The 57671-nt window shown below is 56.6% G+C and carries 54 protein-coding genes and 2 tRNA genes (1 of these 56 running past the window's edge); 38 read left to right on the forward strand and 18 right to left on the reverse strand.

Annotation, left to right across the window (positions count from 1 at the left end):
• The 6 genes from OHL19_RS14240 to rplK form a co-directional block, all read left to right on the forward strand.
• The coding region (locus tag OHL19_RS14240; RefSeq protein ID WP_449701828.1) for an EF-Tu C-terminal domain-related protein at positions 1-137 on the forward strand (137 nt) is incomplete at its 5' end.
• A gap of 127 nt (positions 138-264) precedes the next feature.
• Positions 265-414: a 50S ribosomal protein L33 gene (gene rpmG / locus OHL19_RS14245; RefSeq protein WP_263358389.1), complete on the forward strand. Its 150-nt coding sequence runs from the start codon at positions 265-267 to the stop codon at positions 412-414.
• 112 nt (positions 415-526) lie between these two features.
• Positions 527-602, forward strand: a tRNA-Trp gene (locus tag OHL19_RS14250).
• Positions 603-654: 52 nt separating this feature from the next.
• Positions 655-930 (forward strand): preprotein translocase subunit SecE, encoded by a 276-nt coding sequence (gene secE, locus OHL19_RS14255; RefSeq protein ID WP_263358390.1) that lies wholly within the window; start codon positions 655-657, stop codon positions 928-930.
• A gap of 35 nt (positions 931-965) precedes the next feature.
• The gene (nusG, locus tag OHL19_RS14260; protein WP_263358391.1) at positions 966-1571 is read left to right on the forward strand and encodes a transcription termination/antitermination protein NusG; all 606 of its coding nucleotides are present in this window, start codon (positions 966-968) and stop codon (positions 1569-1571) included.
• 163 nt (positions 1572-1734) lie between these two features.
• Positions 1735-2172: a 50S ribosomal protein L11 gene (rplK, locus tag OHL19_RS14265; protein ID WP_263358392.1), complete on the forward strand. Its 438-nt coding sequence runs from the start codon at positions 1735-1737 to the stop codon at positions 2170-2172.
• A gap of 125 nt (positions 2173-2297) precedes the next feature.
• Here rplK and OHL19_RS14270 read toward each other — a convergent pair whose 3' ends face one another.
• Positions 2298-2771 (reverse strand): hypothetical protein, encoded by a 474-nt coding sequence (locus OHL19_RS14270; RefSeq protein WP_263358393.1) that lies wholly within the window; start codon positions 2769-2771, stop codon positions 2298-2300.
• Positions 2772-3150: 379 nt separating this feature from the next.
• Here OHL19_RS14270 and rplA point away from each other — a divergent pair, with 379 nt between their 5' ends.
• The 11 genes from rplA to OHL19_RS14325 all read left to right on the forward strand — a co-directional run bounded on the left by rplA (position 3151) and on the right by OHL19_RS14325 (position 21023).
• Positions 3151-3858: a 50S ribosomal protein L1 gene (gene rplA, locus OHL19_RS14275; protein WP_263358394.1), complete on the forward strand. Its 708-nt coding sequence runs from the start codon at positions 3151-3153 to the stop codon at positions 3856-3858.
• Between the two features lie 144 nt (positions 3859-4002).
• Positions 4003-4731 (forward strand): 50S ribosomal protein L10, encoded by a 729-nt coding sequence (gene rplJ, locus OHL19_RS14280; RefSeq protein WP_263358395.1) that lies wholly within the window; start codon positions 4003-4005, stop codon positions 4729-4731.
• Positions 4732-4850: 119 nt separating this feature from the next.
• Positions 4851-5228, forward strand: coding sequence for a 50S ribosomal protein L7/L12 (gene rplL / locus OHL19_RS14285; protein ID WP_263358396.1), 378 nt, complete (start codon positions 4851-4853; stop codon positions 5226-5228).
• An 815-nt stretch (positions 5229-6043) separates the two neighbouring features.
• Complete coding sequence (rpoB, locus tag OHL19_RS14290; RefSeq protein WP_263358397.1) at positions 6044-10525, forward strand: DNA-directed RNA polymerase subunit beta; 4482 nt, start codon at positions 6044-6046, stop codon at positions 10523-10525.
• A 180-nt stretch (positions 10526-10705) separates the two neighbouring features.
• Positions 10706-14899: a DNA-directed RNA polymerase subunit beta' gene (rpoC, locus tag OHL19_RS14295; RefSeq protein WP_263358398.1), complete on the forward strand. Its 4194-nt coding sequence runs from the start codon at positions 10706-10708 to the stop codon at positions 14897-14899.
• A 367-nt stretch (positions 14900-15266) separates the two neighbouring features.
• On the forward strand, positions 15267-16199 hold the full coding sequence (locus tag OHL19_RS14300) for an ATP-binding protein (RefSeq protein WP_263358399.1): 933 nt from the start codon (positions 15267-15269) through the stop codon (positions 16197-16199).
• Between the two features lie 101 nt (positions 16200-16300).
• Positions 16301-16915, forward strand: coding sequence for a nitroreductase family protein (locus OHL19_RS14305; protein WP_263358400.1), 615 nt, complete (start codon positions 16301-16303; stop codon positions 16913-16915).
• Between the two features lie 50 nt (positions 16916-16965).
• Positions 16966-17667, forward strand: coding sequence for a YdcF family protein (locus OHL19_RS14310; protein ID WP_263358401.1), 702 nt, complete (start codon positions 16966-16968; stop codon positions 17665-17667).
• Positions 17668-17844: 177 nt separating this feature from the next.
• The gene (locus tag OHL19_RS14315; protein ID WP_263358402.1) at positions 17845-18597 is read left to right on the forward strand and encodes a hypothetical protein; all 753 of its coding nucleotides are present in this window, start codon (positions 17845-17847) and stop codon (positions 18595-18597) included.
• Between the two features lie 132 nt (positions 18598-18729).
• Positions 18730-19728, forward strand: coding sequence for a hypothetical protein (locus tag OHL19_RS14320; RefSeq protein ID WP_263358403.1), 999 nt, complete (start codon positions 18730-18732; stop codon positions 19726-19728).
• 179 nt (positions 19729-19907) lie between these two features.
• A complete protein-coding gene (locus OHL19_RS14325; RefSeq protein ID WP_263358404.1) occupies positions 19908-21023 on the forward strand; it encodes a hypothetical protein in 1116 nt (371 codons plus the stop codon).
• 110 nt (positions 21024-21133) lie between these two features.
• Here OHL19_RS14325 and ndk read toward each other — a convergent pair whose 3' ends face one another.
• Positions 21134-21550, reverse strand: coding sequence for a nucleoside-diphosphate kinase (ndk, locus tag OHL19_RS14330; RefSeq protein ID WP_263358405.1), 417 nt, complete (start codon positions 21548-21550; stop codon positions 21134-21136).
• Between the two features lie 99 nt (positions 21551-21649).
• On the opposite strand from ndk, the gene OHL19_RS14335 reads away from it, so the two are divergent.
• On the forward strand, positions 21650-23743 hold the full coding sequence (locus tag OHL19_RS14335; protein WP_263358406.1) for a M13 family metallopeptidase: 2094 nt from the start codon (positions 21650-21652) through the stop codon (positions 23741-23743).
• 69 nt (positions 23744-23812) lie between these two features.
• On the opposite strand, the gene sucD is transcribed toward OHL19_RS14335, so the two are convergent.
• Positions 23813-24685 carry a succinate--CoA ligase subunit alpha gene (gene sucD / locus OHL19_RS14340; protein WP_263358407.1) on the reverse strand — a complete coding sequence of 291 codons (873 nt, stop codon included), beginning with the start codon at positions 24683-24685 and terminating at the stop codon, positions 23813-23815.
• Positions 24686-25864, reverse strand: coding sequence for an ADP-forming succinate--CoA ligase subunit beta (gene sucC, locus OHL19_RS14345; protein WP_263358408.1), 1179 nt, complete (start codon positions 25862-25864; stop codon positions 24686-24688).
• A gap of 234 nt (positions 25865-26098) precedes the next feature.
• On the opposite strand from sucC, the gene trpD reads away from it, so the two are divergent.
• The 7 genes from trpD to msrA all read left to right on the forward strand — a co-directional run bounded on the left by trpD (position 26099) and on the right by msrA (position 35587).
• Positions 26099-27154 carry an anthranilate phosphoribosyltransferase gene (trpD, locus tag OHL19_RS14350; RefSeq protein WP_263358409.1) on the forward strand — a complete coding sequence of 352 codons (1056 nt, stop codon included), beginning with the start codon at positions 26099-26101 and terminating at the stop codon, positions 27152-27154.
• 80 nt (positions 27155-27234) lie between these two features.
• The gene (trpS, locus tag OHL19_RS14355; RefSeq protein WP_263358410.1) at positions 27235-28284 is read left to right on the forward strand and encodes a tryptophan--tRNA ligase; all 1050 of its coding nucleotides are present in this window, start codon (positions 27235-27237) and stop codon (positions 28282-28284) included.
• Positions 28285-28296: 12 nt separating this feature from the next.
• Positions 28297-29256, forward strand: a complete 960-nt coding sequence (locus tag OHL19_RS14360; protein WP_263358411.1) for a segregation and condensation protein A — start codon at positions 28297-28299, stop codon at positions 29254-29256.
• Between the two features lie 161 nt (positions 29257-29417).
• Positions 29418-31022 carry an inorganic phosphate transporter gene (locus OHL19_RS14365; protein WP_263358412.1) on the forward strand — a complete coding sequence of 535 codons (1605 nt, stop codon included), beginning with the start codon at positions 29418-29420 and terminating at the stop codon, positions 31020-31022.
• Positions 31023-31179: 157 nt separating this feature from the next.
• Positions 31180-32325: an SMC-Scp complex subunit ScpB gene (gene scpB, locus OHL19_RS14370; RefSeq protein WP_263358413.1), complete on the forward strand. Its 1146-nt coding sequence runs from the start codon at positions 31180-31182 to the stop codon at positions 32323-32325.
• Positions 32322-35018 (forward strand): pseudouridine synthase, encoded by a 2697-nt coding sequence (locus OHL19_RS14375; RefSeq protein ID WP_263358414.1) that lies wholly within the window; start codon positions 32322-32324, stop codon positions 35016-35018. Before scpB ends, OHL19_RS14375 begins: the two co-directional genes overlap by 4 nt.
• Positions 35019-35113: 95 nt before the next feature.
• A complete protein-coding gene (gene msrA / locus OHL19_RS14380) occupies positions 35114-35587 on the forward strand; it encodes a peptide-methionine (S)-S-oxide reductase MsrA (RefSeq protein ID WP_263358415.1) in 474 nt (157 codons plus the stop codon).
• 121 nt (positions 35588-35708) lie between these two features.
• Here the strand turns inward: msrA and OHL19_RS14385 are convergent, their stop codons facing one another.
• The 5 genes from OHL19_RS14385 to OHL19_RS14405 form a co-directional block, all read right to left on the reverse strand.
• A complete protein-coding gene (locus OHL19_RS14385; protein ID WP_263358416.1) occupies positions 35709-36035 on the reverse strand; it encodes a winged helix-turn-helix domain-containing protein in 327 nt (108 codons plus the stop codon).
• Entirely contained in the window at positions 36028-36639 is a 612-nt protein-coding gene (locus tag OHL19_RS14390) for a hypothetical protein (protein ID WP_263358417.1), read from the reverse strand. The genes OHL19_RS14385 and OHL19_RS14390 overlap by 8 nt, the downstream gene beginning before the upstream one ends.
• A 116-nt stretch (positions 36640-36755) precedes the next feature.
• The gene (locus OHL19_RS14395; protein ID WP_263358418.1) at positions 36756-37607 is read right to left on the reverse strand and encodes a hypothetical protein; all 852 of its coding nucleotides are present in this window, start codon (positions 37605-37607) and stop codon (positions 36756-36758) included.
• Between the two features lie 145 nt (positions 37608-37752).
• Positions 37753-37829, reverse strand: a tRNA-Arg gene (locus OHL19_RS14400).
• 47 nt (positions 37830-37876) lie between these two features.
• Positions 37877-38884: a hypothetical protein gene (locus OHL19_RS14405; RefSeq protein WP_263358419.1), complete on the reverse strand. Its 1008-nt coding sequence runs from the start codon at positions 38882-38884 to the stop codon at positions 37877-37879.
• 71 nt (positions 38885-38955) lie between these two features.
• Between OHL19_RS14405 and OHL19_RS14410 the strand changes: the two genes are divergently transcribed.
• Positions 38956-39528: a DUF2911 domain-containing protein gene (locus OHL19_RS14410; protein WP_263358420.1), complete on the forward strand. Its 573-nt coding sequence runs from the start codon at positions 38956-38958 to the stop codon at positions 39526-39528.
• On the opposite strand, the gene OHL19_RS14415 is transcribed toward OHL19_RS14410, so the two are convergent.
• Entirely contained in the window at positions 39512-39811 is a 300-nt protein-coding gene (locus OHL19_RS14415) for a hypothetical protein (protein ID WP_263358421.1), read from the reverse strand. The genes OHL19_RS14410 and OHL19_RS14415 overlap by 17 nt on opposite strands.
• A gap of 126 nt (positions 39812-39937) precedes the next feature.
• Positions 39938-40327, reverse strand: coding sequence for a winged helix-turn-helix transcriptional regulator (locus OHL19_RS14420; protein ID WP_263358422.1), 390 nt, complete (start codon positions 40325-40327; stop codon positions 39938-39940).
• 157 nt (positions 40328-40484) lie between these two features.
• Between OHL19_RS14420 and OHL19_RS14425 the strand changes: the two genes are divergently transcribed.
• Positions 40485-41237 carry an SDR family oxidoreductase gene (locus tag OHL19_RS14425; protein WP_263358423.1) on the forward strand — a complete coding sequence of 251 codons (753 nt, stop codon included), beginning with the start codon at positions 40485-40487 and terminating at the stop codon, positions 41235-41237.
• Positions 41238-41429: 192 nt separating this feature from the next.
• Positions 41430-41675: a hypothetical protein gene (locus OHL19_RS14430; RefSeq protein WP_263358424.1), complete on the forward strand. Its 246-nt coding sequence runs from the start codon at positions 41430-41432 to the stop codon at positions 41673-41675.
• 78 nt (positions 41676-41753) lie between these two features.
• Here the strand turns inward: OHL19_RS14430 and gcvPB are convergent, their stop codons facing one another.
• From gcvPB to gcvT, 5 genes are all read right to left on the reverse strand, one after another.
• Positions 41754-43283, reverse strand: coding sequence for an aminomethyl-transferring glycine dehydrogenase subunit GcvPB (gene gcvPB / locus OHL19_RS14435; RefSeq protein ID WP_263358425.1), 1530 nt, complete (start codon positions 43281-43283; stop codon positions 41754-41756).
• Positions 43284-43301: 18 nt separating this feature from the next.
• Positions 43302-44651: an aminomethyl-transferring glycine dehydrogenase subunit GcvPA gene (gene gcvPA, locus OHL19_RS14440; protein ID WP_263358426.1), complete on the reverse strand. Its 1350-nt coding sequence runs from the start codon at positions 44649-44651 to the stop codon at positions 43302-43304.
• A 254-nt stretch (positions 44652-44905) separates the two neighbouring features.
• A complete protein-coding gene (gene gcvH / locus OHL19_RS14445; RefSeq protein WP_263358427.1) occupies positions 44906-45295 on the reverse strand; it encodes a glycine cleavage system protein GcvH in 390 nt (129 codons plus the stop codon).
• Between the two features lie 189 nt (positions 45296-45484).
• The gene (locus tag OHL19_RS14450; RefSeq protein ID WP_263358428.1) at positions 45485-45778 is read right to left on the reverse strand and encodes a muconolactone Delta-isomerase family protein; all 294 of its coding nucleotides are present in this window, start codon (positions 45776-45778) and stop codon (positions 45485-45487) included.
• Positions 45779-45850: 72 nt separating this feature from the next.
• The gene (gene gcvT, locus OHL19_RS14455) at positions 45851-47005 is read right to left on the reverse strand and encodes a glycine cleavage system aminomethyltransferase GcvT (RefSeq protein ID WP_263358429.1); all 1155 of its coding nucleotides are present in this window, start codon (positions 47003-47005) and stop codon (positions 45851-45853) included.
• A 159-nt stretch (positions 47006-47164) separates the two neighbouring features.
• Between gcvT and OHL19_RS14460 the strand changes: the two genes are divergently transcribed.
• From OHL19_RS14460 to OHL19_RS14470, 3 genes are all read left to right on the forward strand, one after another.
• On the forward strand, positions 47165-47362 hold the full coding sequence (locus OHL19_RS14460; RefSeq protein ID WP_263358430.1) for a hypothetical protein: 198 nt from the start codon (positions 47165-47167) through the stop codon (positions 47360-47362).
• A 25-nt stretch (positions 47363-47387) separates the two neighbouring features.
• A complete protein-coding gene (locus tag OHL19_RS14465) occupies positions 47388-48014 on the forward strand; it encodes a TMEM175 family protein (RefSeq protein WP_263358431.1) in 627 nt (208 codons plus the stop codon).
• A gap of 143 nt (positions 48015-48157) precedes the next feature.
• Positions 48158-48313, forward strand: coding sequence for a hypothetical protein (locus tag OHL19_RS14470; protein WP_263358432.1), 156 nt, complete (start codon positions 48158-48160; stop codon positions 48311-48313).
• Between the two features lie 30 nt (positions 48314-48343).
• Here OHL19_RS14470 and OHL19_RS14475 read toward each other — a convergent pair whose 3' ends face one another.
• Both OHL19_RS14475 and OHL19_RS14480 read right to left on the reverse strand, forming a co-directional pair.
• The gene (locus OHL19_RS14475) at positions 48344-49921 is read right to left on the reverse strand and encodes an acyl-CoA mutase large subunit family protein (RefSeq protein ID WP_263358433.1); all 1578 of its coding nucleotides are present in this window, start codon (positions 49919-49921) and stop codon (positions 48344-48346) included.
• 101 nt (positions 49922-50022) lie between these two features.
• Complete coding sequence (locus OHL19_RS14480) at positions 50023-50481, reverse strand: hypothetical protein (protein ID WP_263358434.1); 459 nt, start codon at positions 50479-50481, stop codon at positions 50023-50025.
• A gap of 280 nt (positions 50482-50761) precedes the next feature.
• Here OHL19_RS14480 and OHL19_RS14485 point away from each other — a divergent pair, with 280 nt between their 5' ends.
• From OHL19_RS14485 to OHL19_RS14515, 7 genes are all read left to right on the forward strand, one after another.
• Positions 50762-51091 carry a hypothetical protein gene (locus OHL19_RS14485; RefSeq protein WP_263358435.1) on the forward strand — a complete coding sequence of 110 codons (330 nt, stop codon included), beginning with the start codon at positions 50762-50764 and terminating at the stop codon, positions 51089-51091.
• 386 nt (positions 51092-51477) lie between these two features.
• A complete protein-coding gene (glgC, locus tag OHL19_RS14490) occupies positions 51478-52743 on the forward strand; it encodes a glucose-1-phosphate adenylyltransferase (protein ID WP_263358930.1) in 1266 nt (421 codons plus the stop codon).
• 163 nt (positions 52744-52906) lie between these two features.
• Entirely contained in the window at positions 52907-53701 is a 795-nt protein-coding gene (locus tag OHL19_RS14495; RefSeq protein ID WP_263358436.1) for an RNA polymerase sigma factor, read from the forward strand.
• A 2-nt stretch (positions 53702-53703) separates the two neighbouring features.
• Positions 53704-54633, forward strand: coding sequence for an anti-sigma factor family protein (locus OHL19_RS14500; protein WP_263358437.1), 930 nt, complete (start codon positions 53704-53706; stop codon positions 54631-54633).
• Positions 54621-55646, forward strand: a complete 1026-nt coding sequence (locus OHL19_RS14505; protein WP_263358438.1) for a B-box zinc finger protein — start codon at positions 54621-54623, stop codon at positions 55644-55646. The genes OHL19_RS14500 and OHL19_RS14505 overlap by 13 nt, the downstream gene beginning before the upstream one ends.
• Entirely contained in the window at positions 55643-56056 is a 414-nt protein-coding gene (locus tag OHL19_RS14510; protein WP_263358439.1) for a hypothetical protein, read from the forward strand. Before OHL19_RS14505 ends, OHL19_RS14510 begins: the two co-directional genes overlap by 4 nt.
• Positions 56056-57671, forward strand: the 5' portion of a protein-coding gene (locus tag OHL19_RS14515) for a DUF4097 family beta strand repeat-containing protein (RefSeq protein ID WP_263358440.1). Its footprint extends 61 nt past the window's final position; the window shows 1616 of its 1677 coding nt (coding positions 1-1616); it begins with the start codon at positions 56056-56058; its stop codon lies beyond the right edge, outside the window. The genes OHL19_RS14510 and OHL19_RS14515 overlap by 1 nt, the downstream gene beginning before the upstream one ends.

Genomic DNA, 57671 nt, shown 5'->3' on the forward strand with positions numbered 1-57671 from the left:
TGGTTATGCCAGGCGACAACATCCAGTTGGAGATTGAGCTGCACACTCCAGTTGCGATGGAAAAGGGACTGCGCTTCGCGATTCGCGAAGGCGGCAGGACAGTCGGCGCGGGCGCCATCAGCGAGATTATCGCTTAAGAAGTTGTAGGTACGGGAGCCGGGCAGCAGGATTTGAAGGAAGAATCCTGCCGCCCGACTCCAAATCAGTTTAGGGATTTTGAGGGTTAGCAAAACGGCTGGGCCCCGAATCGGATAGGATAAGCAAATGCGGGAAATCGTGACATTGCAGTGCACCGAGTGCAAAGAGCGCAACTACACAACGACCAAGAACAAAAAGACGACCACCGGCCGTCTGGAATTCGAAAAGTTCTGCAAGCGTTGCCGTTGCCACAAGAAGCACCGGGAAACTAAGTAAGCAGCTCTGAGCTGCTGGTTGCCAGTTTTAAAGCTTGTATATCGGTCGGGATGAGCTATTTACCCTCCGAAAGCGAGCCAGGGCTAAAGCCAGTAGCTAGAGGCGGCAGTACAGGGGCGTAAGCTCAACGGTTAAACTGTCGGTCTCCAAAACCGAACTTCTCGGTTCGAATCCGAGCGCCCCTGCCAGATTAAGTGCGGTAACTCCGGTTAGATTCCGGATGCAAAAGGAAGTAGAAGCATGGCGAAGACAGCATTAGTAGCGGACAGCGGAACCGAAAACAAACCGAATCCGCTGGTGCATCACACCACGAACAGCTATGAGCGCGCTCGTAGCTTTCTGAGTGACGTGCGCAACGAGATGCGCAAGGTAGTAACGCCCTCGCGCAAAGAAGTGCAGGCGACCACGACGGTTGTGTTGGTCACGGTTTTTGTCTTCTCCTTCTATTTCTGGATAGTGGATGGCATTTTTTCCAACGGAGTGAAGCTGCTGTTGAGCAAGCTCGCTGGACAGTAGTACGTCGCGCAAAAGAGACGCGAGAGAGATCAGGAATGACAGACGAACTGGAGCAGGAACCCGGACAGGAAGCAGTTGCAGAGCAGCCCGTCGAGGCGCCACGGAACGAAAACTTCAAGTGGTATATTCTGCACGCGTATTCGGGCTTTGAGCGCAAGGTCAAGGAATCCTTGGAGAGCCGCATTCAGGCGTTTGGCCTGGAGAGCAAGTTTGGCCGCATCATGATTCCGACCGAGCCGGTTACGGAGACGGTCAACGGCAAAAAGCGCACGATTGAGCGGGTATTCCTGCCTGGCTACGTGCTGATCGAGATGGAGCTGGATAACCAGATCTGGCACATCATCAAGGAAACGCCGCGAGTTACAGGCTTCCTTGGAACAGGCGACAAGCCGGTCGCGTTGAGCGAAGAAGAGATTAGTTCGCTGCTCAATCGTACCGATGAGGGCAAAGAGAAGCCCCGGCAGAAGATCAGGTTTGAGAAGAATGAGTCCGTCCGGATTACCGATGGACCGTTTGCCAACTTCAATGGCATCGTGGATGAGATTAACGAAGATCGCGAAACCCTCAAGGTGATGGTTACAATCTTCGGTCGCTCCACACCGGTTGAGCTTGAGTTCGGCAAAGTCGAAAAGATTGAGTAATGCAGCTTCCAGCTACTAGCTTCCAGCTTCTAGCCGGGTTGCCCTCCTAGCGGGTCCCGGTTGTGAGCGAATGCGGCGGCGGCATCACCAAAATATGAACAAGGAAACATCCAGCTAGTAGCTGAAAGCTAGGAGCTAGTAGCTGGGTTCCAAAGGAACCCACATGGCACCCCCGAAGAAGATCACAGGATACGTCAAGCTTCAGATTGAAGCCGGCAAAGCAACCCCGGCACCTCCAGTCGGCCCCGCGCTCGGTCAGGCGCAGGTCAACATCATGGAGTTCTGCAAGCAGTTCAACGCTCGCACCCAGACCAAGGAGATGGCCGGTCTGACCATCCCCGTGGTGATCAGCGTTTATGCCGATCGCACCTTTACCTTCGTCACCAAGACGCCTCCGGCATCGAATCTGCTGCTCCGCGCTGCAGGTATCCCCAAGGGCGCCGCTGTTCCGAACAAGGACAAGGTGGGCAAGGTAACTGAGAAGCAGGTCCGCGAGATCGCCGAAACCAAGATGCCCGATCTGAATGCAGCTTCCGTCGAAGCGGCAATCAAGAGCATCAAGGGAACAGCTCGTTCGATGGGTATCGAGGTCGTTGCCTAGATTTGTTGTTTGTCTTACCGTTGTGTCAGCAAAGCCCTCCCAATTGGGAGGGCTTTGCTGCATCTGGCCGCCCTTTTTCAGGCGCGCCAGCCACATCCGTCAGAAGCTGCATCACCAGTAATGGCTCAGGCGATAACGACCCCGCCGCCTCCGAATCCACCGCTAAAGCCGACGCACCGCGCAATGCAGCCCATGTATTGCAGGCTGCACGGCACGCAGCAAAGACAGCCGTACCAGTGATCTTCGCAGCTATTTTCGTCGTAGCACTGCTGGTATTCATCGGCGCATCGGCTAACGCAGGTTCCCCCGCCCGAGTCGCCATTTCCGTTGTCGAGATAGACCGAAATGTTCCCGAGCTGTGCCGCCAGAGTGGCCCAGGATATCTCCTGCGCGAAGTGGGCAATCTCCTCATCTTCCCAATCGGAGGCCTTAAGTCCTCTCTCAATCAGGGCGGAGACGCCTTCAATATAGCGCCGGGAAAACTTGTCGAGCTTTTCCACTTGCGAGCTATCCGGCAGCGAGGCGATAGCCTTTCTAGCCGAGTTGCGAACGGATGACAGGAAAGCTCTGCGGCCATCCGACTCAAAATTACCAGACACGCCAGAATGCTCCGGGTGTTCGTTGGATTTGCGTTTTTTCCCTTTTTCACAATCACACATGATGAATTCCTTTCTTCTCCGTGCCGGGAGTCGGCATTTTCTAAGGAGCTGGCATTTTTGCCGCTGAAAGGTAGTGAGGTTCCATGGCTTTGCGTGACAGAATCAGGCAAAATAGCCAAGAAAGAACGCCCGAAGCAGTTGCGCGAGGCTGGATATTTTGCGATACTGCATACATGCGTCTCTTCTTCGTGAGGAGACCATCACCAGTACCACGGCATTTGGGCTCGGTTGAGATGGCGCAGTCAGCTTGCATCGGCAGCGTCCCTTCGGGGCTTCCCGCAAAGCGGGACTGGCAATTGCGGTGGGAGATGAGGGAAGAATGGCCAAGAAAGCCAGCAAGAATATTACGAAGTCGCGTGCGGCTGTTGAGCCCCGCAATTACCTGTTGCCAGAGGCAGTAGGACTCCTGCAGAAGGTCAAGTTTGCCAAGTTCGACGAAACTGTCGACCTGACTCTGCGTTTGGGTGTTGATACCCGCCATGCCGATCAGATGGTCCGCGGAACCGTTGTTCTGCCCCACGGCCTCGGTAAGACGAAAACCGTTGCAGTCATTGCTTCCGGCGATCGTTTGAAGGATGCCGAGGCAGCCGGTGCAGATTTTGTCGGCGGCGAAGAGCTGGTTGAGAAGATTCAAAAGGAAGGCTGGACAGGCTTTGATGCCCTGATCGCCACGCCGGACATGATGAAGTCTGTCGGTCGCCTCGGTAAGGTGCTCGGACCTCGCGGCCTGATGCCAAACCCCAAGACCGGCACGGTAACGCAGGATGTTGCCGCCGCAATCAAGGAAATCAAGGCTGGTAAGGTTGAGTTTCGCGCCGACAAGACCGCTCTGGTGCATGTTCCCGTGGGTAAGCTGAGCTTCCCTCCGGAGAAGCTGGTTGAGAATGCGACCACGGTTCTGGCCAGCGTAATGCGCGCCAAGCCTTCGGCAGCCAAGGGCAAGTATGTCAAGGGAATCACGCTGAGCTCGACGATGGGCCCAGGTGTTCCGATTGACGGCGCCGTGGCAGACGCTGCCGGTAAATAGGCAGACTTAAGAAATTATCCCGTTCTCTTCTTTTGGCCTCTGGCGCAGAGAATCCTGAGTGATTCGATAGCAACAGGAAAGACGAGATATGCGGCCCGGAATCGGGGCGGCGGGCAAAGCGGGCCAGAGGGCAGGAGCGATCAGATGGCATTGACAAGGGCGAGCAAGACGAAAAAGGTTAAGGTTCTGGCAAAAGAGCTGGAGACCTCCACGACGGCAATCATTGGCACCTTTGCCAAGATGACCGTTTCTCAGGATTTTGAACTGCGCAAGCTGATTCGCGGCGCAGGCGGCAAGTATCGCGTTCTCAAGAACAAGCTGGCTGCCAAGGCGAGCGAAGGCACCGCGGTTGAAGAAGCGCTCAAGGGTCTGAAGGGTGTAAGTGCTGCGGCATTTACCTCCGGCGATCCGGTAGAGCTGGCCAAGGTTTTCTCGAAGTGGGTCGGCGACAATGCCGAGTTCACTTTCAAGCTGGGCATCGTTGACGGCAAGCTGATCAGCGTGGACGAAGTTAAGGCTCTGGCCACCATGCCGGGCAAGGAAGAGCTCTTCTCGAAGCTGCTGTTCCTTATCAACTCGCCTGCGCAGCGCCTTGCTACCGTGGTCAACGCTACGGGTCGCGATCTGGCCGTAGTGATCAACGAAGCGGTCAAGGGCGAAAAGTTCTCAGGCGGAGCTGCTCCAGCGGCCAAGGCTGCGGAGCCGGTCGCGGAAGCAGCTCCAGTCGAAGCATCCACGGTCGAAGCAGCGCCAGCCGAAGCAGTGGCTGAGCCTGTTGCCCCGGTTGCAGAGATCGAAACGCAGGCTGAAGCAGCCGTTAATGAAGCGCCGGTTGAAGGTGCGGTTGTTTCTGAAGCGCCTGCGGCTGAGTAATCATCAAGTTTCCCGCTTGACAGCGGCGAGGGGTGCGGGTCTGGGCACGTCGGAAACCTCGCAGTTTGGATGAGCGGTGCAGTAGAAAATTTCAAAAAGAGTCTGGATTGGAGAACAAAATGGCGGATTTGAATCAGTTGGAAGAGCAGATCGTTAGCCTGAGCTTGCTGGAAGCGGCAGCTTTGGTGAAGGCATTGGAAACGCGTCTTGGCGTTTCGGCAGCAGCAGCGGCCCCCGTGGCTGTGGCTGGTGGCGGCGGCGCAGCGGCAGCAGCAGAAGTCGTTGAGCAGACCGAGTTCCAGGTTATCCTCAAGGATGCCGGCGCGAACAAGATCAGCACCATCAAGGCTGTGCGTGAAGTAACCGCGCTCGGTCTGAAGGAAGCAAAGGACTTGGTCGACAGCGCTCCCAAGGCACTCAAGGAGAACGCGAGCAAGGAAGAGGCAGAGACCATCAAGAAGAAGTTTGAAGGTATCGCCACCGTCGAAATCAAGTAATCAGCAATTCGGTAACACGCATTTGCAATTGCGGCGAAGACGCGCTACATTAAAAGTTGCGCGTCTTCCCGTCTCTTTTTGCATTGCTCTAGTCTATGGAGCTGGGCGAGATCAAATGCGTGGTCTGGAAAACACGAAAAAGTGGCATATGCGGGTTTCATGTCCGGGGAATACCAAGCCCCCTGGTCGCGAAAACTGCGCTGTACAACCTCTATATGGTTGATGTCATGAGGGTTGGTAGCTGCTTGCGGAGCGGTTGCCGGCGGGTATCTGGAACTGGCGGGTTGCGGTAGAAGCGAGCTTTGGGATCGGCAAACGTGGGATACAAATTCGGCAAAAGGGCTCAGAACAGTAGCTGCGCTCGTGAGACATCTTGTCTTCGCGAGCACTTATCTGCGTCTGGTCAGGTTTTTGCTTATCTTTCCACGGTCTTTTCGACTGATTCTGATTCCACTTTACCTTTCGCCTGCTGATTCGCCTCGGTCTTAACTCCGATATTCGGGAGTTTAGCCCCAGGTAGTGCATACGGCAAGTGCAATTTTTCTTCCGCAGTGTTTCCGGGCTTCCGGTTGTTAGGTTGGTTGTTTGTTGTCCTTAGCAGGTTGCTTGCGAAATTCAATCGCGTCGTGCAAAGGGCATTTGCAGAAGCGATTTGCTTGACGGAATCCGAACTGGATCCGAAACGAATTGCGGGGATGCAGTACCGCACGAAACATCATTCCGATGTACGCCGATAGCCGTGAGACTCGGGCTGTCGGTACTCTGGCCCTCAAAAGGGGTCGGGACCTCGGGGATACGAGCCTCAGGAGTGAAGCATGCCGAACGAGAATCGCGCCATTCGCAGCCGACTCGATTTTTCCAAGATTCCTACCGCCATCCAGATTCCTAACCTGATCGAAGTGCAGCGTCGCTCCTACGAGCGGTTTCTGCAGATGGATAAGCTCCCCAACGAGCGGGACGATAATGGTTTGCAGTCGGTCTTTACGTCGGTATTCCCGATCACGGACTTCCGCAACATCTCCCAGCTCGACTTTGTGGACTTCTCGATCGGTAACTGGGAGTGCAAGTGCGGTCACCTCAAAGGTCTGCATCACCTGCGCACGGCTTGCGTGAACTGCGGATCCATGGTCATCACCGACCCCTTCCATCCGGGCGACGTACTTTGCCAGCATTGCGGCACGTACAACAAGAACACGCCTGACTTCTGCAACAAGTGCGGCGACCCTGTGGGCCTGCAATTGAAGTACGACCAGCAGGAGTGCGAAGAGCGCGGCATGACCTTCTCTGCGCCGCTCAAGGTGACTGTTCGCCTGACGATTTACGACAAGGATCCCGAAACGGGTTCGAAGACCATTCGCGACATCAAGGAGCAGGAAGTCTTCTTCGGCGATATTCCGCTGATGACGGCCAATGGCACCTTCATCGTGAACGGGACGGAACGTGTCATCGTATCGCAGCTCCACCGTTCGCCAGGCGTCTTCTTTGAGACGGCGAACAACCGCAGCTACTTCCTCGGCAAGATCATTCCGTATCGCGGTTCCTGGGTCGAGTTCGAATACGACCAGAAGAACACGCTCTACGTGCGTATCGATCGCAAGCGCAAGTTCCTCGGCACCATCTTCCTGCGCGCCCTCGGCCTGCGTTCCGACGAAGAGATTTTGAAGACCTTCTACACGGTCGATAAGATTCAGCTCGTCGATGGCAAGCTGATGTGGACCGTTCCTGAGGCTGGCGTAACGACGCATCTGCAAGGCGCAAAGCCGGCACACGCAATCCTCGCCAATGGCGAAGAGATCGCGCACTCCGGTCGCAAGGTCACGGCCTCTGTTCTCAAGGCCCTGCGCGCCAACGGCGTACAGCAGATCGAGATTGAAGCTACCGAGCTCGACGGCACGCTGACCGCTGCCGACGTGATCGATCTCACCACCGGCGAAGTAATCGTCGAGGCCAACACCGAGCTGACCGCCGACCGTCTGCACAAGATTGGCGCCAGCGGCGCGACGACCATTGAGGTCTTCTTCCCCGAGCGCGACGACGTGGGCAACATCATCACCAACACGCTCCGTCGTGACTCCGTGCGCAAGCCGGAAGAAGCGTTGATCGAGATCTACCGCAAGCTGCGGCCAGGCGACCCGCCGACGCTCGATACCGCGACTGCATTGTTCGAAGGCATGTTCTTCGATCAGCGCAAGTACGATTTCTCGCGCGTAGGCCGGTTGAAGTTCAACATCAAGCTCTACGAGAATCAGGACCCCAGCGGCCTCGACAAGCGCACCCTGACTCCCGAAGATTTTTACGCGACCATTCGCTACCTGCTCAAGCTGCGTAAGAACATCGGCAATGTGGACGACATCGATCATCTCGGCAATCGCCGCGTCCGCGCGGTCGGCGAGCTGATGGAGAATCAGTTCCGCATCGGCCTCGTTCGCATGGAGCGCGCCATCAAGGAAAAGATGAGCGTTTATCAGGAGCTGTCGACGGCCATGCCGCACGACCTGATCAACGCCAAGCCGGTTATGGCCGCGATTCGCGAGTTCTTCGGTTCTTCGCAGCTGTCACAGTTCATGGATCAGACCAACCCCCTCTCGGAGATCACGCACAAGCGGCGTCTCTCCGCCCTTGGGCCCGGTGGTCTGTCGCGTGAGCGCGCAGGCTTCGAAGTACGCGACGTCCATCCGACTCACTACGGACGTATCTGCCCGATTGAAACGCCTGAAGGTCCGAACATCGGTTTGATCAGCTCGTTGAGCTGCTTTGCCCGCATCAATGAGTACGGCTTCATTGAGTCTCCTTACCGCAAGGTCAAGGAAGGCCGCATCCTCGACTACGTTGAGGTTGTGAACGCCGGTGACAGCGGTATGCGTGTCGGCGATCATCTCGAAAAGAAGGAAGCATTTCAGCTCATCGCCGATCTGGAAGCAGCCGGCAAGCGCAAGATCGATTGGATGCCGTTCAGCTTCTACCAGTCCGCCTGGGAAGAGGATCGTCACACCATCGCGCAGGCCAACATCAAGTTCAACGAAGAGGGCGTCATCACCGAAGAACTGGTGAATGCGCGTCGTCAAGGGAACTTCGTGCTGGTCAACCGCGCCGAGGTCGACTTCATCGACGTCAGCCCGAAGCAGCTTGTTTCGGTCGCTGCCTCGCTGGTGCCATTCCTCGAGCACGATGACGCGAACCGCGCACTCATGGGTGCGAACATGCAGCGCCAGTCTGTTCCTCTGCTCGTCGCCGAAGCACCCCTGGTCGGTACCGGCATGGAAGGCGTCACTGCTCGCGATTCCGGTGCAGTCATTCTGGCCAAGCGTAACGGTATTGTCGATTCCGTCGATTCCGAGCGCATCATCATCCGCGTAGAAGGAGAGCATCACCCCACGCAGTTGTCGCGTGAGGTTGGTTCGGACATCTATCAGCTCATCAAGTTCAAGCGCTCCAACCAGAACACCTGCATCAACCAGAAGCCGGTTGTACGCGAGGGTGAGCGTGTGATCAAGGGCCAGGTCATCGCCGACGGTCCCTGCACAGAGCAGGGAGAATTGGCGCTCGGACGTAACGTGCTCGTGGCCTTCATGCCCTGGCGCGGTTACAACTTCGAGGACGCGATCCTGATCAGCGAAAAGCTGGTTCGCGAGGACTACTACACTTCGGTTCACATCGAAGAGTTCGAAATCGAAGCACGCGATACGAAGCTGGGACCAGAGGAAATCACCCGTGATATCCCCAACGTCTCAGAGTCTGCATTGCGCGACCTGGACGAGAGCGGCATCATCCGCATCGGCGCCCAGATCAAGCATGGCGACATCCTCGTCGGCAAGGTAACGCCCAAGGGCGAGACCCAGTTGACGCCGGAAGAGAAGCTGCTTCGCGCCATCTTCGGTGAAAAGGCCGGCGATGTTCGCGATGCTTCGCTGACATGCCCTCCAGGTATCGAAGGCACGGTAGTCGACGTCCGCATCTTCTCCCGCAAGGGTCAGGAAAAGGACGAGCGCGCCAAGCAGATTGAAGCGGAGAATACCTCGAAGCTCGAAAAGAACCTGGGCGACGAAATCCGCATTCTTACCGACGAGCGCCTGAAGCGTCTCGACGCGATCCTCGGCAACAAGGAAGTGCTGGCTGACCTGCATGACGAGCGCACCAACAAGCGTCTCCTCACCAAGGGCAACATCCTTGATCGCGAAACCATCGAGCGCATCTCGACCAAGAATCTCAAGCGCATTCGCTTCGCGGACAAAGATCCTCGCGTGAATGAGCAGATCGATGAGATCGAAGAAATGACTTCGCGTCAGATCGAAGTGCTGCGCAAGATCACCAACGAGAAGGTTGCCAAGCTGCAGAAGGGCGATGAACTTTCGCCTGGCGTCATCAAGATGGTCAAGGTGTACATCGCGATGAAGCGCAAGCTGTCGGTCGGCGATAAGATGGCCGGTCGTCACGGTAACAAGGGTGTGATCGCGCGCATTCTTCCGGAAGAAGACATGCCGTACCTGCCCGATGGAACTCCAGTGGAGATCGTACTCAATCCACTCGGTGTACCTTCGCGTATGAACGTCGGTCAGATTCTGGAAACGCATCTCGGCTGGGCCGCTGCCGAGCTCGGCAAGAAGATTGCCGCTCTCGTCGAAGCCAATAGCGAAGCCAACGCTCTGCGCGAGCAGATCAAGGTCAGTTTCAAGGACACAGCAGCGCTGCAACTGCTTCTCGACCTCGACGACACGATGTTGATTCGTGTAGCCAAGGGCATGAAGCGCGGTATCTGGTTCGGCACGGCGGTATTCGACGGCGCGCAGGAAAGCGAAATCAAGGCTCTTCTGCATGCTGCCGGTCTGCCCAGTTCGGGCAAGACAGCGCTCTTCGACGGTATGACGGGCGATCAGTTCGAGCAGCCGGTAACGGTGGGTTACATCTACATGCTCAAGCTCTCGCATCTGGTGGACGACAAGATTCACGCTCGCTCCATCGGACCGTACTCGCTCATCACGCAGCAGCCGCTGGGTGGTAAGGCGCAGTTCGGCGGACAGCGCTTCGGTGAGATGGAAGTATGGGCCCTCGAAGCATACGGCGCCGCTTACATCCTGCAGGAACTGTTGACTGCCAAGTCCGATGACGTCTATGGCCGTACCAAGATCTACGAGGCCATCGTCAAGGGCGAAGCAGCGATCGAGCCAGGCGTGCCCGAATCGTTCAACGTGTTGATCCGCGAGCTTCAGGCGCTTTGCCTGGATGTCGAGCTGATCAAGCGCGCTGATCTGAAAAAGCTGCCGGCACCGGAGTTGATCGACGTAGCCGTAGCTGACTAAGCGTGCAAGCCCGGTCTCTTAAACAAGACCGGGCCTGACTCGCTCCTGCGATTTCTGTCTTCGTATCACGGAGATGTCCAGAGTGGCTTAAGCCACTCCCCAGGGCGGACAAACTCCTGCAGTCTATTCCCTGGGAAACAGCGACGGTCACTGCCGTAAGGCATGCCAAGGAGGGTCGCCTTGTTCCGTTCCAATCCATTCGAACTCACCACGCCGATTAAGGACTTTGACGCAATCCGCATCATGCTGGCTTCTCCCGAGAAGATCCGCAGCTGGTCGCATGGCGAAGTCACCAAGCCGGAGACGATCAACTACCGTACCTTCAAGCCAGAGCGCGACGGCCTCTTCTGCGCCCGTATCTTTGGACCCGTGACGGACTGGGAATGCCTCTGCGGCAAGTACAAGCGCATGAAGCACCGCGGCGTCATCTGCGACAAGTGCGGCGTCGAAGTCACCGTCTCCAAGGTGCGCCGCGAGCGCATGGGCCACATCGAGCTGGCATCGCCCTGCTCGCATGTCTGGTTCTTCAAGGGACTGCCTTCGCGTATCGGTCACCTGCTCGACATCTCGCTGCGTGACCTCGAAAGCATTCTCTACTTCGAGTCCTACGTTGTCGTCGATCCAGGCGACGCGCCGGTCAAAGAGCGCGAAGTCATCAAGGACGAGAATCGTTTCCGCGAGCTCGACCAGCAATATCGCCCCACTGGCTTCAAAGCCATGATGGGCGCCGAGGCCATCAAGGAGCTTCTCAAGCGCGTCAACTCCGACGAACTTTCCGTCGAGATGCGCGAAAAGATGAAGACCGAAACCTCGGTTCAGAAGAAGATCAAGTACTCCAAGCGCCTCAAAGTCGTCGAAGCCTTCCGCAAGTCCGGCAACAAGCCGCAGTGGATGATCCTCGACGTACTGCCCGTAATTCCTCCCGAATTACGCCCACTCGTTCCACTTGACGGCGGCCGTTTTGCGACCTCCGATCTGAACGACCTCTATCGCCGCGTCATCAACCGCAACAACCGGTTGAAGAAGCTGATGGACCTGCACGCTCCCGAAGTCATCGTGCGCAACGAAAAGCGCATGTTGCAGGAAGCTGTCGATGCGCTGTTTGACAACGGCCGTCGCGGCCGCGTTCTGCGCGGTGCCAACAACCGTCCGCTCAAGTCGCTCTCCGATACCCTCAAGGGCAAGCAGGGCCGCTTCCGTCAGAACCTCCTCGGCAAGCGCGTCGACTACTCCGGCCGTTCGGTCATCGTCGTCGGCCCCGAGCTGAAGCTGCACCAGTGCGGTCTTCCCAAGAAGATGGCGCTCGAACTCTTCAAGCCCTTCATCTATCACCGCCTCGAACAGACCGGCCACTGCACCACCATCAAGCAGGCCAAAGAGATGGTTGAAATGCAGGAGCCCGTGGTCTGGGACATCCTCGAAGAAGTCATCAAGGATCACCCCATCCTGCTGAACCGCGCTCCTACGCTTCACCGTCTCGGTATTCAAGCGTTTGAGCCGGTGCTCGTCGAGGGCAAGGCCATCAAGATTCACCCGCTCGTCTGTACCGCTTTCAACGCGGACTTCGACGGCGATCAGATGGCTGTTCACATCCCGCTGTCGCCCGAAGCGCAGATTGAAGCCAGCGTGCTCATGCTCGCCGCGCACAACATTCTGTCGCCCGCATCCGGTCAGCCCATCACGGTTCCTACGCAGGATCTCGTGCTCGGCCTCTATTACCTGACGAAGTCCAAGGCTGGCGCCAAGGGCGAAGGTCGCACTTTTGCCAACGCTGAAGAGGTTCTCATGGCCCTCGAAGCAGCAGAAGTCGAGACGCTCTCGCCGATCCGTCTGCGCTACTCCGGCACAGTGCTGGATATGACCACTGCCTATGACGATCAAGACCTGATGCACACCGATCCGGTCGAGTTCAACAAGCAGTTCATCTCCACCACCGTCGGGCGCACCATTCTGAACGACGCACTGCCGGAAGGCATGCCGTTCATCAATGGCCTGCTCAAGAAAAAGGGCATTGGACAACTGGTCAGCTATTGCAACCAGAACCTCGGCCTCGAAATCACCGTGCGCATGCTCGATCGCATCAAGGAACTCGGCTTCCAGTACGCCACGCGTTCTGGTCTCTCCGTCGGCCTCGATGACATGGTTATCCCCGCATCCAAGTACACCACTGTCTCCGACGCTGACCACAAGGTCATCGAGGTTCAGCAGCAGTACCTGGACGGAGCCATCACCAACGGCGAGCGCTCCAACAAGGTCATCCAGATCTGGTCGGCAGTTACCGAACAGGTCGCCGATGAGATGTTCGGCAACATGAAGCAGGCCGATAAAGACGGCGTCATGAACCCGATCTACATCATGGCCGACTCCGGTGCTCGTGGTTCCAAGCAGCAGATCCGTCAGCTCTCCGGTATGCGCGGACTGATGGCCAAGCCTTCCGGCGAAGTCATCGAAACGCCCATCACGGCAAACTTCCGCGAAGGTCTCACCGTGCTGGAGTACTTCATCTCGACCCACGGCGCACGTAAGGGTCTCGCCGATACCGCGCTCAAGACCGCTGACTCCGGCTACCTCACCCGTCGTCTCGTCGACGTGGCGCAGGACGTTATCGTCACCGAGATGGATTGCGGAACTGTCGAGGGTATTTACGTAAGCCCGATCGTCGAGTCCGGCGAAATCATCGAGCCCTTGCGCGACCGCATCATTGGCCGCGTTTCCCTCGAACGCATCAAGGATTTCGATGGCAACGTCGTAATCGATGTGAACCAGCAGATCGACGAAGAAATCGCTTCGGCGATTCAGGGTGCCGGTGTCGAGCGCGTCAAGATCCGCTCGGTGCTCACCTGCGAATCCCGTCGCGGCGTCTGCGCACTCTGCTACGGCCGCAACCTCGGCTCCGGCCGCATGGTTGAGCTCGGCGAAACCTGCGGCGTCATCGCAGCACAGTCCATCGGCGAACCCGGCACGCAGCTCACCATGCGTACCTTCCACGTCGGCGGAACCGCCTCACGCGTCTCCGACAAGAGCCGTCTCGATGCCAAGAACAACGGCACCGTCCACTTCATCAACCTCAATACCGTTAAGTCCGAGAAGGATGGCATGCTCGTCGCCATGAATCGCTCCGGATCGGTAGCCATCGTTGATGATCGTGGCCGCGAAAAGGAACGCTACCAGGTCGTTTATGGCGCGCGTCTCCGCGTGGAAGACGGTCAGAAAGTCTCGCTGGGCGATCAGTTGGCCGAGTGGGATCCCTACACCTACGCAGTGCTTACCGAAATCGGTGGCGCCGTGCAGTTCAAGGATCTCCAGGAAGGCATCACGCTTAATGAAGAAGTGGACGAAGTCACCGGCCTCTCGCGCCTGGTGGTTGCGGATGCTCCCGATGAAAAGCGTCAGCCGGCAATCTGGATCAACGGGGCCAAGGGCAAGAAGCGGTATCTCATGCCTAGCCGCGCTCACCTTATGGTTCTGGATGGAGACACCGTTGGACCGGGCGACATTCTCGCCAAGATCCCACGCGAATCCACCCGCACCAAGGACATCACCGGTGGTCTGCCACGCGTCGTAGAGCTCTTCGAAGCCCGCAAGCCGCGTGAAACAGCCATCATCTCGGAGATCGACGGTGTCGTTCGCTTTGGCGAAGTTGCCAAGGGACAGCGCAAGATCTACGTCACAGCCGACAACGGCGAGGAGAAGGAATACAGCGTTCCTCGCGGCGTTCACGTCAACATCCAGGAAGGCGAGCGTCTTTCCGCTGGCGATCCTTTGATGGATGGCCCGCTGAATCCGCACGACATTCTGGCCGTACTTGGCGAGAAGCTGCTTCAGGCTTACCTCGTCAACGAAATCCAGGAAGTCTACCGCTTACAGGGTGTGACGATCTCGGATAAGCACATCGAAGTCATCGTTCGTCAGATGCTTCGCTGGGTTCGCATTGAAGACGTGGGCGACACCAACTTCCTGCTCGAGCAGCAGGTGGATCGCTTCCGCTTCAACGAAGAGAACGAGCGTGTCCTCGCCCTCGGTCAGCGTCCGTCCATCGGTCGTCCGCTGCTCCTCGGCATCACCAAGGCGTCGCTCTCGACCGACAGCTTCATCTCGGCCGCCAGCTTCCAGGAGACCACCCGCGTCCTCACCGAGGCTTCCATCAACGGAGCCATCGACGGACTGCGTGGCCTCAAGGAGAACGTCATCGTCGGCCGCCTGATCCCTGCCGGAACAGGACTCGACTACTACCGCAGCGTCCAGCTCTCACCCGAGTTGGAAGAAGCGGCAGAGCGCGTCAAGCAGGAAGTCACCGCCGAGTTCGAAGCCCAGGAACGCGAACTCGAAATGATGCGTCAGGAAGGCGAAGCCGAAGAAATGGCCGCCGAATAGGCACCTGCCGTGCGGGCAGCCGCTCGCACAGCTCGCAAAAACAAAAGCAACAACAAGAAGCCCGGCCAAGCGCCGGGCTTCTTGTTGTTGCCCTAACCTTCTGCTTTTGCCCAAGCCTTTCCGTCTTTGCAATTGCCTTTGCAGTTTCCGTCTTTGCCCTTGCCTTTCTGTCTGTCATTCCCGAAGGGAATCTGCTTCTGCCCTTGCCGTTCTATCTGCAATTCCCAAAAGCAAATCCGCCCTAACCACCCCCAGAAAACACCTACATAGCCCCCACCCCCATCAAAATTCCCCTTTTATTCGCCTTCCCAGGCTCGCAGCGAACACATTTAAAAGTTCCAAGTCAACCTACTGATATCCTGCGAATATGTTCGACCCGGCAGCAGGCAGCGACACAGCACTTCTGTTTACCGAGCAGTTGCTGGTCTTTGCGACCATTATTGGCTCGGTCGCGGCGCTACCCTCGTTTATTGAATTCATCTCCGGTGTCCGCAAGCGCAAGGAGCGAATCGATCTTTCGCTAGAAGACGAAGCGGTCGATCAGCTTCATCCCCGCCTCGCAGGAATGGATGATCTGCTCAAGTCGATCGAAGATCTGGTAGACCGCGCGCGATTCCCAGCCGCCTATCAGGATTTAAAGATCGGCAACGAAGTCCTGATCATCGGCCCAAGCCAAAGCGGCAAGAAATCGCTCGCGCAGACTATCGCCAAAGCCACCGGCATGGAACGGCTGGTGACGGTCTACAACCCGCGCGATTCCGACGCCCTGGCCAAAGCCAAGAGTCTTGTTCGAAGCTACAAGCGCAAGAAAGTCATGCTTCTGCTGCCCCGCATCGATCTCGCCTACAAAGAGAGCGATCGCGAAGCGTTGACCCAGTTGGATGCATTGATCGAGAGCACTTCGGAACGGCAGAATGTGCTCGTCATTGCCACCGCAGTCAGCTTTGAACCTGATAGCGATCTCGACAATCTCTTCGGCATCAAATTGGCTCTGCCCGGCGCGGAAGTAATCGGCGTAAACCGGCGCGAAATCCCCGCGGACGTACAGCCGATGATGGCCGAAGTAGCGCGTTTCTACCTTGAAGAAGGCAAGCGGCGCGGCTTCGAGGTGCATGGCATGACGGAGCCGGAGTTCTGTAACCTGATTCTCGCCGAGGCCATGAATCCAGCGGAAGTCGAGGATATCGTCGTCCTCTGCGAGACCGCCGCGCTCTTTCGTCGCCGTACAAAAGAGGCCAGTGAACTGGTCTTCACGCGTGAAATTCTGAATACGTCCATTGCGCGCGTCGTTATCGGGTAGATCGTTTTTGGGAAAGTGCTTGAGTCACACAAGATTGTTGAGAGAAACAACTTTCCGCGCATCCAATTCGAAAAGCAAGCTCATTTCAGGAGTCACACCGAATGTCCCTTTCTATCGAAGAAGTAAACAAGCTGAAGAAGATACCTGTCGAAGGATTGCTTCCCGCACTGGCACAGCGCTGGAGCCCGCGCTCCTTTCAGACCAAAGCCGTGTCGGACAACGATCTCAAGATCATCCTCGAAGCCGCGCGCTGGGCTCCATCCTCCAGCAACGAACAACCCTGGCGTTTTCTCGTCGGAATCAAAGGATCGGAAACGCACACGAAGATATTCGAGACGCTTGTCGGGTTCAACCAGGGCTGGGCAGGCAAGCCGCACATTCTGATACTCGGCTTTGCACTGCAGAAAGACAGCAAAGGTAATCCCAATCGCTATGCACTCTACGACCTGGGGCAGGCAGCGTCCGATCTGGTCGATCAGGCGTCCGCGCTTGGCCTGGCAACGCATTCCATGGGTGGCTTTGATCACGAAGCAATACGGCGGGCATTCAATCTCACCGACGATTACGCTCTCGGCGCCGTGATCGCCGTCGGCTATCAGGATGAGCCTTCCGCTCTTTCCAACGAGCAGATGCAGCAGCGGGAGATCGCGCCCCGCGAACGCAAGCCGCTCAGCCACATCGCTCTCACTGCTCTCGATACTCCATTCGAGTTCTAGGCCTTGCGAAACACTCCCGTCTTCGCGATACAGTGGAGGCGGGAGTTCACTTGGCAGTCTCGAAACAAATCACCCGTCAAAAGGCCCATCGAAAGCCTGTCCTGTATCGCGGCAAAGGCCCGAGACGCAGGCGCTCCATCTCGCTGCGACTACGCGTGTTTCTTGGGTGCGGCAGTTTGCTGGGGGCTCTACTGGTGTGGGCTATCGTAGCTCGCAGCATTGCACCGATGGCTAACTCAACGCGCAAAGATTTCGATGCAATTATCGTGCTGGGTACACCAGCGGATTCGGATGGAAATCCAACACCGGAGCAGCAGGCGCGCATCACGGAGGGAGTACACGAGTACGAGCGCGGCGTAGCTCCACGATTGATCATGACTGGTGGAGCGGCTCACAATCGATTTGTAGAGGCCGAGGTCATGGCTCGTATCGCCCATGCACAGGGCGTTCCATCTTCCGCGATTCTCCAGGAAACACAGGCGCAGGACACGATCCAGAATGCCTGCTACAGCCGTCAAATTCTTCATGCTCACGGCTGGCATTCCGCAGAGGTGGTGAGTTCCGCATCGCATCTTCCGAGAGCTTCGATGATCTTCTCGTATTTACCTGGCGAGAAGTTGGAGTGGCGTATGCACGCAGCATCGGATTCGCTCGTTCCAGCCTTTTATAGCGATGCGGCGGAGGTCGTGGAAACCATCAAGACCGCGCGCTATCTTATCTGGGCGCGATGGCTCGAGAGCTGCACACCCTGATGGGCGCGGAGGTTGATGGGCGCGCAGGTTGACAAGTTCTCAGGTTCTCGCAGGTAACACACGGCATGCAGACACCCAAATCCGTGCTCGCAGGTCTAATAAACTATGCGATTTAAGCCTGGATTATTGAGTACCCGTTTGTTCCAGCGTAGCCCAGCCATTTACCATGCAAGAGTGATGCGTTTTGTAATCCGACCGACCCGTTTCCTGATCGCCGCTGCAACTGCGGCCGTTTTCGCCGCCACATTGCATGCCAATGCACAGGCTCCAACCCCAGCACCGACTCAGGCACCGACCACGCCGCAGCCGATCGTCTCCGGCAACGGAACTTATATCTCCACCGACCCATTGGCCGGTGTGCGGTATGACAACCGCTGGGATATATCTGTCGCTATGGCTTACGCGCATACGCATGCGGGTCCGAATCTGCGCGAGGGTGCAAACCTCGGCGGCCTGGATGTCTCCGCCAGCTACTGGCTCACCAAGCATTGGGGCGTTGAGGGCAGCGGACGCGGCTATCTCGGCACCAGCGGCACTACTCCCGCAGCAAGCGTACTGGGTGAGAGCGGTGTCTTCATTGCGCAGTACATGTTTCTCGCCGGACCTGAATATCTGGGACCACACAACAAGCACGGCGCGATTGTGCTTCATGCGCTTGTAGGCGGAGCATACGGCGATTTCAACCGGGATCTCGGCAGGCAGGGATCGGCAGTTGGTCCAACGGGTCCAGCGGCCTTTTATGACAACCAGGTTGGCCTGGGCGGCGCATTTGGTGGCCACATCGATCTCAACCGTTCCCCGCACTGGGTCTTCCGTGTAACACCGGACGCTATCCTGACCACCTACGATGGCACGAGCCAGTATCCGCATACGCAGTGGAACTTTGGCATCTCGGTCGGCGCACAATATAAATTCAAGAAAAAGCGATAAATCGTTTTTGAGATCAGGAAGGCCCAAGGTGTGCAAACAGCACTCAACCTTGGGCCTTTCTGTTTTGAATGAGAGATCTCGCGTCCGTACCGTTCCATTGCAATTCAAAGATGGGACCGATATTCTCCCAGTATGAGGATCGACTTTCGCATTAGCGGTTTTGGGGATGCCTGGATGCGCTTTATCGCGCTGGCAATCATGGCGGAGATAGATCCGACGACGCGCCATGTTGTATATCCATCCAAGGCTCTCGTTCCTCTAGCCGCACAGATCTTTGAGCCCTGGTTTGATGTTCAGGAAAGTGGCCCTGCGGATGTAACGATGCTGCATCATGGGCTGCGCCGTCTGCTTCCCGGCCTGCTCAAGGGAGAGGCTTATTACTCTCCGTTTTATTGGCTGCTTCGCTTCAGAAGACCCAGGACCGAACTCAAGGATAGAATCAACGATGTTGCTTTTCTAGCGGCGAGCGTTGTAACGCGACTGTCTTTGCCTAATTCGAAATATGCATTCAAGTACCAGGGATTTATGGAGATTCAAGGATTAAAACCCTTTCGCTCTGTGACGCCTGCGCAATTTGACAGTGCTGCGCCTGCTGTTCTGGAGAAGCTGCGCGTGCGTGTGCAGTCGTTGTTTCCTCCGCAGGCAATGCGATCCGCGGAGTTGGTATTTCCATCCGGAACGGCCCATCAGATTATGCCGCCTGATTTCGGCGCGGCCTATTTTCGAGATGCGCAATTTGCTTTTCATCGCAAGGATGGATTTGCTGCGGAGTTCCTCAATCTAGGCCTGAATGTTGTGTACTTTGAATCTCCGCAGGATATCTTCACGCTCATCGCAAATGCGCGAACTGTATATGCCACGGATAGTTTTCCATCTCATCTGGCGCAGACCTGGCGGGATGACTGCTATGTATTGATGTCGCAACAAAAGGCTGAGATGGTAGTAGCGCCGAGTTATCCGGACGATCAGATATTGCATTCTCTTGCGCCATGCCATCCCTGCCGTAGCCGTGTTCGATACAGCCTGGAATCGAAATGCGATGCCGGTAGACTTTATTGCCATACGTGGAATGACCCGATATATGTGAGCCGCACCACTTCTCTCACCAAGCTGAATGTTGAAGCCAAATGACGTGCTGATGAAGGAACGTGTTGATGAAGGAACGTGTTGATGAAGTGATCTGCTGATTATGTCCAGCGGACTCGTTCATCACGATGCCTGGTTTGTTTCTGATGAATACAGATTCGAAATGCAAATCCTCACAGAGAATCTGATGAGCCGATGCTTGTGCATCCAAGGAAAAGGAAGACATGCCGGAGACGTCACTGCTTCAAATCGTGTCGGGATTCAAGCCAAATGTCGATGGCATGGGAGACTTTGCACGGCTGATTGGCGAGGCGTTATGGCAGAAGAAGTCGATACAGTCGCACTTCGTCGTCTACCGCCGTCCAAACAAGTCCTTTGATCCACAGGAGATTCTTCCCAATACTATCTCCTATTTGGATGAGTCAACGCCTGCTGAGTTATCAGAGCATCTGGTGGAGCTATGCGCACAGCGCAAATTTGATAACGCATTGGTTCATTACGGAGCTTACGCATATTCGCGAGAAGGCAAGCCGGCGGAGTTCGGAAAGGTCATCGAAGAGCTTGCTAAGAAGATGCCTGTTTCGATCTTTTTCCATGAAGTTCAAGCAACGGCGATGCCCTGGAAGCGGGCATTCTGGACCTTTCCGGAGCAGCGAAAGACCGCGATGGGACTGGTGCGCTGTGCCAAAGTGTCTTTCACCTCAAACTCGGAATATGTAAAGACCCTGGAGCGATTCAAAGTTCCCGGAGCAGTGATCACGAAGGCGCCAGTTATCTCGAATGTAGGCGAACCAACAGACCCTCGTCCTTTGAAAGAAAGAGCGAGACAGTTAGTTATCTTTGGACAATTTTCCAATCGAATCAGGATTTATGAGAAGCATCGCCAGTTACTGGAAGATGTTTGCAAGTTACTTCGTATTCAAACTGTTGTCGATGTTGGATCGGGGCAGAGTCCGAGCATTCCGAGTACGGTGGCCGGAGCTGAAGTCAAACGCGGCGGCTGGATGGATGAACAGCAGGTGAGCGTGTTGATGTCCGACAGTATCGCGGGGCTGGTTTGTTATGCGCCGGATATATGGGAAAAGTCCGGAGTAATCGCTGCATACCAGGCTCATGCACTTGTGCCAATTCTAGTGCCGCTGCAAAAGAGACTTACGCCGGAGCCGGCATATCTTCCGTATGTTTCGTGCGAGGCATTGTCCCGGCTTGCTACTGCGGATGGCGTGGTTCCAGAGGAGCAGTTACAGACAATCGCCACGGACGCTCATCGATGCTATGTCGCGAATCAATCCGTGAACGCCTGTGTTGAAGCTATCTCGGATGTACTTACTCGCAGCTAACTTGATCGATGGATAAGTTTGTCTATATATTCAGCGCGGGAGACAGCGTTCTTGCTCTGCCGGTCTCCCGCACCTGTTTTCCGCATTGGTATGTGCTGATGCAGGATGGGTTAGACCAGTTCGTAACCGGCAAACCAGTAGCCGATTTCAAAGGCTGCGGTTTCAGGGGCATCCGAACCGTGGATCGCGTTTTCCTCGATGGATCCGGCGAACTTCTTGCGGATGGTGCCTTCTTCTGCGTTGGACGGGTTTGTTGCTCCCATCAGTTTGCGCAGATCGACGATCGCGTTGTCTTTCTCCAGAACGAGCAGCACGATTGGTCCATTGGACATGAACGTGGTGAGCGAGTCGAAGAATGGGCGGGCGCTGTGAACGGCGTAGAAGCCCTCAGCCTGCGGCTTGGAGATGGACTGCTTCTTGATGGAAACAATCTTGAAGCCAGCCTTTTCGATCTCTGACAAAATAGCGGCGGTATAGCCTTTGCGAACTGCGTCCGGCTTGATAATGCTGAAAGTACGTTGCGACACGGGTGATACTCCCTTACACAGAATTGCGATTCTCCTTTATTGTAATTGGCCAATGTATATGCATGGTTGATATGGGTCCCGTCTGCTAGAGTTTCAAGCATGTTTCCGAAATTGTACTTTCCCTCTTTTGTCCGGCATAGTGCGGCTTTACTGGTCTGTTTGCCTGCCTGTGCCGGCCTCGCACAGACTTCTACGGCTGCGCCATTGACTCCCTCGGCGTCTGGTGCTGCTGAGCTTCGGGTTTTTGACCCTTCTTTGGTCGATACGTCAGTCGATGCCTGCGAGAACTTTTACCAGTACTCGTGCAAGGGCTGGTTCAAGCGCAATCCGTTGCCTGCAGATCAGATTTCTTACGGACGCTTTACTGAGCTATATGAGCTGAATCGGCTGCATTTGAAGCAGATCCTTGAAGCTTCCGCGGTGCCGGGCGCTACCCGGACAGCGAATGAGCAGAAAATCGGCGATGAGTACGCAAGCTGCATGGATGTTGCTGCGATTGACCAGAAGGGCTTGGCCTCACTGCAGCCGGAGTTGGATCGTATCGCCGGGCTGAAGAGCAAGGCGGAATTGCCAGCGCTTATCGCTCATCTGCACAGCATTGGGGTGAATGTCTTTTTCGGGATGGGTTCCAACCAGGATTATGCCGACTCCGCTTCGGTGATCTCTTTTTACAGCGCTGCGGGCCTTGGTCTGCCGGATCGCGATTATTACACCCGCACCGATGCCAAGTCGGTTGAGCAGCGCCAGCAGTATGTCGCGCATGTGAAGAAGATTCTGGCGTTGGCTGGAGAGCCCGAGGCGCAGGCGGCGAAGGATGCAAATACCGTGCTGGCTATCGAGATGGGTCTGGCCAAGGTGTCGCTTACGAATGTGGAACAGCGCGATCCGCAGAATCTGAATCATCCAACGGACGTGACAACGATGGAGAAGGAGCTTACGCATTTCTCTCTGGCGTCGTATATAGCCGCCGATCATGCTCCCTCATCGGGCAAGGTCAATGATATGGAACCGAAGTTCTTTGCCGGTTTCAATACGCTTATCGAAGAGACGCCGCTCGATCAGATTCGAGCTTACCTGCGCTGGCATCTGCTGCATGCCTTTGCTGGCGAGAGCCTGCCTCAGCGTTTCGATGAGGAGAACTGGAACTTCTACGCGCATACGCTCAATGGGGCAGAGAAGGAGCAGGATCGCTGGAAGCGTTGCACGAGCCGCGTTGATAGTGAACTTGGCGAAGCCTTGGGGCAGGTCTATGTGGCGCAATACTTTTCGGCTGAAGAGAAGCAGCGCACGCTCGATATGACCCTGGCGATCGAGCAGGCCATGAGCAAAGACATCGATTCGCTTGACTGGATGAGCCCTGAAACCAAGGTTCGCGCCAAGGAGAAGCTGCATGGCGTCATGAACAAGATCGGCTATCCCGATAAGTGGCGCGATTATTCCAAGCTCACGATTGTTCGCGGCGATGCGCTGGGTAATCAGATGCGCGTGCAGGAGTTTGATCATGCGCGTGACCTTGCCAAGATCGGCAAGCCGGTTGATCGCGGCGAGTGGGGTATGACTCCGCCGACGGTGAATGCCTACTACGATCCGCAGCAGAACAATGTCAATTTTCCCGCGGGATATCTGCAGCCACCGTTCTTCAGCGGCAAGGAAGATGACGCGGCGAACTATGGCGATATGGGATCCACGATTGGCCATGAGTTGACGCATGGTTTCGACGATGAGGGACGGCAGTTCGATGCCAACGGCAACCTGAAGAATTGGTGGACCAAGGACGACGAGCTCAAGTTTGGCGACCGCTCGGATTGCGTTGTGAAGCAGTACGATGCGATCGAGTCGGTTCCCGGTGTGCATCTGAATGGCAAGCTGACACTCGGTGAAAACCTCGCGGATCTTGGGGGCACATGGCTGGCGTGGCTCGCATGGCTGGATAAGGCTCGCGAGGCCCATCTGGACATGGAAGCCAAGACGGATGGCTACACGCCAGAGCAGCGCTTCTGGATTGCTTACGCGCAGCAATGGTGCACGCAGACTCGACCGGAGGCTTTGCGTACTGCGGCGCAGACTGATCCGCATGCTCCGGATGAATGGCGCACGAATGCCATTCTTCAGGATTTGCCGGAGTTCGCGAAGAGCTTTTCGTGCAAGGCGTCGTCAAGGATGGTTGCGGCCAAGCCTTGCCGTGTTTGGTGAGAGGTTTTTCCTGAGACAGCAAAAAAGCCCACCATCTGGTGGGCTTTTCGCTTTGCTGACGTAGCCTGACTATCTACCGATAACCTCGGCGAGTTTGGCGCCGATATCTGCGGGAGAGACGACGACGTGGATGCCCGCGTCGGTCATGGCCTTCATCTTTTCGGCTGCTGTGCCTTGACCGCCGGAGATGATGGCGCCAGCATGGCCCATGCGGCGGCCAGGAGGCGCTGTTTGTCCGGCGATGAAGCCAACGACCGGCTTCTTCACATACTGCTTTACGTAAGCCGCTGCGGCCTCTTCTGCCGATCCGCCGATCTCGCCAATCATGATGATGGCTTCGGTGTCGGGATCTTCGTTGAGCAGCTTCAATGCGTCGATGTGAGTGGTGCCGATGATTGGATCGCCGCCGATGCCGATGGCGGTTGACTGGCCGATTCCGCGCTGCGTGAGCTGATGTACGGCCTCATAGGTCAGTGTTCCCGACTTGGAGACGATGCCCACGGAGCCTTCAAGATGAATGCGGGCGGGCATGATGCCGATCTTGGCTTTACCGGGCGAAATTACGCCTGGGCAATTTGGCCCGATGAGCCGCGATGCGGAGTTCTTGATCTTGCCCCATACCTTGATCATGTCCAGAGTTGGAATGCCTTCGGTGATGGCTACGATCAGCGGAATACCGGCGTCTTCGGCTTCAAGAATTGCGTCGGCTGCAAACGGTGGGGGCACGAAGATTACGGTTGCATTGGCGCCGGTCTTTTCGACGGCTTCAGCAACGGTATTGAAGACTGGCCAGCCTTCGTGTGTGGTTCCGCCCTTGCCGGGAGTTACGCCACCGACCACGACGGTGCCATATTCAGCAGCGCCCTTGGCGTGAAACGTTCCTTCTTTGCCGGTGATTCCCTGAACTATCAATCGTGTGTTTTTATCAACGAGTACGGACATTTATGCACCTGCCTTTGCTGCTGCGACAACCAGATCGGCAGCTTCTTTCATCGTTGCGCCTACCTGGAAGTTGAGGCCCGAGTCCTTGAGAATCTGGCGTCCTTCTTCAACGTTTGTGCCTTCGAGACGGAGCACGATGGGCACGGTTACGTTGAGGTTTCGCGCGGCTGCGACTACTCCTGTAGCCAGGCGGTCTACGCGTAGAATGCCTCCGAAGATGTTGATGAAGATTGCCTTGACGTTCTTGTCCGAGAGCAGAATTTCGAATGCATGTTCGATCTGCTCCTGAGTGGCGCCGCCGCCTACGTCGAGGAAGTTGGCTGGGCTGCCGCCAGCGTATTGAATGATGTCCATCGTGGCCATTGCCAAACCTGCGCCGTTGACCATGCAGGCGATGGAGCCATCGAGCTTGATGTAGTTCAGGGCGTACTTGCTGGCCTCGACCTCAAGCGGATCTTCTTCGGCGACATCGCGGAGAGCCTTGATCTCGGGATGGCGGAAGAGCGCGTTGTCGTCAAAGGTCATCTTGGCGTCGAGCGCAAACAGCTTGTCGTCCTTGGTGGTGATGAAAGGATTGATTTCCAGCAGAGATGCGTCTGTCTCGACGAAGGCCTTGTAGAGGCTCTGGAAGAAGGTGACGGCCTGATTGACCTGCGTCGGCTTGAGGCCGAGAGCGAAAGCAATCTTGCGTCCTTGATAGGCGGCGAGGCCAATCGATGGATCGATCTCTTCCTTGTAGATAGCGTCGGGGTCTTTGGCTGCTACTTCTTCGATTTCCATGCCGCCTGCCTGCGAGGCCATGAAGACCAGCTTGCCGGTAGCGCGATCGAGGACGATGCCGAGGTAGAGTTCGCGGTCGATGGCGGCTGTCTCTTCGACCAGCAGGCGCTGGACCTTTTGTCCGACGGGGCCAGTCTGATGCGTCACAAGCTGCATTCCGAGGATGGACTTGGCAGCCGCTTCGGCGTCCGCCAGGTTGCGGACAACCTTGACTCCACCACCCTTGCCACGGCCACCGGCGTGAATCTGAGCCTTGACCACCACGCCTGAGGCCCCATTGGCCAACAGGGTTCTCGCGGCTTCAGCCGCTTCCGGTAGCAGATTGGCTACCTCACCCCTGGGCACGGGCACGCCGTACTTCGCCAGGATCGTCTTTGCTTGGTACTCGTGAATTTTCATCGTTTGTAGGGCTCACTCGCTAGCGACAGAAGGGTTTTCCCGTACTCTCGTCCGTCTGTCTTTGATTGGATGAGGATCGTGTGGGTGCTTCTGCGGCACTCAAATAGTACCGAACGCAGCAAAGATGCGGCAAACGGGATCGGCACAGTATGAAACGAGCCGTCATTCCATGATTTTCCTGTTGCCCGCCGTTCTGCCGCGACCCGTTACGATAAAGGGAAGAGGTTCATCGTTTTGGGAATACTGAAAGAATTGCTTAAGCCCCTCACTGAGGATGGCGCTGCCCTTACAAAAGAGCAGGCGCGTGCTGCGCTTGTGGAGATTCTCGACGGGGATGTCTCGGATGTCGAAACCACAGCCATGCTGACGGCGCTCGCGACACGTGGCGAACTGGCTCCGGAACTGGCCGGGTTTGTGGAGGAGATGCGAGAGCGTGCGACTCCGATTCCGCTCACGGACGAAGAGCGCGATCTGCTTGTGGATACCTGCGGCACGGGTGGCGGGGGGCCAGCAACTTTCAATATTTCGACCGGCGCGGCATTGGTAGCGGCCGCAGCCGGAGCGCTGGTGGCCAAACACGGCAATCGCGCTGTGACATCGCGCTGTGGGTCGGCGGACGTGCTGGAATCGCTTGGCGTTCCGATTACACTGCCGCCCGATCTGGCCGCGGAGTGTCTGCGCGAAACAGGATTTGTCTTTCTCTTTGCTCCAATGCTGCATCCGGCGATGAAAGCGGTGGCTCCGCTGCGGCGCGCGCTGGGTTTTCGCACGATCTTCAATCTTTGCGGGCCGCTGACCAATCCGGCGAGGGCGCGTGCGCAGGTAATCGGAGTGCTGGCGCCGAGCCGGGCATTGCTTATGGCGCGGACATTGCTGGAACTCCAGACGACGAGGCGGGCCTTCGTGGTTCACGGGCTGGACGGGTTGGACGAGCTTACTCTGACGGGCGAGTCGATTGTTGTCCGCGTTGAGCCGGCGGCGGAGCCATCCATCAAGGCAGCGCGTATAACTCCCGATATGGCGGGGGTTGAACTTGCGACGCTGGCTGAGTTGTCGGGCGGCGATGCGGATGAGAACGCCAGCATTCTTTACGACATCATCACCGGCATTCCCGGGCCGAAGCGGGAGATTGTGCTGCTGAATGCGGCTGCCGCGCTGGTTGCAGCCGGGCTCGCCAATGATCTGAAGGAGGGCGTGGCCCAGGGTGCGGAGGCTATCGATTCTGGAATGGCGGCGGTTACTTTGCAGAAACTACGCGGATTCGGAGCGAAATACGGGAGCCGTTCCTGAGTTTCGAATCTCCCACAGGCTCCCGGTACAATACGGGAGAGACACGTCTCCGAGATCGCAGTACTGGAATCGATACAGCAATGGCCTCTAATGCACGTCCGCGCGTCCTGAGTGGGATGCGCCCCACCGGCAAGCTCCACCTCGGCAACTACATGGGCGCACTGGCCAACTGGGTCAAGCTCCAGGATGACTACGAGTGCTACTTTTTCATCGCAGACTGGCATGCGCTGACGACGGATTACGCCGATACCTCCAAGGTAAAGACGAATATCGAAGAGGTTGCACTCGACTGGCTCGGCGCTGGGCTTGATCCGGAGAAATGTGTCCTCTTTCTGCAGAGCAAAGTGCCGGAACATGGCAAGCTGTTCCTGCTTTTCAGCATGATTACGCCTCTCAGTTGGCTGGAACGCGTGCCCACGTACAAGGAACAGCAGGAAAACCTGACAGGGAAGGATCTGACGACGTACGGATTCCTTGGCTATCCGCTCTTGCAGGCAGCGGATATTCTTCTCTACCAGCCGGAGTTTGTCCCGGTAGGCCAGGATCAGGTTGTTCATGTGGAACTGACGCGGGAGATCGCCCGGCGGTTTAATTTTTTCTATCCGAAGCCACTCGGAGATCATGCTCCCGGCCAATCCGGAGATGCTCGAATCCTGGAGACTGTGTTGCCGGAGCCGAAGGTGTTGTTGACGCCTTCGCCCAAGCTGCCTGGGACAGATGGACGCAAGATGTCCAAGAGCTACGGGAATACGATTCAACTCACGGACTCCGAGGCCGAGGTTCGTCAGAAACTGAAGACGATGGTCACCGATCCGGCAAGAGTTCGCCGCACCGATCCTGGCGATCCGGATAAGTGCCCTGTCGGGGATTTGCACAAGGTATTTTCCTCGTCCGACAAATTGCTCGAGGTTTACGAGGGCTGCCGGACGGCGGGGATCGGCTGTATTCAATGCAAAGGCTGGGCAGCCGACTCGTTAGTGCAGATACTTGCTCCAATTCAGGAGCGGCGTGCTCGGTTCACTGCCAGTCAAGCCATCGAGATCATCGAGGAAGGCTCTATTCGAGCTCGACGTCGCGCCGCGGAGACCATGCGGGAAGTGGATGATGCAATGCAGATGCCTATCGGCTAGGGCCAGATTGCAATGGAAGAAGAAATTGAATTGACCGAACAACCCGCCAACCCGAAAGTTACTTCCGACGAGACAAAAGCCACGCCGGTGCTTGTCCTGACGCCCAAGCCTGTTGCCCAGGCCAAGTTTGATCCGTTCAATCCACCAGATGAAAAGCATGCGTCGAAGCAGAAAGCCCAGCCGGAAGATCCGCAGGCGTTTCCGTTCTCGGTTACCGTGGGCAAGGTCTATGACGGCCCGATGGACTTGCTGCTGGACCTGATCCGCAAGCAGGACATCGATATATATGACATTCCGATTGCGCGTATCACGGCGCAGTTTCTGGGGTATGTCGAAAAACTCAAATCCACGGATGTGGATGTTGCGGGCGAGTTTATTTATATGGCTTCGCTGCTCATCCATATCAAGAGCAAGATGCTGCTGCCGCGCGCGCCTGCCGGGCCGGACGATCCCCATGCCGACGATCCTCGCCGCGAGCTGGTGGAGCGGCTGCTGGAGCATGAGCGCTTCAAGAACGCTGCGCAGATGCTGCAGCAGAAACAAATGCTGGAAGCTGCTTCGTGGACCAATCCGGGTATGCGCGAGTTTCGCGAAGATGCCGCTGCCGAGCCTGAAATTGCCGCAGACACGGTCGATCTGGTGCGTATTTTCAGAGACATACTAGAGCGCGTCCGCACCCGGCCTGTGCTCAATGTCGAAGAGGATTCCGTCACGGTGGGCCAGATGATTCAGTTCCTAGGCCGACGTCTGACGATGGAAGACAGGCCCGTATCGCTGCGCCGCCTGCTGGGGAACAGCCGTTCTCATCGGGCGCTTGTGGCGATGTTTCTGGCGCTGCTGGAGCTGGTGCGCCTGCAGGCCATTCTGCTCAACCAGGACCAGCTTTTCTCTGACATCTTTATCAAGAAGAATACCGAGTTTGAAAACGTCGTAAACGAGCTTGCCAGCCGTGCGCACGATGATTGGCGATAGATAACTCTGCTGAGATTGTTCCTAATCGGGAATAGTTGCACTCTAAACTGTGCAATTATCCCCTATTCATTAAATATTCATAAAAATGCCTCCTTTGAATTCACATTCTGGCAATCGTTGCCCTGTTAGCTTCCGAATGTTGCACTTTGGGGGGATTTTGCATGGCTACGATAGCTACACCAGATGCAGGCACGTCGCTTCTGGATAAGAAAATGAAAAAAGGCCCAGGGCTTCTGGGTGGAATTATCTTCGCAGCCGTGATTCTTGGCGGTTTGGGCTATTGCGGTTTCAATATCGCTAGCGATGTAGGACATGTAGCAGTGGTCAGCGTCTGGCCTTATGTCCTGCTTGCGGTTGCGCTGTTGATTGCACTCGGCTTTGAATTTGTTAACGGATTTCACGACACAGCAAACGCAGTTGCAACTGTGATCTATACACACTCACTCGAACCGCATGTGGCCGTGGTCTGGTCCGGCATGTGGAATTTGATTGGCGTGCTTACGTCGAGTGGAGCGGTGGCTTTCGCGGTTGTTTCGCTGCTGCCAGTTGAACTCATTCTGCAGGTCAGCTCGGGCGCTGGTTTCGCCATGGTCTTTGCGTTGTTGATCGCAGCCATTTTGTGGAACCTCAGCACCTGGTGGCTTGGACTGCCGGCTTCCAGTTCGCATACCATGGTTGGTTCCATCATTGGCGTAGGCGTAGCCAATCAGTTGATGAGCGCGCACAGCGGAACTGCTGGCGTCGATTGGGACCAGGTAATCAAGGTCTTCCGCGTACTTCTCATCTCGCCGCTGGTTGGTTTCGGCCTCGCGTTCCTGCTGATGTTGATCACCAAGAAGCTGATCAAGTATCCGGCGCTCTTCACTGCCCCCACAGGAGACGAGCCGCCGCCATTCCTGATTCGCGCATTGTTGGTTCTCACCTGCACCGGTGTCAGCTTTGGACATGGTTCGAACGATGGCCAGAAGGGCATGGGCTTGATCATGCTCATCCTCATCGGAACGGTTCCTACCGCTTACGCACTGAATCACACGATTGGCCCCAAGGATGTTGTCACCTTCGTCGCTGTATCTGATCAGGCGACCAAAGTGCTCGACAACCATGTGGACAAGAACGCGCTCATGGGCGATCCACGCGCCGATGTGACTCAGTTCATCAGCACCAAGAAGTTCACGCCTAACACCATGGTCGCCCTGCGCGAACTGGTGCAGGACATCAGCCACGAAGTTGGTCTTTACAAGGAACTGAAGGCGGTTCCGGCGCGGGATCAACAGAACGTCCGTAACGATATGTACGTGGCCAGCGCGGCGCTGACCATGATTCACAAGAGCCATACCCCGGCCTTCAGCGATGACGAAGACAAGATCCTGGGCAACTATCAGAAGAGCCTGGATCGCTCGACGAAGTTCATTCCGCTCTGGGTAAAAATTGCCGTAGCGCTCGCGCTCGGTATGGGCACGATGGTGGGCTGGAAGCGGATTGTGGTTACCGTTGGCGAAAAGATCGGCAAGGAGCACCTGACTTATGCACAGGGCGCCACGGCCGAACTGATCGCAATGGGAACCATCATTGCCGCCGACAACTTTGGCCTGCCGGTGAGCACGACGCATGTGCTCAGCTCGGGTATCGCCGGTACGATGGTTGCGAACGGCAGCGGCCTCCAGTGGTCTACTCTGCGCAGCATTGCTATGGCCTGGGTTTGCACTCTCCCGGCGGCGGCATTGCTCTCGGGTGGCCTATTTTGGATCTTCCGGATGTTCTCCTAAGGCAATTTGAGGGGAATTGGACCGTCAGCTAACCATAATCGAGTCTTAATCAACCATCCAAAGGGCGTCCAGAATCTGGGCGCCCTTTCTATTTGTGGCTAAATTCCGCAAGGATTCCCAGCTTCCGGTACGATACCTAAGGTGCCTATTTAAAAAGATGAGTCTGAAAGCCAAGCTTGAAGCCGTAATCTACGCTGCCGAGGAGCCCATAACCCTCGCGCAGATGGCCGTTTTGTTTGCCGACGAAGCGCTCGAATGGAAGGCAGAACTTGCTGCCCAGCGCGCCGAGGAGAATGCCGAAGCGCAACTCGATCTGGGTCCGCCTGCTGAGTTGGACGCGGTGATCGAATCTGCTGCTGAACCTGCAACGGTGACTGAAGAGGCCGCTGTCTCGATGGGTTCGCTGGAGGTCTCAGATTCGGCTGCCTCGTTAGTCTCGTCAGATTTAACGGTCGCGCCAGATCAGGTCGATTTGGGCGATTTAGTCGATTCGGCTGCGTCGAGTGAAACTCTGTCCGAAGCCGCTGCCGCAGTTGTTGTGGATCCGGAGCTAGAGGCCAAGCGCCTCGCCCGGTTACGCGATCGCGAGATTCGCGAGATCCTACGCGGTTTGCTTGACGAACTGCTGGCGGAGTATGCCAGTGCTCCACGCGGCATTGAGATTCGCGAAATAGCCGGGGGCTATCGCATGGCTACTAAGCCGGAGTGCCACGACGCGGTTCGCGCCTTTGTTAAGAGCCTTAAGCCGCCGCTCAAGCTCTCGCTGCCAGCGTTGGAGACCCTTGCCGTCATTGCGTACAAGCAGCCCATTACTGCGCCTGAGGTAGGTGAAATTCGCGGCGTGGACTCTGCTGGCGTGCTTGGCTCCCTGATCAGCCGCAAACTTATCTCCACGGCTGGCCGCAAGCAGGTTGTCGGCCGCCCGATGCTGTACAAGACCACCAAGGAATTTTTGCTCCGCTTTGGACTCAAGGATGTCGCCGAATTGCCTTCGATGGAAGAGTTCGAGAAGATGGCGGCGATTGAGCTGAGCGAGACGGACGACACGGATTTATCGGCCGAATCCGGCAATCTTTTTGCCGAAGCGGAATCATCGGAAGACGCGCCGGAATCTGATCATGAGTCCGGTCGGGAATCCGGGCAGGAATCTGGGAAAGAAGAAAGCGAAACCTCTGATCCGGTGAGACATGAACCGGAAGCTACAGAAACATCCACTCCTACCGCAGAGCCCTCCCAGGAGGCAGCGGAAGCACATGCGCCCGTCGAGAGACAGGACGCCGAAGAAATTGAGGCAGAACCATGAAGTCCGATCCTATTGAAACTGATGTAACCGAAGAACCTAAACCGAAAGCCAAGAAAGCGAAAGCGGCGAAAGAGTCCGCAGTAGAAAAGTCGGCTGCCAAAAAGACAGCCACGAAAAAAACTGCTGCGAAGAATCTGGTAGCCGAGGAAGTAATTACTCCGGAGCCGGAAGCGAAGAAGAAAGCGGCTAAGAAAGTTGCGACCAAGAAGGCCGCAGTTCCAGAACTGCCTGCGGAAGAAGCTGCAGAGGAAATTGCAACAGAGGAAGTTGCAGCAGAAGCTGTGACCGAGACTGAGCCGGTCATCGAGGCCGAGCCCGTCATCAAGACTGAGCCTGTCGTCAAGGCAATCAAGAAGTTTGTGGGAAAGAAGGCCGCTGCGAAGAAGGCAATCGTTGCAGAGCCAGATGCAGAGGAAGAGATCCCCGCTGGTCCGGAGCCAAAGCTGGAGCGTTTGCAGAAGATTCTGGCCCGCGCCGGAATTTCATCGCGTCGCAAGGCGGAGGAACTGATCCTGGGTGGGCAGGTGCAGATCAACGGCAAAGTCGTGATGGAGCTGGGCACCAAGGCTGATCCGGCGCGTGACCATGTCCGCGTGGATGGCAAGCTGCTGCAGGGGCCGGAGCGCATCCGTTACTTTGTATTGAACAAGCCCAAGGGGTATGTGACCACGGTGAGCGATCCCGAAGGCCGCCCCACGGTAATGCAGTTTTTTGAGCGCGAAAATGAGCGCCTTTATCCGGTCGGCCGCCTGGATTACCTCAGCGAAGGCTTGTTGCTGGTGACTAACGATGGCGATCTGGCCAACAAGCTTACCAAGGCGTCGTCGGGAGTAGAAAAGACCTATCTGGTGAAAGTCGCCGGGCAGCCGACGGAAGATATGCTCGATGTTTTGCGCGCAGGCGTGGTCATCGAGAAAGGGCGTCCTGGCACAGGTTCGGGGCGTGTCCGGACGGCTCCGGCGCAGATTCGTCAGGTTCGCCAGGGCGATAACCCCTGGTACGAAGTGATCATCATTGAGGGCCGCAACCGCGAATTGCGCAAGATGTTTGAAGAGATCGGCCACCACGTGGAGAAGATTCGCCGCGTCGGTTATGGTCCGCTGGTCCTCGATCTTGAGCCGGGAAAGCTACGCGAGTTGGAGCCGGAAGAGGTAGAGCAACTTCGTTTGACGGCGGCTGGAAAACTTAAAAACCGGCGCAGGCGTGGTCCTGCTCCCGCACAATTATCACGGGAAGCAGGCAGGACAGTGCGCTTTAAAAAGGCCGACGGCAGGCCAGGATACGAAAAGCCGAATTACGGAATTCCACTCAAAGACAGGCCTCCTGTTGAGAACCCCAGGCAAGCTCGTCCCACGGCGAACAGACCCACTCTGGACAGAGCGGATCATGCTGCGCCGAATCCAGTGCGGCCCAGCTTTGTGAAGTCCGGTTCACCGAGGCCGAGCTTTGACAAGCCAGCTTATGGCAAGCCTGCGTTCGATAAGCCGGGCTTCAAAAAGCCGGGCGGCGGCAAGGGTGGATTCAAGGGCAAGCCTCGCGAGTTCGAACCGCCGGTTACTGATTTTGTGGTGCCACGCAAGGCGATTCCTGATGATTTTGATGAGCCGAGTCTCGGTGGCAAGGGTGCTTTCAATCCGGATTACAAACCAGGCTTCCGCACAGGCGGCAAGCCCGGATTTTCTGCTGGTGGCCCACAAAAGCGTTTTGGAGCGGATGGCTCCCGGCCGGGTTCAGGCGGCGGAAGGCCTAGCTTTGATCGCGACAGGCCCAGCCGTGCTCGCACCGACGAAACCCGTGCAGAACGGCCGTCATCGTTCCGTCCTGCGCCATCGGACGAAGCGGATTTCACCCCGAGCGAGCCGCGCAAGCCAAGCCGTATCGGGATCGAACCTGTGACTGAGCGCCCTCGTGAGGCACGTTCTTCGCGTCCGTCTCCGGGAGGGAAGCCTTTTGGCAAGCCCTTCCAGCCGCGCGGTGATCGTGGCGAGGGATTTGCAGGCGGTGGCAAACCGTTCCGTCCTGCTGGCGCTCGTCCGACCGGGTCGCGTCCTCCTTCGGGAGACAGACCGTTCCGTCCTCGCACAGAAGGCGCACAAACTGGCGAAAGGCCATTTCGTCCGCGGACAGATCGTCCTTCGGGAGAGTCCAGACCGCCATTCCGCCCGAAGCCTTTCCAGGGGCGGGGAGATGGTCCTTCATCGAGCGGTAGCAGGCCGTTCCGGCCTCGTACGGATGGACCTTCTGCGGGCGGACGTCCTTCGTTTGGCAGAAGTGCATCCGGGGCGGGCGGCGGTTCTTCCCGTCCTGGTTCGTCACGCAGCGGCTCTTCGCGGACTGGTTCTTCTTATTCTGGTTCGGATTCACGTCCTTCGAGATTTACTCCCCGATCGGATGGGCCTCCGGCACGGCGGTCCTCTTTCGATGGAGGTGAAGCGCCTCGGGAGTTCCGTCCACGGGAGCCGAGAAGCTTTGGCGGCGATAAGAGACCGAGCGGCCCGGGAAAATTCGGCGCGGGCAAGAGCTTTGGCGCACGGAAGTTCGATAGCCCGAAGCCTGCTCCCGGTGGAAGCAACAGCAAGCCCTCGGGCAAGTTGGGGCCAGACGGACAGCCCCGTGTGAAGGTTCGCGCTCGCGACTCCTTTACGGGCAAGAACAAGGGCCGTCCAAAGCCGAAGCCCAAAAGCGAAGACTAAATAACGGCTGGCGTCCGGGAGTTTGTAGCGAAAGGCTTCCGGGCGCCTTGCGACCGAACCTGCGCCTGACCATCTAAAGAAACCAGAGGGTCATCATGGAGAAAGCAACGTTTGGAGCGGGTTGTTTTTGGGGCGTAGAAGTTGCATTTGCGAATATTCCCGGGGTTACAGCGACGGCAGTCGGTTACGAAGGCGGCAAGACGCAGGGGCCTACATACAAAGACGTGTGTACGGACGCTACCGGGCATGCTGAGGTAGTGGAGCTGGACTTTGACCCGGATAGGGTGAGTTATCGCACCATTCTGGATAACTTCTTTGCTCTTCACGATCCGACCCAGCTTAATCGCCAGGGGCCGGACTGGGGCACGCAATATCGTTCCGCTATCTTCTATCACTCCGCTGAGCAGAAGGCCGCAGCAGAAGTCAAGATTGCCGAGCTTACGGCTGAGGGCAAATTCACACCGCGAAAAATGGTGACTCGGATAGAGCCCGCTCAAACGTTCTGGCGTGCCGAGGAATATCACCAGCGCTACCTGGAAAAGCGCGGTCTGGCCAGTTGCCACATCTAAACCGTTAGAAAATGACATCTATCGGCCCCGCTTTCAACTGCGTCAGGACGGGGACGCGCTTGAAGCGGGGTTGATTTTGAGGGGACTATTGCTTGTAAGACCTTCTTTTGAGCTACCCTGGCTAAGTGTTGATTGCAGCGCCGAGCAGTCGTTTCAGAGCCTGAACATAGTCGGTTAAAGCTGTGCGGCCCGACGCTGTCATGCGATAGAGAGTCTGCGGTTTGCGCAGGACGAATTTCTTCTCCATTGCTACATAGCCAGCCTCTTCCAGCTTCAGCAACTGCGCTCCGAGATTGCCATCGGTTGAGCCTGTCTTTGCGCGCAGCCAGATAAATTCCGCTTCTTCTACTGTCGAGAGCAGGCTCAGCAGGGCGAGTCGCAGCTTTCCGTGGACGATCGGGTTCAGTTCGGGTAGATCGGTAGCGGACTCCGGTACGGACTCAGGCATGGGCTGCACCGGATTTTCTTTGATTGGCCCTTCGCTCGCGAGCTTCAGAGATCATCATGTAGCTCCCGAAAACAATCTGGCCGAGGAAGATTGCTACCAGGCCAAGGATCGAACTCTGTTTGACGGTACCAAAGCAGGAGAGCGCGGATGCTGTCCACCAGATCAGGGCGCAGGCAAATTGGGCTTTCCATTTGAGAATGATGCTGGAGATGGCGTTGGCCGCGCCGAGCATGGCTGTCACGACTGCGATGAAGGTTTGGACATCGATCCGCCTGGCGATACTCGCGCACAGGCAGAAGGTGAAGAGAGAAACTCCGACTCCGATCCAAATGGCGCTGATCGCTCTCCCAATGGTTGTCTCTGGTTCGCGTCGGCCTTTGAGTGAGGCAATAACCGCCGTCAGGATGCTTGTGCCGATCATCGTCACCGGCCACGCCAGATTACTTTGACCCAAGGCAGACCAGGCAATGGCGACGTAATAGGCTATTCCCCACAGGACGAAGGTCCATCCCCAGCTTTCGGTTGTCTGGCGGCCTTCTGCGATCATGGCCTCAATGAGGTTGAGCCTGCTTTTCAATTCCAGATCTTCCATCTTCTCGTTCATTTGAATCTCCTTCGGAAGGCTCGTTTGATTGGCAGAGCGTTCCCCGATAAGGAGTACTCTATTTTATAGAGTAATAGTAGTCAAGAAAAGATTTTGATTGCTTTTACAGCTTTTGATTAGGTGGCGATCCCGGGCTCGGTGCCTTCCAGCGTCAATGGGATCAATGGTTCTCCCGGCAGTTCTTCGACGGGAATGGGCGTCATTGCGGTCGAAGAGGGACCGGGCTCATCGCGCCACATCCATACGATCAGCCAGAGCAGCACGATAAACCACAGGGCGAAATGCGCATTGTCGATATTGGTCACCAGACGAACGACGTGTTCGTACTGCTCTCGGGTGGTGAGATGTACGTTGCGCTTGATGGTGTCCGTGATTCCTTGTACGACAAGTAGCCCGAGCGCGTTGGTGGAGAGGCCGAGGGCAATCTGCTGGGCGTGACTCTTCCATCCAAACCCGAAGCGAGGGCCGAAGAGGCGCATCAGGATGGCGACCTGAACAGTCAGGAGCGCCAGAAAGAGCTGTCCTTTGAGCGCGGTCAGGACAACGAGCAGTAGCGGAAGTTGCTGCGGGTCGGCATTGAGCGCCTTCCAGCTAGGCCACGGTCCCCATGCCCACACTGCTGCGATTGAAATCACAAAGGTGATGAGCGTCCATCCCAGCCAGCCCTTTGGCTTTAGCAGCAAGCCGGCTTTTCCGCTGGAAAATACGCGTCGCGTCAGCTCCACCAGGACGAGGACGCCGATGATGGCGTCGACTGCCATAGAGGAGTAGCTCTGCCAGTAAAAGGCGAGAGTCGTGATCTTGCCATGCAGCAGGTGGTCGGCCAGCAGGCGGGTCGTGGAGACTGCAATCGCAGCCGTAAACCAGGGGAAGCTGCGGATGCGGTCCCGCCCCATGAGAATGATCAGAAGCATGAGGTGCCCGGCCAGAACCAGTGCCCAGAGAATCTCTGGAATTGTTAAATGCATGGAAATCCTTCACTTCTTCCGGATTCGCAGGCAAAAGCCAGCTTCCGGAGCGCAAGCCCAAGTATCGCAGCGTCAATGGGCGGGTTGTATGTCAATCGGACCAAGCGGAACTTGTATGGGGCTAAACGGGAAGGGAAGCAAAATATGGTGCACCCGGCAAGATTCGAACTTGCGACCTAACGCTTCGGAGGCGTTCGCTCTATCCAGCTGAGCTACGGGTGCGCTCTTTGTAAGAATACTCCATTTTAGGTGGAAATTCGCAACAGTCGTCAATGCGATGCTGGGGCAGGGGCGCGATGCTTCCAGATGGGAAGCAGGTCGCTGGCTGCAAGATGTGCGGCTACCCAGAAAGTGAACCATTCCAGACCTATTACCGGCGTGAGCCAACCTAAGCTGGGCAGCCATGCCACGGCATAGCCGACGCAGAGGAATACCACGTTCATCGTGACTATCCAGCCAATTTGCAACCAGCGGTCGGTACGCCTGTATCCATTGCCATAAGAATAACTGCCAAGGTAGTGGAAGAAGCTTGCCCCTGCGACATGGAAGACATAAACGCCGACCTGAAAGGCCGGGTGCATGTATTTGCCGTAGGTCCCCCAGACGAAGGCTTCGCCATCGAAGAACAATGCCAACATCGGGAGGAATGAAGTTCCTTGCGCGAGTTGTTGCCAGCCACCCGTGAGCAGTGTTGCCAGTCCGAGAGCTACGCAGCCAAGAAAGAGAAGCCAATGGCGGCTTTGAATACCCGCAACATTGAAAAGGACGAGAGTAAGCCATGCAAAAGCCGCCACTGGTTGCCACGAAGCAAAGCGTTTCTCACGGAAGCGGGCTTTGGCCTGCGAGCCTGCGAAAAAAAGCTCGGCTTTGACGAAGTGAGCAATAAACCAGATCCAGACCAATGCGCTGAAGAGAGCAACCCCAAGCAGCGAGCGAACGGAGGCGAGAATGCCAAATGAAATTACAACAGAGATCCAGAAACCGTAATGCCGGGATTTGGGCAGGCGTGCTGTGCCTCGGAATTGCCCTCTCCATGCATAAAAGAAATGGGCCCAACCGGCGAAGACTGTCAGCGAATAGAGGTTTAGGACTTCAGGAGCGATTGAACCATGCCAGAGGCCGGGTGGCGAGGCGGGCGCCAGCGGGAATGGCAGAGCGTAGCCGATGCCGAGAAAGAAAAACGTAAGCGCCAGAGCTAACCAGGGGCGGCTTCCCGAACTGTTCGATCCAGTGGGAAGGGCAGGGGTTTGTGTCTGGGTGAGGCCGTCAGTTCCCATGGTATGCGGGGATTGTATCGGAATTAACCCCGGGTTATCTTGCTTTGCTACACTCTGGCCTGAGGTGTTCTATGCGTTTGCCATCGATTCCCACATTCTGTTGTCTCGTTGTCATTGCAGTTGGCTCGTTCCATACCGCTTTTGCTCAGACTGCTCCTGCGCAGGGCAGCACCGATGCGCCCAAGCCCAAGTATGTAAGCCAGCCGGCGAAGGCTGACGTGATCCTGCCTAACGCGACCATTACGGTTGATTACAGTGCGCCTTCCGCACATGGCCGTACCGTCTTCGGCGGTCTGGTGCCCTACGGTGAAGTCTGGCGTACTGGCGCCAACGCGGCCACCACGCTCAAGACGACCGGAACCCTGCAGATTGGCGGTCTGACCCTTCCTACGGGCACTTATACGCTCTACAGCCTTCCTTCGCAGGATGGTTGGAAGCTGGTGGTGAACAAGCAGACGGGTCAATGGGGAACGGTCTATGACAAGTCTCAGGATCTTGGCCGCGTGGCTATGGAGACGGGATCGAACTCCATGCCGGTTGAGACGTTCGTCATCGATTTTGAAAAGACTGTAGGGCAGACGACAGAGCTGCACCTCAAATGGGCTGGCGTGGACGCATCCGTCCAGATTACTGCCCAGAAGTAATGCCGGGCTGCGCCGCGTGGGCGTCCTGCTCCCGGCGCAGCTCCAGGTTTTTCATTACCGACTGGATCAGTTCCTTTGCACCCTCGATACCTGCCAGGACCGCTTGCAGGTCCAGACGAGGTTTTGAAGGGTTGCGGTTGGAAACGCAATAAACACCGTGCTGCCCGGTGAGAATGAGCGAGTCGGTCAGCAGGTCTAGGGCTACAGCCAGCCGTCCGCGCTCGGCGCCCATCATGAATTCGTAGTGCTCCAGTTCGTTGTGTTTTTCGTCAAAGATATTCATCCGGTCTTTCTGCTCCTCATCCTTACTCTGCGTCTGTTGGCGCTGCTTATGTTGGATACTTCAGGGCGCTGCTTCGCTTCAACCTGCAACGGTCTTTGCAGATCCCTGATGGTTAAAGCCCGGCAATTAAAGCTTTCCGTGATCAAAGCTCTCTCGCGCCTTCACCACTTGCTCATAGTGCTTTTCCACCCAGATCCATACTCCGCAGAATGCTTCTCCGAGACTGAGCCCGATCGGAGTCAGCCTGTATTCAACTTTTGGCGGGATGACTGGGTGGATCGTCCGAATGAGCAATCCGTCGCGCTCCATCTGGCGAAGCGTCTTGGTCAACATCTTCTGGCTCACTTCGGGGATCAGGTCCGAGATTCGAGTGAAACGCAGTTCCCCGCGCTCGGCAAGGGTATCGAGCACGAGCATCGTCCACTTGTCGGCAACGCGGCCAATGATTTCGCCGACGAGCGCCTCGATTTTCGGGTCGGGTTTCCATGTCAGGTCGGGCAATTGCTGCGTAGCCAAGGTTTACTCTCCTCTTGGTAAGTATAGATCAAAAAGGTGCCTACTTACAAAAAGAGAGCGTTGGTTCTAATATGAAAATCGACCCCGGGCGCGGGAGTGAAAGCGATCTATCAACACACGAATCAATACCTGAACCAACGCACGAAAGGAAACGGCAATGAATATTCAAGGCAACACGATTCTGATTACGGGTGGCGGTTCCGGCATTGGCCGAGGGCTGGCTGAAGCGCTTCAAAAGCAAGGCAACAAGATCATCATCGCGGGGCGGCGCGAATCGGTATTGCAGGAGACAGCCAAGGCCAATCCGGGCATGGAATACGCTGTCCTCGACACGTCCAATGCCGGAAGCATCCAGGCAGCCGCGGCGAAGCTCACGAGCCAATATCCTGACCTGAATGTGGTGATCAACAACGCGGGAGTGCAGCGCGTGATCGACTTCGCCGCAGGCTACGACGATGCCGCCGCACAGGAAGAGATCAGCACCAATATCAGCGGCGTACTGCGTATGGCAGCGGCTTTTCTGCCGCATCTCAGGACGAAGGCTTCGGCGACAATCGTGAATATATCGTCGGGGCTGGCGTTTGTGCCGATGGCGCGCTATCCGGTTTACTCCGCTACGAAGGCGTTTGTGCACTCGTTCAGCATGAGCTTGCGTCTGCAACTCAAGGACACATCTGTGCGCGTTGTGGAACTGGCCCCGCCGTGGGTAGGCACAGACCTGGATGCATCGCATCCGGAGCGAGCTGCGCATGAGGGGATGAGCCCGATGCCGTTGCCAGCGTTTATCAACGCGGCGATGGAAGAGTTGGCTTCCGATGAGGATGAGCTGAAGGTGGCAGGGGCTAAGTTTCTATATGCTGGCGGCGTTAGTGAGAAGCAGATAGCTACCTTTGCGCAGATTAATCATTGATTCAGAGAGATCACTGAAGCGATGCGTCTTTCAAACTGAAGGTGCTCCAATTTACCCGGTACCCGTCAAGGTATTCGTGCCGGGGGTGGAGCATTTTTTTTGGGGGCGGTTTTCTCGCTCTAGCTTTCCTGCCTGTCCTTTTGATTGCTGCTGGCCTATGATTTTCGTGCAGGCCATGCGATCGAGGTAGGGATGCAGCGATACAGAAATTTCAGCGGCACATCTGGTGTGCGGGCGTTCGAGATTGGCAACGACTGGATTCTGATCGAGTACGCACGCGGTGGACGATATCTCTATAACTATGAATCCGCCGGGGGCGCAAACATTGAACAGATGAAGCAACTGGCGCTGAAGGGTAGCCATTTGAATGCGTTCATCAATCGGACGCCAGCTATCCGACGCGGGTATATAAAAGTTGACGAACAGCATCCCGGCTGAAGATAGAAGCGGGTGCGAATTCTCAGAATTCGCACCCGCTGGTTTTGTTGCAATCGATAGTTAGACTGATTAGATGGGCTAGATGTTTGAAGGCTTCCAGCGCAGTATGGGCTTTCTCGCTGCTGTTACTTCATCCAGACGAGAAACCCGGGTCGAATGCGGGGCATTCTTCACCAGCTCAGGATTGCTATCGACCTCAGCGGCAATGGCCCGCATGGCGTTGATGAACAGATCGAGCTCTTCTTTGGATTCGCTCTCGGTGGGCTCGATCATCAGAGCACCGGAAACGATCATGGGGAAGGAAACCGTGTACGGATGGAAGCCATAGTCGATCAGGCGCTTGGCGATGTCTCCGGTGCGAATGCCCTTGGCTGCCTGCCGCTTATCGCTGAAGACTACCTCGTGCATCGACGCGGTGGTGTACGGCAGTTCGTATAAGCCCTGCAGCCCGGAGCGGATGTAGTTGGCGTTGAGCACGGCATCTTCGGTTGTCTGGCGCAGGCCATCCGGACCATTGGCCATGATGTAAGCCAACGCACGGATGAACATGCCGTAGTTGCCGTAGAAGGCGCGTACGCGTCCCACGGACTGCGGACGATCGAAGTTCCAGCCCAGTTTGCCGTCACCTTTGCGAGCCAGCACAGGCGTCGGCAGGAATGGCTCAAGAATCGCCTTGCACGCTACCGGGCCAGATCCGGGACCACCGCCGCCATGAGGCGTGGAGAAGGTTTTGTGCAGGTTGAGGTGCATCACGTCCACGCCAAAGTCGCCGGGACGAGCCTTGCCGACCAGGGCGTTCATGTTTGCGCCATCCATGTAGAGCAGTGCGCCCTTGGCATGGAGGATGTCAGCGATCTTGTGAATCTCGCTCTCGAAGACGCCGATGGTCGAGGGATTGGTGAGCATCAGCGCAGCAGTGTTTTCATCGACGATGCGCTCCAACTCTTCGATGTCGATTCCGCCCAGCGCATTTGACTTGATGTTCTGCACTTCGTAGCCGCAGATTGCAGCGGTTGCCGGGTTAGTTCCATGCGCGGAGTCAGGGATGAGCACCTTGCGGCGAGCATTGCCCCTGGACTCGTGATAGGCGCGAACCAGCAGAATTCCGGTGAATTCCCCATGCGCTCCAGCGGCGGGCTGCATGGTGATGGAGTCCATGCCGGTGATCTCAATCAGGCATTGCTCCAGCAGAGAAACGATCTCAAGCGAACCCTGCGCCAGCGATTCCGGCTGATAGGGATGCGCTTCGGCGAGACCCTCAATGCGGGCAACCAGCTCGTTCACGCGCGGGTTGTACTTCATCGTGCAGGAGCCGAGCGGATACATGCCGAGGTCGATGGCATAGTTCCATGTTGAGAGCCGCGTAAAGTGGCGAATGATCTCGATCTCACTCAGCTCGGGTAGATTGCCTGTGCTTTCGCGATGCAGATTGCCCAGCAATACCGCGGGGTCAACCTCCGGCACGTCGAGAGGAGGCATCTTGTAAGCCCGCTTGCCTGGCGAGGACTTCTCGAAGATCAGGCCTTCGTTTTGTGTCTGATGTGCGCGGACCTTGCCGGTCGTAACGCGCGGTGTTGCGGCAGATTTTACTGCGATATCGGTTGCCATGTTCCTATGCCTCTGTTCCTAAACCGTGACGGCTGCGCTGGTCAGAACTCCAGCAGCGGCTTCAATCTGTTCGCGTGTGTTGAGCTCGGTAGCGCACCATAGCGTGGCATTGCCCAGTTCGGGATACCACCTGGCCAGGTCGAGTCCGCCGACAATCTTCTGATCCAGCAGACGCGCATTCAAAGCCGTCGGCGTTTCAGTCGTTTGCAGGATGAACTCGTGGAAACGCGGGCTGCCTGGGAACAGCAACTTCGCCCCGATATGGGCGGAGAGTGTTTTGGCTGCAAAATCGGTCTTGGCCAGGTTGTGGGTCGCCAGCTCGCGAATGCCTTCCTTGCCGTACACGGTGAGGAAAATCGTCGCCATCAGGGCTACCAGCGCCTGGTTGGTGCAGATGTTGGATGTGGCCTTTTCACGGCGAATATGCTGCTCGCGGGTGGAGAGTGTCAGCACAAATCCGCGATTGCCGTCGGCGTCTTTCGTCTCTCCGGCAAGACGGCCCGGCATCTGGCGCAGATAATTTTCCTTGGTCGCAATCACGCCGCAGAATGGGCCGCCGTAGCTGAGCGCCACGCCAAACGACTGCGCTTCCATCGAAACGATATCTGCTTCGACAGGGGGCTTTACGACGCCGAGCGAGATAGCCTCGGCAATCGACACGATCAGCAAAGCGCCCTTGGCATGAGCCAGATCGGCAATGGCTGGAATGTCTTCGATAACGCCAAAGAAGTTGGGTGATTGCACCAGCACGCAGGCTGTCTCTGAAGTAATTGCTGCATCCAGCGCTTCGAGGTCTACGCGGCCTGTTACGGCGTCGTAGCCGACCAGAGACGTTGGCAGACCCTGATGTTGCGCATAGGTCGCCATCACTTCGCGATATTCGGGATGCACGGTTGCGGCAACCACGGAGTTTGAACGGCCAGTGATGCGGGAGGCCATCATTACCGCTTCCGCGGCACCGGTCGATCCGTCATACATGCTGGCGTTGGCCACGTCCATGCCGGTCAACTCGCAGATCATCGTCTGAAACTCGAAGATAGCCTGCAAGGTGCCCTGCGTGATCTCAGCCTGATAAGGCGTGTAGCTGGTCAGAAACTCACCGCGCTGCACCAGCGAATCGATCACCACAGGCTTGTAGTGCCGGTAGCAGCCCGCGCCGAGAAAGCTGGCGTAGCCGACGGCATTCTGCGAACCGGCCTTGCGGAAATAATCGATGATTTCGCTCTCTGCGAACTGGCGCGGCACGTTGAGGTCGCGCTCCAGACGGTACTCCGCAGGAATCACCGTAAACAGATCATTGATCGACTGGGCGCCGATCTGGCCGAGCATTTCAACACGCTCAGCGGGGGATTTAGGCAAATAACGCATGTTTAGTTCCAACTCCTGACCTTTAGCGTTTAGCTAAAAGCCTCATTTCCTGCTTGTTGCGGATTGAGTCCAAGACTCGGCTCCAGAAAGCCCGCTTCAGCCTTAGCAAAAAGCTGTTGCCAGAGGCTAAAGGCGGCTTTCTAGAGCATTTCTCCTATTGCAATGCACCAGCCGGGGTTCGCGAAGTGTGGCTTTTCTTGATGAAAAGCCACACAATCAGCCGCTGCTCAGAATATACCTGTAGGAGAAATGCTCTAGTGGCCAGTTTCTTCTGAAATGAACTTTTCGTATGCGGCTGCATCCAGCAAACCGGACAGCTCTGTAGGATCGGAGAGCTCAACCTTGATGATCCACGCGGTATGAGCATCCTCGTTCACCTTGTCGGGTGAAGAGTTCAGTTCTTCGTTGATCGCCGTAACTGTTCCACTCACCGGCGAATAGAGATCGCTGACTGCCTTTACGCTCTCGACCGAGCCAAAGGTGGTGTGGGCCTTGACCGGGTCGCCGACCTTGGGCAGTTCTACGAAGACGATATCGCCCAGCGTGTTTTGCGCGTAGTCGGTAATACCGATGGAGCCGGTATTGCCGCTAACGTCAATCCATTCATGCTCTTTGGTGTACTTGTAGTTAGTGGGATAGGGCATGGAGCTTCCTTTCGTGGATCGAATATCGACCCGGTTCTTCAGATCACGGGTTGGACTGCGGGGATCTCGAAAACAGTGCGGAAATCCAGCGGACTCTTTAGTGTAAGACCTTCCACGCCCACACGGAAAACGGCCTGAAAAAACAGGCTGGATCGGGGCAAAATCTGCAGACGTGGTGTTGCGTTTGGATTAAACAGCAGGTCCGAAGCCAGGATACGGCTCCAGCGGTATCAGCGCCACAATCTCCAACATGCCGGCCCGGAAGATAGGCAGACTCTCAAGGGCTGCACGGACGTCCGTCTCGGATGCCGCCTCCCAGAGAATGCTGGCGCCGGGAACGTCGGCACGCTTCCAGACCTGGCGCAGAATCCCGGCTGCGTATAGTTCCCGCACCCGGGCAGTCTCAAGGCGGCCCAGTTCGGGCGTAAAGGCTTCGGGTGGAAACTTATCGACAAGGCGACGGCTTAACGAAAGAAATTGCATGAGGATATTGTATCGAGTGAGAGCCCCGACGCGACGCTCCGACGCAAGGGCCTCGATGCCTGGGCTAATGCTTTACTTCTTAGGCCGCTTGTAGAACGGTGTAGGAACCTGCTTCGCACGTACTTTATTGGCGCGCACCTGCACAAAGACGTCTTCTTTGCTTTCCGCAATTGCAGACGGAACGTATGCGTAGGCAATGTTGGTCTTCAGAAATGGTGCAGGCGATCCGCTCGTTACAATACCGATCTGCTCGCCAGCTTCATTAAGCACAGAATAGCCATCGCGAGCGATGCCCCGGTCAACCATTTCCAGGCCGATCAGTTTCTTTGCAGGGCCGCCTTTTTCTTTGAGGGCGAGCAGTGTTTCACGTCCGAGGAAATCGGAATCCTTCTCCAGCTTGAGCCAGCGGTCCAGGCCGGTTTCGAGGACGGTTGTTTCGTCGGTAATCTCATGCCCATAGAGCGGCATTCCTGCTTCCAGCCGCAGCGTATTACGCGCCCCCAATCCACAGGGCAGAATGCCGAACTCCGCTCCTGCTTCGAGAATTGCGTTCCAGACCTTCTCGGTGGTCGCAACATCGGAGGGAACGTAGACCTCGAAGCCGTCCTCGCCGGAGTAGCCGGTACGTGCGATCAGCACGTTGTAAACGCCAGCGACCTGACCCCATGTGAACCAGTAATTTTTGATCCCGCCCAGATCGACCTTGGTCAGTTTCTGGAGCGTCTCCAATGCGCGTGGTCCTTGAATGGCCAACTGCGAGTAGTGTGGCGAATAGTCGTTGATATGTACGCCGGGCATCGCGCCGACCTGCTTGCGGATCCAGGCGTAATCCTTGTCCTTGGTGCTTGCGTTTACTACCAGCAGATAGTCGTTATCGCCCAGCTTGTGAACCAGGATGTCGTCGATGAATGTGCCTTCGGGGGTCAGCAGGGCGGAGTACTGGGCCTGCCCATCCTGGAGCCGCGATGCGTCGTTCATCGTGATGCGCTGCACTGCCGCGAGCGAGTTGGGTCCGCGAAACTGAATTTCGCCCATGTGGCTCACGTCGAACAGGCCAACACCCGTGCGTACCGCCAGATGCTCCGCCATCAAACCGGAATACTCGACGGGCATATCCCAGCCGCCAAAATCGACCATCTTGGCTTTGAGCGCGCGATGGGTTGCATTGAGAGCGGTCTGCTTGAGTGGCGTGGATTCAGTGGCAGGTGTGGGAGCGGATGTAGACATCGGTAATTGACCTCGTAGGGGACGGGCTTGATCGCAGATCAAAATCCTGTACCTTATGTGAAGATAGGGATTCCCGCCGTGCGCGGTCAAACCGCCATAAAAATCAACTGGACTTAACCTGCTCCGCTGCGAAACTGATGCAGAAAGAGAATTGCACTTATGACGAACAAGATTCGGGGTTCGATTGCCATATTGGTTGGACTATTTGCCCTCTACCAGGCCTATGATCTCTACCAGAAAAATTTACGGGATTGGCACATGTGGCTGGAGGTGTTTGCCGGCCTGTTGTTGATTGCGCTGGGAAGCTGGCGCCTGCAACGAAAGACAGTTGACCCATCCGATGCGCTCTTGAAGTAACTCTGCCTGCGGGAGGCTCACGGGAATGGCTACCCTTTACAACGTGATTCAAGGACGCAGTCTGGAGCGGCTCGCCGCTCTCAGCGATGGCATCTTTGCGGTTGCGATGACCCTGCTGGTACTGGACATCCATATTCCGGCAGCAGCAGGCATTCATTCCGAGATGGATCTGCTGCATGCGCTCACGGAGCTTGCTCCGCAGGGAGCCGCGTATGTGATGAGCTTTCTCACGCTTGGCATCTTCTGGGCTGGACAGCAGACGCAGTTGAACCACATTCGCGAAGGCAGCCGCGATCTTACCTGGATTCACCTCGCGTTTCTCTTCACGCTGACTATGCTGCCGCTCTCGACACGCCTGCTGGCGGAGTTCATCACCTATCGCGCTGCGCTGGTGTTCTATTGGCTCAATATTCTCGTGCCGGGCGTGATTCTTTATTGGAGCTGGAACTATGTCATGCATCACGGATTGGTCAAAGAAGATACAGACGACGAAGTACGCGGAGCGATCTGCCGCCGCATACTGATTTCGCAAAGCCTGTATGCCTTCGGAGCATTGCTCTGCATCATCAACAATTACGTGAGCATGGGGTGGATCGTGCTGGTGCAATTGAACTACGCAATCGCTCCGCGTTGGGGAAAGCGATTGGGCTGACGGCGTGGCCAGTCACGCGCACGGGAGAAAATAGCGTGCAAAGGCTTCGATTTTTCGCAACTTTGCTGCGACAATTCGTGTCTCAATAGGTGTATTCGCTTGCCTGATGTCCGTTCTAGGCGCGAAGTGCGAAGGAGACTCCGATGACAACTCTCAGCCCTTTGGCTTTTATTCTCTTACGCGGACACCGCTTCGGCGGCGCACATGGCAACGCGGAATTCGTACTTCTGCTGGTTGGCCTCGGCTTTGCCGGTGTGCTTGTCTGGGCGATCCAGCGCAGCGGCAAGAACACTGCATAACTCGCCTGACTCGCTTGCCAGACCGTATTGTCAGACCGTAATCGTTTCGCGATACTCGCCAAAGACTGCGCGGAGTGTGTCTGCAATCTCTCCCACTGTGGCCAGTGCTTCGACGGCCTGAACGATGTGCGGCATGAGGTTTGTTTTCTCTGCGCCGGAGTCGATTGCGGCATCCTTCAGTTGCTGAAGCGCCTGCTTCCAACTGGCATGGTCGCGCCGTGTTCTCAGGGCGCGTAGTCGCTCAACCTGGCGACGTTCCAGGTCCTCGTCGAGGCGCTGTAGAGGCATCTCTGGCTCGTCTCCGCCGCGGTCGCTGGCGAATTTGTTTACACCTACAATGACCGTCTCGCCTGAGTCCACCTTGCGCTGCCAGACGTAGGCTGCCTGCTGTATCTGCTGCTGCACCCAGCCGGATTCGACAGCTCTCAGCTCTCCGCCCAACTGATCGATGCGCGCAAAATAATCCTGTGCCTCGGCCTCTAGTTGATCGGTCAGAGCTTCGACGTAATACGAGCCACCCAGAGGATCGGCGACCTGTGGCACGCCGCTTTCATGAGCAAGAATCTGCTGCGTGCGCAATGCAATGCGTGCGGCGTTTTCTGTGGGCAAGGCCAGTGCTTCGTCAAATCCATTGGTGTGCAGGCTTTGCGTACCGCCCATCACCGCTGCCAGCGCTTCCAGAGTAGTGCGAACGATGTTGTTCTCCGGCTGCTGCGCGGTCAATGTTGAGCCTGCTGTCTGCGTATGAAAACGAAGCGTCCACGAGCGGGGATTCGCAGCCTTGTATTCCTCGCGCATCCAACGGGCCCAGATGCGCCGCGCTGCGCGAAACTTGGCGACTTCTTCAAAGAGATTGGAATGCGCGTTGAAGAAGAAGCTAAGCCGCGGAGCAAAGCTATCGATGCTCAGGCCCGCGGCCAGCGCGGCATCCACATAGGCGCGCCCATTGGCGAGTGTAAACGCGATCTCCTGCGCGGCCGTACAGCCGGCTTCGCGCATGTGATATCCGCTGATTGAAATGGTGTTCCACTCGGGGATTTCCTCGCCAGCCCAGGCAATGAGATTCGTCGTCAGGCGCATGGCTGGCAGCACCGGATAGATGTATGTCCCGCGTGCGATGTATTCCTTCAGAATGTCGTTTTGCACGGTGCCGGATAACTTGCGTGTATCCGCACCGGCGCGGCGGGCAGCGGCCACATACATCGCCAGCAGCGTGCTGGCCGTGGCATTGATAGTCATCGATGTCGAAACTTTATCGAGCGCGATGCCTGCGAAGAGCCGCTCCATATCTTCAAGCGAACTAATGGCCACGCCGGTGCGTCCTACCTCGCCAAGCGCCATTGGAGAATCGGAGTCATAGCCGGTCTGCGTCGGCAAATCAAATGCGACGCTGAGGCCACTGGTGCCGTGCGCGAGAAGGAATCGATATCGCCGGTTCGACTCCTCCGCATCGCCCATGCCTGCATACTGGCGCATCGTCCAAAGGCGGCCACGATACATCGTCGGTTGGATGCCGCGCGTATACGGATACTCGCCGGGCAGCGAATTGTCTGCAGCCCCGGCGTTCCGATCAGCAGTGGTGTAAACCGGCTTTAGTTCCTCAGGCAAGCGATAGCTCTCCAGCGAAATCCGAGTTTACCAGTTGAGAGATACGGGCCGCAGAACCCGTGCCAGGGTAGTGGATAGAAATCCACCTATCAACGAATGCGTTACTTTCGTCGTGCTCGCCAGAAGGAACTTACGCATAGATAGCCAAAAATCGCCGTAGCGATCACGGCAACTACGAACCGCGTATGTTCCGGGCCGTGGGCGTAGCTGGCCCTGGCCTTCCATATGTCTGTCGCAAAATAGGTTCCGAATAGGCCAAAGAAAAATCCTGTTACTTCGAGCCACAGGATTCCGCCGACGCGGGTGAATGGGCGCAGGAATCCGCCGATTCCGCGCCCGGCTGCGCGCGTCATTCCTGGGGCTTTCTTGCGAATATCGCGGGCTTTGGCAGCGTATTTGGGCACAGAGCTGGGCATGGAAGCCGGGTTGTTCGGCTGTGAGGGTACCTGATTCGGGGTACGGTCCGGATTTGAAGTACGGTCCTGGGCTCGCTGCTGGGCGATTCGCCCGGCAACGCGTACTCCAATGCCCAGTTTTTTGCCAAACTCGTTCGGATTCATTCGCATCTGAAGTGTAGAGCATTTCGCTCTTAACTTCTTGTTCTGCCAGAATGCGGAGCGGTCGTTTCTCGGCGAAAACTTCACCTGCGAATCCGCCCAGACGCCGGGTCGCAGTGAGAGAACGATCCCAATATCTTCCAATTGGGACCCGTTTTCCCACATTCTGGCTGCTTCCGAGTTGCCGACAATCGGCGTCAGAAGTAAGGTAGAAGAATCCTGGCCGTAACCGAGCACGTGCCAGATGCTCGCAGAGGGGGCGCAGTCCATGCCGGAGGGAAGTATGAATCCACGCTTGCGCGACCTGATCCAGCAGCTTGGAGAGGCCATTCACGAATCCGTAATCGAGTCCGAACAGATTGCGGGCGTTGTGCAGAATATCCGCCGTCACGGCTTTGACGTGATGCTCATGCTTGAGGCGACCATTGGTCTCAATGACGTTGAAGCTGAAGGCTCCGCGGAATCCATCGTCGAGGGAAATGCTGCCGGGGATGAAGGCGGTCCTTTTACTTCGCACGATGTGAACTTTCTCAAGTCTCTTCGTATCTCCATTGAAGGCGAAAAGGAAGATGGCGGAGTTGAGGATGAGGGAGAAAACGAAAGCCAGCGGTGAATGCCAGATCTGAAGGTCAGGCCTGAAAGCCGGATCTGAAAGCCAGACTGCGGTCCGCATAGGTCGGCAGTCTCTTTACGCATTCAGTCAGGCTCGTTCTTTCCAGGCTAATTTTGTCTAAGCTGGTTCTGCCTCAACTCGTTCTGCGGTCCGAACTGGCGTGCCGATCTTCATCGCTTTGCCTTTATCTGCGCATCTAATCTACCTGAACACAGGCTGTATATTTTGAGGTCTACTACTGTTACGCGGCTGTGATATTCTCGCCCGTCTGGTAACTCATTTTGAATTGAAGTTATCGGAGAGGCTGTCGTCTCAGAAGGCGAAATGCAGTTTCAGCAGCAGAGATACCGCATGGTTCAACTGGACGAGGGCGGGAAAACAGGAGAATTTGCACATATATGAAAGACACACTTGGAGTCCTGTTAGCAGGTGGCGCTGGAGAACGTCTCTTTCCTCTCACGCGTGACCGCGCCAAGCCCGCTGTTCCATTCGGCGGCCATTACCGCATTATCGATATCACTCTTTCCAATTGCATCAACTCCGGCCTGCGCAAAGTCTTCATCATGACTCAGTACAAGGCGCTTTCTCTCAACCGGCACATTCGCGAAGGCTGGACAGGCATCGTTGCGCAGGAGCTTGGAGAGTTCTTCGAGATCATGCCGCCCATGCAGCGCACCGGCGCCAACTGGTATATGGGAACGGCCGACGCTGTTTATCAAAACATCTATTCCATCGGCTCTGAACAACCCAAATACGTCATCATTCTCTCCGGCGATCACATCTACAAAATGGACTACAGCCGCATGCTGGAAGCGCACAAGGACTCCGGTGCGGAAGTCACACTTGCCACGTTGCCTATCGCTCCAGATGAGGTTTCGCGCTTCGGCGTGGTGGAGGTTGGCCAGGGCGGAGAGATTCTCGGCTTTGAAGAGAAACCCAAATCCACTACCTTTCGATCGCCATTCAATCCCAATGCAGTGGATGCATCGATGGGTATTTATATCTTCAATACCGAGACGCTCCTCAAGGAACTGATCGCCGACGCGGAAGATCCTCACTCCAAGCACGACTTCGGCCACAACATTTTGCCGAACCTGCTGGGCAAAAAGAAGATGGTTGCCTATAACTTTGTCGACGAGAACCGTCAGCAGGCGCTCTATTGGCGCGACGTGGGCACACTCGACGCATACTACGACGCCAATCTGGATCTGTGCGCCGTTTCGCCGACCTTCAATCTGTACGACAAGCACTGGCCGATTCGGACCCGTGTGCGTCAGTATCCGCCTGCGAAGTTTGTCTTTGGGGAACCGGGCAGGACGGGCAAAGCGGTTAATTCGGTCATTACTGCCGGTGTCATCATTTCGGGCGCCGAAGTGATGAATTCCGTTCTTTCGCAGGATGTGCGCGTCAACTCTTACTCTGAGGTCGATTCGAGCATCATCTTCAGCCATGTCAATATTGGTCGCCATTGCCGCATCCGGCGAGCGATTATCGACCGCGATGTGCAGATTCCTGAAGGCACGATTATCGGTTACGACCCGGTGGAGGATAAACGCCGCTATTTCGTCACCCCATCTGGACTGACGATTGTCACTCGCGACCGTTCGCTCTTTGAAAATCCAGTCGAGCCGGAGTTTCAAGAGCGGTACTAACATCCAGTTCGGTCACGAAAAGAACAAGCGGGGGAGCGCAAGCCGGGCTCTCCCGTTTTTCATTGCATGAAATAGGCAGAGGCGGCTCTTTGCCTCATTCCATCGATCACGGAACCAACTACGCAGATGCTCCGTACAGATATACATGGCGCACGTAGGTACAATGAATTGGTTCACTTCCGGGATCGAATATAGTCCCAGGATGGCTGCGAAGACTCCTTTCAGTCTCGTGGGCGTATCCGAGGCGCGAACATCGACTCCGCGGAAGGCTGCCATGGACCTGGCGCCCGGGACGGCAGGCGGAGTCAGCAGCAAAGGTGGACTCGGACATGAGCAGTCTTTGGAGGTTCGTTCGCTAGTGGAACCCGACTGGTCTGAAGTTGTTCGCCGGTGCCTCTCCGGAGACTCGCCCGCCTGGACTGAGCTGGTTCGGGCTCATCATCGCCGCGTCTACGCTTTGTGCTATCGCTTTACCGGCTCTGGTACAGAGGCCGAAGACCTGACCCAGGATGTCTTTCTCAAGATCTACTCCAACCTGACGAGTTTTGATGTGGCTCGCGGCAGCCTCCAGGTATGGATTACTACCCTTACCCGCAACCTGTTAGTGGATCATTTCCGTCGCACGCGGAATCTACGAATTACCGGCTCTCTCGATGAGGGCTGGGAACAGAGCGGCGATGACCGGCCCATGATCGCAATCGATCGGCTGGAAAGCAAAGGGCCAACGCAACACGATCAGGCAACACGGCGGGAGCTTGAGAAAATGGTACAGCAGGCACTCGCACAAGTCTCCTCGGAGCTGCGTGAAGCGGTCATACTGCGTGACCTGCAAGATATGGATTATAAAGAGATTGCCCAGGTTCTGGGCATTCCTGAGGGGACTGTCAAGTCCCGCATCAGCCGTGGCCGCGCGGAACTTGCACGGTTGCTGGAACGTAATAAGAAGGAGGTGATGTAGTCATGGCAGAGCGAGAGAATACCCGCACCCATATTCCGAACTCTCCCGCCTGCGGTCAGTGGGAAACGCTGCTCGTCGATGCACTGGACGGGCTTCTGAGACCCGAGGACGAGGCTGTATTTTCCAACCACATGGCTACCTGTTCGGCTTGCACGGCAATGTTTGAACAGGTCCGCAGGGGCCGGGAATGGCTGGAATTTCTGGCTCCCGAGCCGGAGGTTCCGGCCTATCTGCTGGATCGCATCCTGATCGAAACCGGCCACGGAAAGATGGATGCCGCCAACCTGGCTGTCGCTGGCGGAGAAGCTGTAGCCGGCAGTAACGTCATCGCGATTCCGCCGGTCTGGCAGCGCCCGGGTTTTACATCCAGCGTGCGCCGTTTTGCCGAACCCCGGCTGCTCATGACTGCCGCTATGGCTTTTTTCTCCATCGCGCTTACGATAAGCCTGACCGGTGTGCGCATCAGTAGTATCAGCATGGCCGATATTCGCCCCACTTCCGTTCGCTCCATGGTGGAGAAGCGCATTATGACTGCGTCTACCCCCATCGTTCGCTATTATGACCACCTTCGTTTTGTGTATGAAGTAGAGTCCCGCATGCGCGAGCTGCGCCGCGCTAATGAAATCCAGCAGCAGAGTCAGCCCAAGAGCCGGACACAGCCCACCGGCGGGGAAGGCGAATCGCACAAGAAAGATGGCGGATCGCTCCTGGACCCAAAATCATCGGACCCTAACCAGGCTCCACTGCAGACGGTGAACCCGCCGTCCACGCTATGGAGCGACGAACCACTGCAGGCGCGTCTCGAACTGCCAGCGCGTCTGCAGCCCCAATCAAACAAAATGACGGGCTATCACAAACCAACCGAAGCATCTGGTTCCTCAGAGACAAGCGAGTTGGCAATGCCGGACCGGAGCAGCATATGCATTGCATAAATCACCCTGGAGTCGATGTTCAATCCTATTGCCAGAACTGCGGCAAGCCACTCTGTGCAAGCTGTGTACGCGCCACAGCCCGCGGGCAAATCCTCTGCGAAAGCTGCTTCGCAACGGCTGCGTCTGCTCCCGGTGGCGATCCAAACCAGACTTACTGGCAGGCTGCTGCCGCTGCTTATGGAGTACCACCACCGGGGTCGCCGAATCCGGCTGCGGCTGCCATGCTGGGGCTTATCCCAGGCGTGGGCGCCATGTACAACGGACAGCTCTTCAAGGGACTGATCCATGTCGTAATCTTTGCCGTGCTGGTCTCGATCACGGATCACTATCCGATCTTTGGGTTGTTCATTGCTGCCTGGATTCTCTATCAATCCTTTGAGGCTTTTCATACTGCCAAGGCTCGCCGTGACGGTATGCCATTGCCGGACCCTTTTGGACTCAATGAGCTTGGAAGCTGGCTGAATCTGGGTGGCCATGCCCGCAATGCGGATGTACATTCTGCGGGATATACCGCTACGCCTCCGCCTGCGCCTGCGCCTGGAGTTGATCCGGCAGCATCGAGCGCGGGGCAGGCTGCGGCTAATCCGATGGATCAGACTGCGTCGGCTGGGCCAGCGGATTTGCCTCCATACAACGCGCCGTACACCAGCAGTTGGTCGGGCAGCGGATATCCGCCGTCGCAATCGGCCTACACGCAACCACCCTACCCGGAGCCGCCCTACACGCAACCGTTCGGGGGATCGTATGCCCCGGGTCAATATCCTCCCGGTGGTCAGTATCCGCCTGGCTATACTCCGCCTATTCCTCCGATTCCGCCTGTTCCACCGATCTGGTGGCGTCGCCGGGAGCCTGTGTGGGCAATCGTTCTGATCGCGCTGGGAGTGTTGTTTTTACTGCAGAGTCTCGGATTCGTTGACCACGTTGTTCACTACGCATGGCCGGTGCTGCTGATTGGTGCCGGAGTGTGGATGATTATTCGCCGGCTGGGCCACACTCAAGGAGGTTCCAAATGAACCGCTATCTTATTATTTCCCGGCTGCGCTGGCCTGCCCTGCTTCTACTGACGGGCATCATTGCTCTACTGGATCAGGCAGATATTCTCAGCTGGGGGCACGCCTGGCCACTCTATTTAATTCTCCTGGGAGTCCTGGCTTTGGCCGAGCGAGCGTCTTATGCCTCCCAGCCGCCACCAGACTATCCTTACGGCGCGGGTTATCCGGCTGAGGGTTATCCCTACCCAGGGGCGGGCTATCCGCCAGCGGGTGGAGCTTATCCGGGTCCATACCCGGGTACATCTACTGGTCCGTATCCAGGTCCATATTCTGGCCAGACGCCTGCGGCTCAGCCGGAGCAATCCAGCCAAATAGTCCCGGCACACAACGATCTCAGCATTTTGCGAAATGACGAAGAGGAGAGACGCTAATGGCCAGCATGCCTCCACCGCCCCCCGGCACTCCTCCACCACCTCCGGGCCGTCCTCCTTATGGACCGCCGTTTGGCGGCGACCCACGCGACTACTGGCGTTATCAGAAGGAAACGAATCGTGCAGCCTGGCGTGTTCAGCGGGATGCATGGCGCGCACAGCGAGATGTTCTACGCGCCCAGAGCAGGGCTAGCCGAACTCCGTCTGTCGCTGGCCCTATCATTCTCATCGGCGTAGGCATTGTGGCTTTGCTGATGATTACCGGGCGTCTCGAATCGAATGTCTTCTGGGATTGGTTCGCACGGTACTGGCCTGTCCTGCTCATCGGCGTCGGCTTAATTGCGCTTGCCGAATGGGCTATCGATCTGCGTAGCGATCAGCCGCGTTCCCGCCGTTTTGGCGGCTATATCTGGTTTGTGGTGCTGCTGGTTATCGTCGGCACGAGCACCTCTGGAATTCATCATATCTGGGGGCCGTTGCAGTCTCAGTTTGACGACAATGACGACAGCGACAGCTTTAACCCGTTTCGTCAGCCGCAGCACGATATCGACCAGCAGGTTTTGAGCACGCAGATTCCGGCTAATGCTCAGGTTGAGATTCAGAACCCTCACGGCGATGTCAGCATAGCCGCAGGCGATGATCCAAAGATCGTAGTGAGCGCTCACCAGGTGGCCTACGCCAACTCGGACAGCGACGCGAAGAAGATCTTCGACCAGCAGCAGGCCCACGTCACCGTAACTGGAGGCGCGGTTCTGGTAAAAGTGGATGGCAGCGCCAAGGGACGCACCAACCTCACGATCACTGTCCCTCGCACGGCCAGCATCAACGTGAAATCCGAACGCGGCGGCGTCACCATTGCCGGGCTTACCGGCAACGTGGATGCAGCGCTGGATCACGGCGATATGGAGGCGACTGGAATCACCGGCCGCGTTCATGCGCATCTTTCCCGTCAGGGCGATTTCTCAGCTCATGACATCAAGGGAGACATTACGCTTGAGGGCAACGGCTCCAACCTCACCATCTCCGATGTGCGGGGCAAGGTCACTTTGCAGGGCGAGTACAGCGGCGATATTCATCTCGAACGAGTGGACCAGGAAGTCGTCTTCCATTCTTCTCGAACGGATCTTGAACTCGGACGTCTCCCTGGAGATATGTCCATGTCGCTCGACGCGCTTCACGTTACGCAGGTTGCAGGGCCGGTCCGCGTCGTTACCCACTCCAAGGATATCGAGATGAGCCAGGTCTACGGCGATACGCACATCGAAGACAAGGATGCGCGCGTCGAGGTCGATATGGCTGGTTCCTATCCAGTGGATGTGAAAAACAACAAGGGCGATATCGAAGTCTCCTTACCTGCGGATGCCGCGGTGACTGTCGATGGTCGTACCCACAACGGAGACATCGTTGCGGATTTCCCCCTGGTCATCAGCGGCGACGACAACAAAACGATTGCAGGCAATATAGGCAAAGGCGGCCCGCAACTGACCTTGTCCACGCAGAACGGAGACCTCCATCTGCGGAAAGGCTCAGATGCCCCACCGCTGCCGCCTGTTGTCGGAGTAACCGGAGCACCTGCGGCTCCCAGGGCTCCCAATGCTCCAAGGGCACCCTCGCA

It is taken from the genome of Acidicapsa ligni, assembly GCF_025685655.1.
Classification (GTDB): Bacteria; Acidobacteriota; Terriglobia; order Terriglobales; family Acidobacteriaceae; genus Acidicapsa; species Acidicapsa ligni.

Coding starts and splice junctions, on each gene's coding strand:
- rpmG (WP_263358389.1), top strand. CDS start 265: ATGCGGGAAATCGTGACATTGCAGTGCACCGAGTGCAAAGAGCGCAAC.
- secE (WP_263358390.1), top strand. CDS start 655: ATGGCGAAGACAGCATTAGTAGCGGACAGCGGAACCGAAAACAAACCG.
- nusG (WP_263358391.1), top strand. CDS start 966: ATGACAGACGAACTGGAGCAGGAACCCGGACAGGAAGCAGTTGCAGAG.
- rplK (WP_263358392.1), top strand. CDS start 1,735: ATGGCACCCCCGAAGAAGATCACAGGATACGTCAAGCTTCAGATTGAA.
- rplA (WP_263358394.1), top strand. CDS start 3,151: ATGGCCAAGAAAGCCAGCAAGAATATTACGAAGTCGCGTGCGGCTGTT.
- rplJ (WP_263358395.1), top strand. CDS start 4,003: ATGGCATTGACAAGGGCGAGCAAGACGAAAAAGGTTAAGGTTCTGGCA.
- rplL (WP_263358396.1), top strand. CDS start 4,851: ATGGCGGATTTGAATCAGTTGGAAGAGCAGATCGTTAGCCTGAGCTTG.
- rpoB (WP_263358397.1), top strand. CDS start 6,044: ATGCCGAACGAGAATCGCGCCATTCGCAGCCGACTCGATTTTTCCAAG.
- OHL19_RS14300 (WP_263358399.1), top strand. CDS start 15,267: ATGTTCGACCCGGCAGCAGGCAGCGACACAGCACTTCTGTTTACCGAG.
- OHL19_RS14305 (WP_263358400.1), top strand. CDS start 16,301: ATGTCCCTTTCTATCGAAGAAGTAAACAAGCTGAAGAAGATACCTGTC.
- OHL19_RS14315 (WP_263358402.1), top strand. CDS start 17,845: ATGCGTTTTGTAATCCGACCGACCCGTTTCCTGATCGCCGCTGCAACT.
- OHL19_RS14320 (WP_263358403.1), top strand. CDS start 18,730: ATGAGGATCGACTTTCGCATTAGCGGTTTTGGGGATGCCTGGATGCGC.
- OHL19_RS14325 (WP_263358404.1), top strand. CDS start 19,908: ATGCCGGAGACGTCACTGCTTCAAATCGTGTCGGGATTCAAGCCAAAT.
- OHL19_RS14335 (WP_263358406.1), top strand. CDS start 21,650: ATGTTTCCGAAATTGTACTTTCCCTCTTTTGTCCGGCATAGTGCGGCT.
- sucD (WP_263358407.1), bottom strand. CDS start 24,685: ATGTCCGTACTCGTTGATAAAAACACACGATTGATAGTTCAGGGAATC.
- sucC (WP_263358408.1), bottom strand. CDS start 25,864: ATGAAAATTCACGAGTACCAAGCAAAGACGATCCTGGCGAAGTACGGC.
- trpS (WP_263358410.1), top strand. CDS start 27,235: ATGGCCTCTAATGCACGTCCGCGCGTCCTGAGTGGGATGCGCCCCACC.
- OHL19_RS14360 (WP_263358411.1), top strand. CDS start 28,297: ATGGAAGAAGAAATTGAATTGACCGAACAACCCGCCAACCCGAAAGTT.
- OHL19_RS14365 (WP_263358412.1), top strand. CDS start 29,418: ATGGCTACGATAGCTACACCAGATGCAGGCACGTCGCTTCTGGATAAG.
- scpB (WP_263358413.1), top strand. CDS start 31,180: ATGAGTCTGAAAGCCAAGCTTGAAGCCGTAATCTACGCTGCCGAGGAG.
- OHL19_RS14375 (WP_263358414.1), top strand. CDS start 32,322: ATGAAGTCCGATCCTATTGAAACTGATGTAACCGAAGAACCTAAACCG.
- msrA (WP_263358415.1), top strand. CDS start 35,114: ATGGAGAAAGCAACGTTTGGAGCGGGTTGTTTTTGGGGCGTAGAAGTT.
- OHL19_RS14385 (WP_263358416.1), bottom strand. CDS start 36,035: ATGCCTGAGTCCGTACCGGAGTCCGCTACCGATCTACCCGAACTGAAC.
- OHL19_RS14390 (WP_263358417.1), bottom strand. CDS start 36,639: ATGAACGAGAAGATGGAAGATCTGGAATTGAAAAGCAGGCTCAACCTC.
- OHL19_RS14395 (WP_263358418.1), bottom strand. CDS start 37,607: ATGCATTTAACAATTCCAGAGATTCTCTGGGCACTGGTTCTGGCCGGG.
- OHL19_RS14405 (WP_263358419.1), bottom strand. CDS start 38,884: ATGGGAACTGACGGCCTCACCCAGACACAAACCCCTGCCCTTCCCACT.
- OHL19_RS14410 (WP_263358420.1), top strand. CDS start 38,956: ATGCGTTTGCCATCGATTCCCACATTCTGTTGTCTCGTTGTCATTGCA.
- OHL19_RS14415 (WP_263358421.1), bottom strand. CDS start 39,811: ATGAATATCTTTGACGAAAAACACAACGAACTGGAGCACTACGAATTC.
- OHL19_RS14425 (WP_263358423.1), top strand. CDS start 40,485: ATGAATATTCAAGGCAACACGATTCTGATTACGGGTGGCGGTTCCGGC.
- OHL19_RS14430 (WP_263358424.1), top strand. CDS start 41,430: ATGCAGCGATACAGAAATTTCAGCGGCACATCTGGTGTGCGGGCGTTC.
- gcvPB (WP_263358425.1), bottom strand. CDS start 43,283: ATGGCAACCGATATCGCAGTAAAATCTGCCGCAACACCGCGCGTTACG.
- gcvPA (WP_263358426.1), bottom strand. CDS start 44,651: ATGCGTTATTTGCCTAAATCCCCCGCTGAGCGTGTTGAAATGCTCGGC.
- gcvH (WP_263358427.1), bottom strand. CDS start 45,295: ATGCCCTATCCCACTAACTACAAGTACACCAAAGAGCATGAATGGATT.
- OHL19_RS14450 (WP_263358428.1), bottom strand. CDS start 45,778: ATGCAATTTCTTTCGTTAAGCCGTCGCCTTGTCGATAAGTTTCCACCC.
- gcvT (WP_263358429.1), bottom strand. CDS start 47,005: ATGTCTACATCCGCTCCCACACCTGCCACTGAATCCACGCCACTCAAG.
- OHL19_RS14460 (WP_263358430.1), top strand. CDS start 47,165: ATGACGAACAAGATTCGGGGTTCGATTGCCATATTGGTTGGACTATTT.
- OHL19_RS14465 (WP_263358431.1), top strand. CDS start 47,388: ATGGCTACCCTTTACAACGTGATTCAAGGACGCAGTCTGGAGCGGCTC.
- OHL19_RS14470 (WP_263358432.1), top strand. CDS start 48,158: ATGACAACTCTCAGCCCTTTGGCTTTTATTCTCTTACGCGGACACCGC.
- OHL19_RS14480 (WP_263358434.1), bottom strand. CDS start 50,481: ATGAATCCGAACGAGTTTGGCAAAAAACTGGGCATTGGAGTACGCGTT.
- OHL19_RS14485 (WP_263358435.1), top strand. CDS start 50,762: ATGAATCCACGCTTGCGCGACCTGATCCAGCAGCTTGGAGAGGCCATT.
- OHL19_RS14495 (WP_263358436.1), top strand. CDS start 52,907: ATGAATTGGTTCACTTCCGGGATCGAATATAGTCCCAGGATGGCTGCG.
- OHL19_RS14500 (WP_263358437.1), top strand. CDS start 53,704: ATGGCAGAGCGAGAGAATACCCGCACCCATATTCCGAACTCTCCCGCC.
- OHL19_RS14505 (WP_263358438.1), top strand. CDS start 54,621: ATGCATTGCATAAATCACCCTGGAGTCGATGTTCAATCCTATTGCCAG.
- OHL19_RS14510 (WP_263358439.1), top strand. CDS start 55,643: ATGAACCGCTATCTTATTATTTCCCGGCTGCGCTGGCCTGCCCTGCTT.